Raw genomic sequence first — 55,777 nt, forward strand, 5'->3', positions numbered from 1 at the left:
ACTGGGCGTTCTTCGTGCGGTGCGCGGTGGACGCGACGGAGCTGCGGCCCACCGCCGGCCGCGAGCAGCTCTACGACGACGACCTGCTGGCCACCGTCCGGGTCCGGCTCGGCGAGCAGGTCCGGGGCTGGCTGGTGCGGACGGCGCTGACCGATCCGGAGCGGCTGCGCGCGTTCCTGGACGTCCACCACCGGGGCGTGCTGGCGCTGGCGGCGCACGACACCGAGATGCTGCGGATCGTGGACGAGTGGGTGCCGTTCACCACCTGCGACGGTGAGATGCCGCTCGCGCGGTTCCGGGAGCTGCACCGCGACATCCGGTACACGTCGAGCGTCGACGAGTTCCAGCAGTACGCGAGCATCGCGGCCGCGCAGGGCGTCGGCCTGGTGAACGGCGGCTACACCTACCACACGCAGGTGCTGCAGCGGCTGCGGCTGCTCGATCCGGGGCTGGTGGTGCGGCGGCTCGACCCGGCGGACCTGGCGACCCGGTTCGACCGGCCGGACCCGGCGGCGGAGTTCGCGGCGCGGGACTTCCTGGCCGTCGCGGAGCGGACGCTGGAGCCGCGGGAGTGCGCTCCGGCGCTGCGGTCGTTCGCTCCCGAGTCGCTGCCGGTGCTGTACCTGCCCGCCGGCGGCCCGGCGCTCGATCCGCCGCCCGCCGACAGCGTCTGGGCCGAGTTCGAGGAGGCCGAGGAGAAGGCCGCGGAGGAGGCGGGAGGAGAGGCCGGGCCGACGCTGGTGTTCAACCACCGCAACCCCCTGATCGCCCGGCTCACGGTGACGCCGAGCGAGTCCGTCGTGGCGCTGGCCGTCGAGGCGATGTACGGCTACGCGCTGCTGGCCGGGCGGCGGCCGGCGGGCCCGGCGGACGTGGCGGCGATGAACCGCGCGTTCCTCGGCCTCGTGGAGCACGCCGTCGAGGCGGAGCGCTGACCGCCGGAACGGGCCCGCCCGGCTAAAGCCGTCTTGAGGGATGGGTGAAGTGCTGCCGGTAGGTGGTGGCCGTCAGCCCGTAGTGGGCCTTGAAGCGGCGGGCGAAGTAGTTCTGGTCGGCCCATCCGACGGTCTGGGCGATCTGCGTGACGGGCTGGTCGGTGTGCAGGAGCAGGTAGGCGGCCTTCTCCACCCGGTGCTGCGCGAGGTACGTCATCGGCGGCAGGCCGGTGGCGGCCTTGAACAGGCGGATGAGGTAGCGGGGCGTGAGGTGGAGCTCCTCGGCGAGCTCGTCCAGCGTCCATCGGTGGTCGAGCCGCGACTCCAGCAGCCGCATGGCCTCCAGCACGGCCGGGTGGGCGGGCTCCTCCGCGCCGGGGACGTCCCCGCGGTCGGCGGCCGCGGCGCGGGCGACGTGGCTCAGGAACATGGTGAGCCGGCCGATGATGTCGCCGCGGTGCCGCCCGAGCGGCTCGTGCCGCAGCCGGGCCAGGCCGTCCAGGTGGACCACGCATTCGCCGAGCGTGCGCGGGTCGAGGTGCGTGGTGAGCATCCCGCGGCGCTGCATGGAGTTGGGGCCGTTCCACAGCAGGTAGCCGAGGAGGGGGTCCTCCCGCGTCCAGGCCAGCTCGCGCCGCAGCAGGCCGGTGTTGAGGCAGCAGTTGTAGAGGTCGAGGCCGCGGCACTCCTCGTAGCCGTGCCAGACGCCGGGGCGCAGCAGGATGACGTCGCCGACCTCCAGGTCGCGGCGGCCGGTGAGCGACCGGTGCACTCCCCGGCCGCCGGTCACGACGGCGAGCTCCAGGAAGCTGTGGGTGTGCACCGGGTGGCCGCCCTCGTGCAGGTGGTGCCCGGCGTAGGCCAGTGACCCGTCGGTGATGTACACCTGCCCCTTGAGCTCTTCGACCGGCGGCGCGTCCATGGCCGCACCCTAACGCCATGGGGCGAAGCGAACATCGTGCTAGTGCTGGTCTATTTCGGGCTATCCGGGCGGGTCACCGCGGGCGCATCATCCCTGCTTAGACCACTCGTGGTCGACCCGGCGGCGACCCGGCCGCCACGTGCGCGAGGAGGCCGCGGATGGCGCGGGGGCGGAGAGGTCGGCGGGCGCCCGCCTGGTTCCTGGTCCCGGCGCTGGCGCTGTACGGCTTCGTCGTGCTGCTCCCCAGCGCCCAGGGCGCGACGTTCGCGTTCACCGACTGGGACGGCCTCAGCCCCGCCAGGAGCTTCGCCGGCCTGGCGAACTTCCGGGAGATGCTGGAGGACCCCGCGGCCCGCGGCGCGCTCCGGCAGACGCTCATCGTCGCGGCCGCCGTCACCGTGATCCAGAACGCGATCGGGCTGGCGCTGGCGCTCGGCGTGCACAGCCGGATCAGGAGCCGGAACGTGCTCCGCGTCCTGCTGTTCGCCCCGGCCGTGATGACACCGGTGGTCACGGCGGCGCTGTGGAAGTACCTGCTGGCGCCCGAAGGCGCGCTGAACGGCCTGATCGCCGCGGTCGGCCCGGACTCCTGGCAGCGCAACTGGCTGGGCGATCCCGGGCTGGCGCTGTGCAGCGTGATCGGGGTGATCGTCTGGCAGTTCGCCGGCTACTCGATGGTGATCTTCCTGGCCGGCCTCCAGGGCATCCCGCGGGAGGTGTACGAGGCCGCCGCGGTGGACGGCGCCACCGGCTGGCGGCGGTTCCGGCACGTGGTGCTGCCGCTCCTGGCGCCCGCGACGACGATCAACCTGATGCTGTCGGTCATCGGCGGGCTGAAGCTGTTCGACCAGGTGTGGGTGCTGACGGGCGGCGGCCCCGGCACCTCCACCGACACGCTGTCGACGCTGATCTACAAGAACGCGTTCCAGTTCAACGAGTACGCCTACAGCGTGGCGCTGGCGATCGTGCTGACGGTCTTCGTCGCGGTCTTCTCCAGCGGCCAGTACGGGCTGCTCCGCCGCCAGGAGAGGGCGGTCCGGTGAACCGCTACGGCGCGCGCGCCCTGCTGCGCGAGACCATCATGATCGCGGTGACGGCGGTCGTCGCGTTCCCCCTGTACGTGCTGGTCAACCTGTCGCTGCGGGACCCGCGGGACGGCTCGTCCATCATCGTCCCCACCACGTCGCCGACGCTGCGCAACTACGCCGACGCCTGGCGCGAGGCGGGGCTGGCGGGCGCGATCGTCAACAGCGTCGTGGTCACGGTGGTCAGCGTGGCGATCATCGTGGTGGTCGCGGGCATGGCGGCCTACCCGCTGGCGCGGGTGACGGCGCGGTGGTCCCGCTGGGCGTTCGCGCTGGTGATGCTCGGGCTGCTGCTGCCGTTCCAGCTGGCGCTGCTGCCGCTCTACCAGACCATCCGGGACCTGGACCTGCTGGGCACGCTGTGGTCGCTGGTGCTGTTCTACAGCGGGCTCCAGGTGCCGTTCGCGACCTTCCTCTACACGGGCTTCCTCCGGGTCGTGCCGCGCGAGTACGAGGAGGCCGCGCTCATCGACGGCGCGAGCCCGTTCCAGGTGTTCTGGCGCGTGGTGTTCCCGCTGCTGCGCCCGGTCACCGGGACCGTCGTCATCCTGAACGCCATCTTCGTCTGGAACGACTTCCTGACGCCTTTCCTGTATCTGTCCGGCAGCGACCGGCAGACCATTCCGGTGGCCATCTTCGGCTTCATCGGCCAGTACGTCTCGCAATGGAACCTGGTGTTCGCCGGGCTGGTCATCGCGATGCTCCCGATCCTCGTCGTCTATTTCCTCATGCAGCGCCACATCATCAAGGGCTTCGCCGGCGGACTGAAAGGATGACCCTCCCCTTGCCGAACGCACAGCCGCTCCCCCGGGACGTTCTGACCCCCTACGGGCTCGCCTGCGAGATGCTGGAGACGCCGCTGGGCCTGGACGAGCCGCTCCCGCGCCTGTCGTGGAAGCTCCGCTCGTCCCGCCGGGGCGACGCCCAGACCGCGTACCGGCTCACCGCGGCGCTCGCCCGCCGGGACCTGGACGACCCGGAACGGCTCATCTGGGACACCGGCCGCCGCGAGGCGGGCGACGGCGTCCTGGTCCCCTACGACGGGCCGCCGCTCCAGTCCTGCACCCGCTACCACTGGCGGGTGCAGGTGTGGGACGCCGCGGGGTCGGCGGCCGGCCGCGCGGAGTCCTGGTTCGAGAGCGGCCTGCTGCACCCGGACGAGTGGCACGCCCGGTGGATCGGCCGCGACGAGGAGACCGGGGCCGTCATGGACCCGCCCCGCGACGGCGACCGCACCGACCGCACCCGCCACCTGGAGCCGTGCCCGCACCTGCGCCGCCCCTTCCGCCTCGACGGGCCGCGGCCGGTGCGGGCCCGCCTCTACGCCGCCGCCCGCGGCCTCTACGAGCTGCGCCTGAACGGCCGGAAGGTCGGGGACGCCGAGCTGGCCCCCGGCTGGACCGAGTACCGCCGGCGCGTGCCGTACCAGGCGTACGACGTGACCGGCCTGCTCCAGGACGGCGAGAACGTCCTGGGCGCCGTTCTCGCGGACGGCTGGTGGAGCGGGTTCGTCGGGTTCGACTCGCGCCACCAGGCCCGCCACTACGGCCGGGCGCCGCAACTGATCGCGCAGCTGCTGCTGGACCACGCCGACGGCTCCCGGCGGTGGATCGCCACGGGCGAGGGGTGGCGGGAGCGCGACGGCGCGATCAGGTACGCGGACCTGCTGATGGGCGAGTGCGTCGACGCCCGCGCCGGCCTGCCCGGCTGGGACCGCCCCGGGTACGACGACACCGGCTGGCACGCGGCCGCCGTGCTCGGCCGGGACACGGCCGTCCTGCGGGCGGCGTCCGACGCGCCGGTGCGGGTGACCGGGGAGCTGCCCGCCCTGACGGTCACCCGCCGCCCCGGCGGCCACCACATCGTCGACTTCGGGCAGAACATGGTCGGCCGGGTGCGGCTGACCGTCCGCGGCGCCGAACGCGGCCGGCGCGTCCGGCTGCGGCACGCCGAGATGCTCGCCGAGGGGGAGCTGTACACGGCCAACCTGCGCACCGCCGAGGCCACCGACGTCTTCGTCGCCGCCGGCGAGCCGGTCGAGGTGTTCGAGCCGCGGTTCACCTTCCACGGCTTCCGGTACCTGGAGGTGTCCGGCCACCCCGGCGACCTGCGGCCCGAGGACGTCGTGGGCCGGGTGCTGCACAGCGACACCCCGTTCACCGGGGAGTTCGCCTGCTCGGACGCGACCGTGAACCGGCTCCAGGCCAACATCGTGTGGGGGCAGCGCGGCAACTTCGTGTCCGTCCCCACCGACTGCCCGCAGCGCGACGAGCGGCTCGGCTGGCTCGCCGACGCGCAGGTGTTCCTGCCGACCGCCTGCCGCAACGCCGACGTCGCCGCGTTCTTCGCCCGCTGGATGCGCGACGTCGTCGACGGGCAGGACGCCGGCGGCGCGTTCCCCGACGTCGCGCCGAGGCTGTGCGTCGAGCGGGAGGGCGCGCCGGCGTGGGGCGACGGCGGCGTCATCATCCCCTGGCACCTGTACCGCACGTACGGCGACCGCCGCGTGCTGGAGCGCTCGTACGCCGCCATGACCGCCTGGGTCGACCACGTCCACCGGCACAACCCCGGCCTCGTGTGGCGGCACCGGACCGGCAACCACTACGGCGACTGGCTCCAGGTGAACGCCGAGACCCCGCGCGAGGTGCTGGCCACCGCGTACTTCGCGCGCAGCGCGCAGATCGTCGCGCTGGCCGCCCGGGTCCTCGGGGAGGACGCCGACGCCGAGCGCTACGGCGCCCTGCACGAGGCCGTGCGGGCCGCGTTCGTGGACGCCTTCGTCGACCAGACCGACGGCCTCGTGCGGGGCGGGACCCAGACCGGCCACCTGCTCGCGCTGGCGTTCGGCCTGCTGCCCGAACGGCTCGTCCCCGCCGCCGTGGACCATCTGGCTGCCGACATCGAGGCCCGCGGCCGGCACCTCACCACCGGGTTCGTCGGGGTCTCGCTGCTGTGCCCGGTGCTGGCGGCGCACGGCCGCGCCGACCTGGCGTACGCCCTGCTGCACCAGGACACCTATCCGTCCTGGGCCTACTCGATCCGGCACGGCGCCACCACGATCTGGGAGCGCTGGGACGGCTGGACCGAGGAGCACGGCTTCCAGTCCCCGGCGATGAACTCGTTCAACCACTACAGCCTCGGCTCGGTCGGCGACTGGCTGTACGGCGGCGTCGCCGGCATCGGCCAGGAGCCCGGCTCGGTCGCGTACCGGCGCCCGCTGCTGCGCCCGCACGTCGGCGGCGGCCTCACCTGGGCCCGCGCCCGGCAGGAGACCCCGCTGGGCACCCTCGCCTGCGGCTGGTCGCTCCGGCCCGGATCCGGAGGCGGGCCGCGGGAGCTGCGCCTGGACGTGACGGTGCCGCCCGGCGCCCGCGCGACCCTGCGCATCCCCACGGCCGAGCCGGACGGCGTCCTCGAAGGCGAGGCGGAGCCGCGCGGGCGCGCCGGCATCGAGATCGCCGGCGGCGGCCCCGGGGAGCTGGCCGTGCGGCTGGCCTCCGGGACCTACCGCTTCAGCGCCGCCGCCCCGCGCGAGCCGGGCGCTCCCGGCGCTGCGGAGGCTCTCACCGCACGTCCCGAACCGCGTCCCCCCACCACCCCGTAACCCCTCTCCTGAGGAGGACTCCAGATGAGTCCCGTTCACCGGCTCACGGCCACCCTCGCCGCGGGCGCTCTCGTCACCGGCGCGTGCAGCAGCGGCGTCGGCTCCGGCTCCTCCGGCGGCTCGGACACGCTCCGCGTCGCCGCCGTCGCCACCGACCGCGCCGGCACCGAGGCGGTGCTGAAGGCGTTCAAGGCGAAGAACCCCGGCGTGGAGTTCACCACCTCCTACTCCGACACCGACCAGTACCAGGGCACCCTGCGCACCCAGCTGTCCTCGGGCACCGCCCCCGACGTGTTCTTCGCCTGGCCCGGCAACGGCAACGCCGGCGCCATCGAGGTGCTCGCCCCGACCGGCTACCTCGCCGACCTGTCCGGACGCTCCTGGACGCCGAAGATCCCGCCCGGGATCAGGCCGGTGACGCAGGTCGGCGGCAAGACGTACGTCGTCCCGCTCACGTTCGTGGGCATCGGCGGCCTCTACAACAGGAAGGCCATGGACGAGGTCGGCGCCCGGCCCCCGGCGACCTGGCGCGAGCTGCTGGCGTTCTGCGACACCGCCAGGTCCAAGGGCAAGGTCGCGTTCGCGCTCGGCAACCAGACCGACTGGGTCACGCAGCTCGCCGACTACGCGCTGGTCCCCACCACCGTGTACGCCGCCGACCCCGCCTTCGACCAGAAGATGAAGGCCGGAACGGCCACCTTCGCCGGGTCCGGGTGGAAGACCGCCATGGACAAGTACCTGGAGATGAACGAGCGGGGCTGCTTCTCCAAGGACCCGCTCGGCACCTCGTTCGAGACCTCCGTGTCGCAGCTGGCCAAGGGCGACGCGGTCGCCGCGATCCAGGTCACCTCCACCCTCAACCAGGTCAAGTCCGAGGCCCCGCAGGGGACCGGGTTCGGGTTCTTCCCCGTCCCCGCCACCGACGACGCCGCCCAGACCCGCATGCCGGGCGCCGCCGGCGGGGCCTTCGCCATGAACGCCAAGGCGAGGAACGCCGGGCTGGCGGGCCGGTTCATCGACTTCCTCGCCACGCCCGAGGCCATGAACCTGTACGCGAACGCCACCGGCAACCTGCCGAGCATCCCCAACGACTCGTTCAAGCTCGACCCGACTCTGCAGCCGCTGGTCGACTTCCAGAAGGCCAACAGGACCGTCCCGTTCATGGACCAGCTCTGGCCCAACCCGAAGGTCCAGCAGGCGCACTTCACCGGCGTCCAGGACATGTTCGCCGGTAAGGCCCGCCCGGACGCCGTCCTGCGCCGGATGGACGCGGCCTACAAGGAGAAGTAGGAGCGGTCCCGCCGCTCCCCGGCGCTTCCCGGGACGGTCCCCCGGCCGTCCCGGCCCGGAGCGCGGCGGCCGCATGCCCGAACGCACCCGGAAGGAGACCCCATGTCATCCGGCAGACGCACCAGGCACGACAGACACGACGGACACGGCAGGTACGGCGGGCGCGCGCTGATCGCCGCCGGCACGGCCCTCGCCCTGGTCGTACCGCTCTGCGGCAGCGCCCACGCCGCTCCCGGCGACCGCGGCCGGTACGGCGGCGTGGCGGCCGTCCAGCTCCGCGTGGACGGCCGCCACGGCTCCCCGATGGGCCTGGACGATCCGCGCCCCACCCTGAGCTGGCAGATGGCCGAGACCCGGCTCGCCGCGTCGCATCCCTGCCGCCGTCCGGGCGCGCGGGCCGCGTGCCCGGGCGACCGGCAGACCGCCTACGAGGTCGAGGCCGCCGAGAGCGTGCGGAAGCTCAAGGCCGGTGAGCTGATCTGGCGGACCGGCCGGGTCGGCGGCTCCCGGCAGAGCGTCACGTTCGGCCGCGAGCTGCGCTCCCGCCAGACGGTCGCCTGGCGGGTGCGGGTCTGGGACGCCGACCGGCGCCCCTCCCCGTGGTCGGCGCCCGCCACCTGGTCGATGGGCCTCCTCCGGCCCGCCGACTGGGGCGCCGCCCGGTGGATCGACCATCCCGGCCGTACCGAGGACCGGCCCATGCCGATCTTCGCCCGCCGGTTCGACGTGCCGCGCGGCAAGAAGGTCGCGGACGCGCGCCTGTACCTGTCCGGCGTCGGCCTCCACCACGCCACGGTCAACGGCCGCGAGGTGACCGACGAGGTGCTGGCGCCCGGCAACTCCAACTACCAGCTCTCCAGCGAGTACCGGACGTACGACCTCACCCGGATCCTGCGGAGCGGCGCCAACAGCATCGGCGTGGAGCTGGGCAACGGCCCCGCCTACGTGCGGCGCAGCGTCACCAATCCGGCGGTGGGCCGCACCTCGCCGTACTCCTGGTGGCAGAGCCAGCTCAAGGGGAACGGGACGCTCGCCGCCGCGGCCGCCGCCGGGGCCACCACCGTCAGGCTCGACGACGTGGCCGGCTACCACGTCGGCGGCACGATCAACATCGACACCGGCGACGGCGGCGACCGCCTCGAATCCCGCCGGATCACCGCGATCGGCACGGCGGGCGCCGGCGGGACCGGCATCACGTTCACGCCCGCGCTGTCGGGCGCGCACGCGGCCGGGGCGCGGGTCACCGGCTCGGGCAACAACATCGCCGCGAGCGACCCGTCCGCCGGCGCCGCGGTGACACCGCGCTTCATCGGCCGCCTGGAGATCACCTACAGCGACGGCGGCACCGACGCCGTCGTCACCGACCGGGCCTGGCGCACCGCTCTGGGGCCCCTGGTCACCGACGCCTGGTACTCGGGCTCGGACCACGACGCCCGCCGCGAGCAGCCCGGCTGGAACCTGCCCGGCGCCGACCTGGGCCCGGCGGCCCGGCGCCGCGACGGCTCGGCCATGGGCTGGACCGCCGCGGGCATCGCCCCGCCGCCCAACCTCGCGACCCGGCTCGTCGCCCGCACCGCCGAGCCGATCAAGGTCCAGGAGGAGCTGGCACCGGTCGCGATGACCAGCCCGGCGCCCGGGACCTGGGTGTTCGACTTCGGGCAGAACATCGTCGGCGTGCCCCGGCTCGACCTGGACCGGCTCCCGGCCGGCACGACGGTCAAGGTGGCGCCCGCCGAGTCGCTCAAGGCCGACGGCACCGTCGACCAGGCGTCCCTCATGGGCGGCGGCGGATCCCGCGGCACCGACCTGTTCAACACCTACACGGCGTACGGCGACCGGCGCGGCGAGACCTGGCAGCCCCGCTTCAACTACTTCGGCATGCAGTGGGTGCAGGTCACCGGGCTGCCGGAGGGCTACAAGCCGTCCCGGGATCTCGTCACCGGCGTCCGGCTCCAGGCCGATACGCCCGACGCGGGGACGTTCAGCAGCTCCAACCCGCGCATCAACCGCATCCACAAGATGGCGCGCTACTCCATCGCCGGGAACATCATGTCGGTCTTCACCGACTGCCCCGGCCGGGAGAAGCTCTCGTACCCGGCCGACTACACCATGCCGATGGGCGCCATCCACCGGAACTTCGAGCTCGCCGCGTACATGCGCACCACCATGCGGCACCTCGTCGAGGGCCAGTCGATCGCCGACACCCCGATGGCCGGGAACGTGGCGCTGAAGACCCCCGTGTACGACTGGGGCTACTCCGGCCGCTTCGGCGACGAGATCAACTGGGGCAACGCGATCGTGCTGGTGCCGTCCTTCCTGTACGAGCTGTACGGCGACACGCAGACGATGACCACCTACTACGACCGGATGGTGAAGTACGTCGACTACATCCGGCGCGAGAAGGCCGGCACCGGCGCGAACGAGCACATCGTGGACGCCGCGCTCGCCGACTGGGTCGCCGCCGACCAGACCTCGGGCCGCATCACCGGCACCTGGGGCTACTACGTGATGATCAGCAAGATGGCGCGCATGGCCGAGCTGACCGGCCACGCCGCCGACGCCCGCGCGTACTGGCAGCTCGCCGCCGACATCAAGCAGGCGTTCAACAAGGCGTTCTTCAACGAGACGCTCGGCCGCTACACCGCCACCGGGAACGGCGGCACCGCGGGAGCCACCCAGACCGCCCAGGCCCTGGCGCTGGACGCGGGGCTGGTGCCCGACGGCAGGCGCGCCGGCGTCCTGGACGCCCTCGTCGAACTCGTGTACGCGTTCCACCCCAACGGCGATGGCCCGCACTTCAGCGGCGGCACCATCGGCATGGCGCCCACCATCCGGGCCCTGGCCGAGGGCGGCCGCGACGACGTCCTGTGGGACCTGCTCCAGGAGGACGATCAGCCGAGCTACGGGTACTTCATGGCGTCCACCCCCGCCAACCCCGGCGGCATGACCACCATCGGGGAGCGCTGGAACCGCGGCGACTCCAAGAACCACATGATCCTCGCCCAGATCGAGGAGTGGTTCCACGCGCACCTGGCCGGGATCCGGCCGGCGCCCGGCTCCACCGCCTACGGCCGGCTGATCGTCCAGCCGAAGCCGGTGGGGGACCTGCGCCACGTCCAGGGCGGCTACTCCACCCCGCAGGGCCCCGCCCGCAGCTCGTGGAGCAGGACCGGAGACCGCTTCGAGCTCCGGGTCACCATCCCCGCGAACACCACCGCCGAGGTGCGGCTGCCCACCGGCGGGTACGAGCACGTCCGGGCCCCGGCCAGGGCGACGTTCCTGCGCGACGAGGGCGGGTACGCGGTGTACTCGGTGCCCTCGGGCGCGTTCACGTTCACCGCGGCCAAGGGACGCTGAGGAAACGCTGGGCGGCGGCCGTCAGCCCTTGTGGGGGATCTGGTTGACGGTCCCGCCGTCCATGACGAACTCGGAGCCGGTGGCGAAGGACGACTCGTCACTGGCGAGGAACACCACGAAGGAGGCGACGTCCCCGGGCTGCCCCGGGCGGCCGAGCGGGATCGGGACCATGTCGTCGGGGATGCCCTCGGTGATCGGGGTCCGGATCAGGCCCGGGTGCAGCGAGTTGACCCGGACGCCGTGCGGGGCCAGCTCCATGGCGACCGACTTGGTCAGGCCGCGCAGGCCCCACTTGGAGGCCACGTAGCCGTGCGCCCAGGGGGTGCCGCGGAGCCCCTCGATGGAGGAGTTGTTGATGATCGAGCCGCCGCCGGCCGCGATCAGCGCGTCGGTGGCGGCCCGGATCCCGAGGAACGGGCCGGTGAGGTTGACGTCGATGATCTGCTGCCACTTCTCCAGCTTGAACCGGTTGATGGCGGCGCCGTTGGCGATGCCCGCGTTGTTGAACAGCACGTTCAGCCTGCCGAACTCGGCGACGGTCGTCTCGACGGCGGCCGTCCAGTCCTCGGGGCTCGTCACGTCGAGGTGGACGTAGCGGGCGGCGCCGCCCAGCTCGTCCGCGACGGCCTTGCCCTCCTCGTCGAGGATGTCGCCGATCACGACCTCGGCGCCCTCGGCGGCGAGCGCCCGGGCACTGGCCGCGCCGATGCCGCGCGCGCCGCCGCTGATGAGGGCGACCTTTCCGTCCACACGTCCCATCGTTCGCGTCCTCTCGCTGGTGAGCGGGTCCTAGCCGGCCAGCGCCGCGGCGAAGACGCCGCGGGCGGTGTTGAAGGGCAGGTCGAGCGGCGTCCGGAGGCCCGGCGGCGCCGCGACGACGTCGGGGATCGCGTTCACGATGCGGCCGGCGCCCGCGGCGATCGCGGCGTGGTTGTGGTCGCCCTTGGCGCTGGACGGGCAGACGTCCACGCGGTAGGACGGCTCGCCGACGATCTCGACGCGGTAGGAGCCGCCGTCCTGCGCCGGCCGCGGCCAGTCGGGGCGCAGGTCGTCGCGGAGCCGGGTGGTGTGGTCGACGACCAGCACCTCCTTGCCGCCGGCGATGCCGCTGATCGTGAAGCGCACGGCCGCCACCCCGCCCGCGGGGATGTGCCCGGCGGCCACGTCGAACGCCTCCGGCGCCGGCTCCTGCTCGAACCACTCGGTGATCTCGTCGAGCTCGAAGCCGAAGCCGCGCGCCAGCATCCGGAGGCTGACGCCCCAGGCCGCCGCCAGGATCCCCGGCTGGAACAGCATCGGGAGGTCCTCCCCCACGGGCCGGCCGAAGCCCATGACGTCGAACATCACCGGGGCGCCGTCGTAGGTCGCGTAGTCGGCGATCTCCGAGCAGCGGACCTGCTCCACCCGCTGGCAGGTGCTGGCGATGGCGAACGGCAGCAGGTCGTTGGCCCACCCTGGGTCGATCCCGGTGGTGAAGACGCTCACCCCGGCCGCCCGGCACGCGTCCTCGATGGGCTCGATCATGCGGTCCGGCAGCAGGCCCCAGGGGTAGACGAGCGGGACCGGCGATGAGGCGACGACGTTGCTGCCCGCCGCGAGGATCTTCCGCACGTCGTCGAGCGCCTCGAACAGCCGGGTCTCGGCGAGCGCGCAGTAGACCGTGCAGTCGGGCCGTACGGCGAGGGCCGCGTCCAGGTCGCCGGTGGCCGCCACGCCGGTGACAACGTCGAGGCCGGCGAGCTCGCCGGCGTCCTTCCCGACCTTCTCGGGGCTCGACACGACCAGCCCGGCCAGCTCGAAGCGGGGGTCCTCGATCAGCTGCGACAGGGCGATCCGGCCGACGTTGCCGGTCGCCACGTGCAGGACGCGGATGGCCATGGTCCTCCTCGACGGGTGGAACGGTGCCGGTGGCCCAGCGGCGACCGAAACACTGGTCACCTGACTGGACAGCTGTCCACCTTAGAGGCGGCCGCGCATCGCCGCAATAGTCCCGGTGCCGCCCCGCACGCGGGGGCGGCGCGGCCCTATCCGGGCTCGCCGCTCCGCGGCCGGATCCGCGCCGACAGCCGCTTCGGGGCGATCAGCCGGTAGCTGTCCTCGACGAGCTCGGCGATCTCGTCCCAGTCCTGCTCGACGTCCAGCCGCGCGCCGACCCACCCCTTGGACCCGACGTACGCCGGGACGAAGAATCGCTCGGGAGCCTCGGCCACCAGCGCCTCCTGCACGCCCGGCCCGGCCTTGAGCATCATCGTCGTCCCGTCCTCGCTGGTCATCGTGAACAGCTTGTCCCGGATCCGGAACGAGGGCGCGGTATGCCCGCCGAACGGCTTCTCCACCGCCTCCGGAAGCGCCAGGCAGATGTCCCGCAACCGCGACAGCGCGTCCCCAGACCCCATCGCACTACCTCCCTAATAGCCGCCCGCACACACGCTACGACCCACCCCTGACACTCCGGCCGCTCGCAGAGCGCTGTCACACCTGGGACAGTCGTTTCGTCAACAGGGCATGGGGACGACCGAGCTGGACACGCGGGACGCACGGGACGCCGAGGAGCGGCTGGCACGGGGCTTCGAGGCCCACCGGCCGCGGCTGCTGCGCGTCGCGTACACGATGACGGGCTCGCTGGCCGAGGCCGAGGACTGCGTGCAGGAGGCGTGGCTGCGGCTGCGCGGGCTCGACGACCCGGCGGCCGTGCGCGACCTCGGCGCCTGGCTGACGACCGCCGTCAGCAGGCTGGCGCTCGACACCCTGGGCAGCGCGCGGGCGCGCCGGGAGCGGTACGTGGGCACATGGCTGCCGGAACCGCTGGTCGAGACCCGCTCCGGCGGCCCGGCCGACCCGGCCGACCGCGTCACGCTCGACGAGTCGGTGAGCATGGCGCTGCTGGTCGTCCTGGAGCGGCTCACCCCGGCCGAGCGGACCGCGTTCGTGCTGCACGACGTCTTCGGCGTGCCGTTCCCCGAGATCGCCGAGGTCGTCGGCCGCACGCCGGCGGCGGTGCGCCGGCTGGCCTCGCGGGCGCGCCGGCAGGTCGGCGAGGGGCGGCCGCGGACCCCCGCGACGCGTGCCGAGCAGCGGGAGCTGGTCGAGGCGTTCACCGCCGCCTGCGAGACCGGCGACCTGCCCGGCCTCATCGCGCTGCTCGACCCGGACGTCGTGCTGCGCGGCGACGGCGGCGGCAAGGTCTCCACGATCCGGCACGTCGAGCGGGAGGCCGCGCGGGTGGCGCCGATGATGCTCGCGCAGGCCCGCGCCGCCGGCTCGCTGACCATCCTGGCCGCCGACGTCAACGGCGCCCCGGGGCTGGTGATCGTCGACGGCGGCGGCGGGGTGTCGGTCATGGCGTTCACCGTGGACGACGGGCTGATCACCGCGATCGATCTCGTGCGCAACCCGGACAAGCTCGTTAGGGTGCCGGACCTGGGGATCTCCTGAAATCAGGAGAAAACCTCGGAGACGTGTCGATCCGCGGCGGCGCCGTTCGACCTGTGATCGACGGTAGCCGTCCGCGGCGGGCGCCCGGACGCGATCAAAGGAGCTTGCGATGGGTTTCATCAAGTCCAGCCTCTTCATCTCCCTCGACGGCGTCATCGAGGCGCCGGAGACCTGGCACTTCCCGTACTTCGACGACCAGATGGGCGCCGTCGTCGGGGAGCTGATGGGCGAGGCCGAGGCGACCCTCCTCGGCCGGACCACCTACGAGGGGTTCGCCTCCTACTGGCCGAACGCCGACCCGGCGGACCCGATGACCAAGACGATGAACAGCGCCCGCAAGTACGTGGTGTCGACCACGCTGACCGAGGCCACCTGGGAGAACTCCACGCTGATCAACGGGGACGTCGCGGCGGAGCTGACCCGGCTGAAGGCGGGCACGCGGCTGGGCACGACCGGCAGCGCCGCGCTGGTGCGCTGGATGCTGGGGCAGGGCCTGATCGACGAGCTGCACCTGCTCGTGCACCCGATCGTCGTCGGGCACGGCGCGAAGCTCTTCACCGACGGCGAGACCGTGCCGCTGAAGCTGCTGTCCTCGACGACCTTCGAGGCCACCGGCGTGGTGCACCTCGTCTACACCAACGCCGACGCCGCCGAGAGCGCCACCGAGGACTGAGCCCCAGGGCGCCGCTCAACCCGGCCGTTACCAACCGGTGCGCACAATGCGAGCGGGAGGTGCCCCGGTGCGGACGGTGGATCGCGAGCACCACGCCGGCCTGCTGCGGCTCGCGTACCTGGTGCTGGACGACGGCGACGCCCCGCTCATGCGCGCCCGCCGCGCCGCCGCCGGCGCGGCGCGGGCGCGGCGCGGCGGGTACCCGGCCATGCGGGCGCGGCTCGTCGCGATCCTGCTCACCGACCCGCCCGCCGGGCGGCACCGGCTGCACCGCCTCCTCTTCGAGCCCGGGCCCGTACCGGCGGGTCCGGTACGGGCGGCGCTGCGGGAGCTGCCGCCGCACGAGCGGCTCGCCTACCTGCTGCGCCGCGGCGGCCTCACCGCGCCGGAGGTCGCCGCCGAGCTGCGCCCCCACATCGACACCGGCTTCGGGGACGTGGACCGGATCACCGCCGCCGTGGACCGCCGGACGGGGCTGGACGGGGCCGCGCAGCGCGCCGAGATCGAGGCGTTCGAGCCCGATCTCGTCCGGCTGCGCCCGCCGCCCGCCGTCCCGGCCGCCTGGCGCGCCGCCGTCGCGGCCGTGCTCGCGGCGGCGCTGCTCGGGGCCGCCGCGCTCGTGCTCGCCCGGGCGGACGGGCGGCCCGGCGGGCCCGCCGCGATCGACCCGCGCGCGTGGCGGGCGACGGCCGCGCCGACCATCGACCAGTGGCCCGCGCAGGGCGGGCTGCGGCACGACACCGGGCTGCTGCGGCGGGCCGCCGGGGCCTGGCGGGCCGACCCGCGCGAACCGCCGCTCGGCCGCGTCGTCGTCCTGTACGCCGGGACGGTGGACGGCGCGTCCCTCGTCGTCCTGCGCGACTCCCCCGGCGACCGGGACGCGACCAGCGTGGCGCAGTACTTCGAGCGGCGCCTGTCGCGCGGCGTCGAGTCGGTCCGCCGGCTCGGAACGGGCAGCGGCCAGCTCATCATGGTCGGGATGACGTGGCGCTACCTCGTCCCGCCGTGGCTGCGGGACGTGCGGGCCGCGGTGCCGTCCGAAGACGCGCCCGACTGGCGGCCCCTGGCGGTCCGGGACGGGCTGAGCGATCCGCTGCCGTGGCACTGGTTCACGCCGGACTGCCAGAACTACGTGGCGTTCCAGATGACGTTCCGGCCGGCCGGCGGGCCGCCGCGGACGGTCACGCAGCTCGCCTCGCACAGCGCGCGGTCGGCGGCGCCGCGTGTGCTGTTCCGCGACCCGCCGGGTCGGGCGGCGGAGGGCGCGGCGGAGGCGGACGGGTTCCGGTGGGCGGCGCTGCGCGCCGTCGCCTGCGAGGGGGCGGCGACGCTGAACGAGGCGGGCGACCTGCTGCTGGGCCGGCTGTGGACCGGCGGGCTGCCCGACGGCGGCGGCGGGGCGACGCTGCTGACGGTGGACGTTTCCACGCCGTGGCGCGCCGCGGGCACCGCGGTCCTGATCTCCGGCACCGGGCGGGTGCTGTCGGAGCGCGGCGGGACGAACAGCGCCACCGCCTCGTCCGACGCGGCGCTGGCCGCGGCCCTGTGGTGGCGGTCGCCCCGGCGCTGGCACCTGGTGGCGGCGGCGGGCCCCGGGGTCGTACGGCTGAAGGCGGCCGGCGAGCTCGGCACCCGCGAGCGGGACGGGCGGGACGGGCCGCGCCCGCTGGTGGTGCCGGGCCCGCGCGCCGGCGGCAGGCCCCCGGAGACGGCCCGGCTCCCGGTCGTCCAGGTGGTCGCCTACGAGCGGGACGGGGACCGCACGGTCATCGACCCGGCATGACACGCCCTGGGAGAGAACGCGACATGGCCGAGGTCGGCCGGGGCCGGACGGCACGGAATCCTTACGATGATCGTATGACGCAACCGCAACCCGGTCCCGAAGAGCAGCCGCCGCCCTTCGGCGGGACCTATGGGCAGCAGCAGCCGTACGGGCAGGTGCCGCAGGGGCCGTCCCCGTACGCGCAGGGCGGGCAGGGGCAGCCCTACGGCGGTGTCCCGGGCTACGGGGCCGGGTCGTACGGCGGGCTGGCGAGCCGCTGGGCGCGGCTCGGCGCGGTGGTCCTCGACAATCTCCTGATCGGCGTCGTCAGCACGGTGCTGTCGCTGCCGTTCATCGACTGGGACGCCCTGACGGACCCGAACGCCGCCGCCTCCGGCGGCTACATCGCCGGCAACCTCGTGAGCAGCGGCATCTCCACCGTGCTCGGCTTCCTGTACTTCTGGCTGATGCACGCCCGCTCGGGGCAGACGCTCGGCAAGATGGCCCTCGGCATCCGGGTCGTCCGGGAGCAGGACGGCGGCGCGATCGGCTCGGGGACCGCCGCGTGGCGGTACGGGGTGCAGATCCTGCTGGCCATCCCGTGCGGGCTGGGCAGCCTGCTGGACGCGCTGTGGATCCTGTGGGACCCGCGCAAGCAGACGCTGCACGACAAGGCCGCCCACACCCTCGTCGTCAAGGTCGAGCCGGGCATGCCGGACCCGTACGCCAAGCACTGAAAAATCGTCTCCCGGGACTCCTTGAACGGCCCTCGGCGGCGACCTAACGTCGATCTTGACTGGGACGACGAAGGGCGCTGTCGATGGCCGACCCTGCCGACGACACCCTGACCACCGGGAACCCGGGCCGCCGCGATCCGGACGGCGTGGAGTTCCTCATCCTCGGGGAGCTGGCCGTGCGCTCCGGCGGGCGGCTCTTACCGCTGCCGGGGCCGAGCGTGCGGGCGCTGCTGAGCGCGCTGCTGCTCACCCCGGGCGGCATCGTGGGCGAGGACCGGCTGCTCACCCTCGCCTGGGGCGCGGACAAGGGCAGCCGCCGCGCGCTCCAGTGCGCCGCGACCCGGCTGCGGACGTGGCTGCGCACGGCCGTGGGGCCGGGCGTACGGCTGGAGCACGCGGGGTCGGGGTACCGGCTCGCGGTGCCGGACGGCGCGGTCGACATCGGCCGGTTCCGGGAACGGGTCGCCGCGTACGCCCGTACCGGCGATCCCGAGCGCGGGCTCGCCCTGCTCGCGGACGCGCTGCGGGAGTGGCGCGGGCCGCTGCTGGGCGGGCGGCCCGAGCCGGCCGCCGACGACCCCGCCGTCCGCGAGGTGGAGCAGGCCCGCATCGACTGCGCGGGCGCGCTGGCCGACCTGGCGCTCCGGCTGGACCGGCCGGACGCCGCGATCGCGCTGGTGGAGGACGTCGCGGCCACGGCCCCCTACGACGAGCCCCTCCAGGCGCGGCTCATCCGGCTGATGGCCGCCTGCGGGCGGAACGCGGCGGCGCTGCGCCAGGTGGAGCGGGTCCGGCGGCGGCTGGCCGACGAGCTGGGCGTCGCCCCGTCCCGCGAGGTGCTGGACGCGCACACGTTCGCGCTGAACGGCGACGGCGACGGCGGCCGCGCGCTCGTACCGCGCCAGCTGCCGGCGGCGATCTGCGACTTCACCGGCCGCCGGGACGAGGTCGCGGCGCTCAGCGGCCCGCTGCTGGCCGGAAGCGGCCGCGGCGGGCCGGTGCTGCTCGTGGTGAACGGGACGGCCGGTGTCGGCAAGACCGCCCTGGCCGTCCACGTGGCCCACCGCGCGGCGGCGCTGTTCGCCCACGGGCAGCTGTACGCGGTGCTGCGCGGGCCGGGCTCGCGGCCGGTGGACCCGGCGGAGGTGCTGGCGGGGTTCCTGCGGATCCTCGGGGTGGCCGACGAGCACGTCCCGCCGTCGCTGGACGAGCGGTCGTCGCTGTTCCGCTCGCGTATCGCGGGGCGCCGCGTCCTGCTGCTCCTGGACGACACCATGGACGACGCGCAGCTGCGCCCGCTGATCCCGGGCACGCCCGGCTGCGCCGTGCTGGTCACGGGGCGCGTCCCGCTGGCCGGGCTGACCGGCGCGCGGACGCTCCGGCTGGACGTGCCGCCCCTCGCCGACGCCGTCGCGCTGCTCGGCCGCGCCGCGGGCCGCGACGGGGTGAGCGCCGACCCGGCCGCGGCGGACATCGTCCGGATGTGCGGGCGGCTGCCGCTGGCGGTGCGCGTCGCCGGGGTGCGGCTCGCCCACCGGCCCGGGTCGAGCCCGGGCCGGCTCGCCGAGCATCTGCGCCCCGAGCACCGCAGGCTGGACGAGCTGGCCGTCCGCGGCATGGCGGTACGGGCCCGGCTGCGGGAGAACTACGAGGACCTCGACCCGGCGCACGGGCACGCGTTCCGGCTGCTCGGGCTGCTGCGCACGGCGACGTTCCCGGAGTGGGCGGCCACCGCCGTCCTCGGCACCTCCCCGGAGGCGGCCCGCGCGCACCTGGAGGCGCTGGCGGACGCCGCGCTGCTGGACCCGCTGGGCGAGGACGCCGCGGGCCAGGTCCGGTACGGCATGCCGGTCCTCCTCCGGCTCTACGCGCGGGAGCTGGCGCTGGCCGCGGACCGGCCGCGGACGCGGGAGGCGGCGCTGCGCCGCGCGTTCGGCGGGTGGCTGCGCCGCGCGGAGCGGGCCGCGCACGAGCTCGCGGCCGCCGCCGGGCCGCCGACCTGGTTCGAGGCCGAGGACGAGGCGCTGGCGGCGGCCATCGAGCAGACCGCGGCGCACGGGTTCCACGATCTCGGCGCGCGGCTGCTGCGGGCGACGCTCGGCTACCGCGCCCTGCGCCGTGAGAGCGAGCTGAGAGCGAACTGAGAGCGGCCATCGGCGACGATGCGTCCGTGATCGAGGAACCCCGCCCCGGCGACTCCCCCGGGACCGCCCAGGACGAGCATCCGCTGCCGGGAGGCCCGGCGTTCCTCCGCTTCGACCGTCCCGAGCTCCACGAGGGTTCGATGGTGGTGCGGGCGGTCCCGGCGGACGTCCGCGCGCACCGCAGGCACGCCGCCGGCACGCCGCTCGCCTACCTGTACGAGGTGGTCTCCGAGTGGGAGCCGGAGCACGACCTCGCCTTCACGGCCGGGCACTTCGACGAGACCGGCCTGGTGTGGCGGTTCTCGGGCGAGGTGACCGGGATCGCCGGCATCACCGAGCCGTCCGGCTCGCCCCCGCCCTGAGCGTCCGATCCGTCCAGTCCTGCCCTTGAGCTCCGTCATGGCAGCCGCGCCACGACGGCAGGTCCGAGGTCGCCGCGCCCGCGGTGACGAAGGAGGTCGCCCCATGTCCGACACCCTGACCCGAGAGCCGCTGCACACCGCGCTCTCCTTCCTCGAAGGCGTCCACGTCGAGCCGCAGCAGCCGGCCGACCCGCGCCTGCAGCCCCTCGCCTACCTCTACTCCGCGGACTGGGAGGGCCAGGTCGCCGACCGGATGCCCGGCCACTACGACGAGAGCACCCAGACGTGGGTCGCCCCGCCCGGGCTGCCCACGGCCGGTATCGCCACCTACACCAACACCAGCTGCTATCAGGGCTCGGACCGCTGCCGGGACGACACCTGCGCCTGACGCGATGACCGCATCCGATCCCCGGGTCCTCATCCTGACCCAGGAGTTCGACCCGACGGTCGACCCGGTCATCACGGCCCTGTCCGAGCAGGGGACCGAGGTCGTGCGCGTGGACCTGAGCTACTTCCCGCGCCGGCTGACGTTCACCACCTCGGACTTCGGGGACGGCGGCCGGCGGGTACTGCGCCACAAGGACCGGGAGCTGGATCTCGACCGGCTCTCGGCGGTGTGGTACCGCCGGCCCACCGCCTTCGACTTCGGGCCGGACATGCCGGAACCGGAGAAGCTGTTCGCGCGCAAGGAGGCCATGCAGGCCGTCGGCGGCATCCTGCGCGCGACCGACTGCCTCTGGGTCAACCGTCCGGACATCGACGCGATCGGGGAGCTCAAGCCGTACCAGCTGGAGCTGGCCAAGCGGCTCGGGTTCCGCGTACCGCGGACGCTGCTCACCAACGATCCCGCGGAGGTGGCCGCCCTGCTGGACCGGGGCGGACCGAAGATCGTCTACAAGTCGCAGATCGGCGGGGTGATCCACTACCCGGGCGCGTTCCCGGGCGGGCTGCTCACCGCGGTCGTCGGCGACGAGATCAGGGAGAACCTGGACCGGGTCGGCCACACGATGTGCATGTTCCAGGAGTACGTCGAGAAGGCCTACGAGGTCCGGCTCACCGTGATCGGGAACACCTACTTCCCGGTGACGATCAATTCGCAGGAGATGGATTCCACCAGGGTGGACTGGCGCGGGGAGGCCGGCGAGGTCGCCGTGCTGCCCTACGGCGAGTACCACCCGCTGCCGGAGGAGGTCGTCAAGCGGACCCAGGCGCTGCTGGCGGAGCTGAACGCGGTGTACGCCGCGGTCGACTTCATCGTCACGCCGGAGGGCGAGCACGTGTTCCTGGAGGTGAACCCGGCCGGCCAGTTCATGTGGATGCAGCATGACCTGGACCTGCCGCTCGGCGCGCACATGGCGGACCTGCTCCAGCGGGGCGGTCCGTTCCGGCGCGGCGACGCGGTGCAGATCGGGTACTAGGGCCCGGGTACGGAGAGAGGGGAGCGGGCGGCGTGGCCGACGCGATGGCCTACCTGACGATCGGCTGCCAGGCGGCCGTCGCGGTCACGTTCGCCCGCTCCTCCGCCGCGAAGGTCGCCGGCCGGGAGGCGTTCGCGGACTTCCGGCGCTGGCTGGCGGGCGCCGTGCGGGTCCCGGCGGCGCTCGCGGCACCGGCCGCCGCCGGAGCGGTCGCCGCCGAGGCGGCCGCGGCGGCGGCGCTGCTCGTGCCGCCGCTCGTCCCGTTCGGCTTCGCGGCCGCGGCCGTGCTGCTGGCCGTCTTCACCGCGGCGGTGCTGTCGATGATGCGGCGCCGGGTGCGGGTGCCGTGCCGGTGCTTCGGCGCGGGCACGCGGCCGCCGGGCGTCCCGCACGTCGCGCGGAACCTGGTGCTGCTGCTGGCCGCCGGCGGCGGCGCGGCGGCGGCACTGGCCGGGGACGGCCCGCCGCCGGCGGGCGCGGCGGCGGTGCTCGCCGCGGTCGCGGGCGCGGCGGCCGCCCTGCTGCTGATCGATCTGGAGGAGATCGTCGATCTCGTCCGCCCCCTGGCCGCTACCAGCGAGGAGACCCCATGACGGTGTCCACGGCCGCGGTCGCGGTCGTCGGCGTGCTGTGCCTGGCCAACATCGCGCTCACGCTCGCGGTGATCCGGCGGCTCAACGAGCAGGCCCGGCTGCTCTCGGAGCGGGGCCGCGCCCCCGCCGCCGGCTATCCCCCGCCGCTGGAGGTGGAGCCCGGCGAACGGGTCGGGGACTTCACCGTCACCACCATGGACGGGACGCCGGTGTCCCGCGCCGATCTGCGCGGGTCCACGCTGATGGCGTTCATGGCGCCGGGCTGCCAGTCGTGCGAGCACAGCGTGCCGGAGTTCCTCGCCCGCGCCGGGGCGGCGCCCGGCGGCCGGGACCGCGTCCTGGCCGTGGTGCTGGGCAAGGGCCCGGGACGCGACGAGCTGTGCGCGGAGCTGGCGCCCGTGGCGCGGGTGCTGACCGAGGAGGAGGAGAACGGGCCGCTCGTCCAGGCGTTCGGCGTCGGCGCGCTGCCCGCGTTCGCCGTCCTCGCGGAGGACGTGATGGTGGCCAGCTACGCGCTGCCCGAACGCATCCCCGTCCCCGACGACACCGCGGCGTGAACGGGCCGGCGTGACCGTGGACGACGAGGAGCCGCGCTACACGGCGGGCTCGCTGCGGGCGGTGGCGGAGCTGGCCTGGTCGTCCGGGCGCGGGCGGCTGGTGCTGCGCGCCGTCCTGGCCGTCGTGGCGAGCGCCGTCCCGGTGGCGCTGGCCTGGCTGACCAAGACCGTCCTGGACGGGCTGGCCGATCCGGGCCGCCCGCTGCTGGTGCCCGTCCTGCTGCTGGCGCTGGCCGGGGTGGCGGCGGCCGTCCTGCCGCACGCCGTCCCGTACGTGGAGGCGGAGCTGGGGCGGGCGATCGACCTGGTGTGCCGGCGGCGGCTGTACGCGGCGGTGGCGCGGCTGCCCGGGCTGCGGCACCTGGAGGACCCGCGGTTCCAGGACCGGCTCGCGCTCGCCGGCGAGACCGGGTCGTCCGGGCCGGCGGAGGTGGTCGGCGGCACGCTCGCGGGCGTGCAGGGGACGCTCATGCTCGGCGGGTTCCTCGGCACCCTCGCCGTCCTGAACCCGTGGATGCTGCTGCCCGTCGGGCTCGCGGGGCTGGTCGCGCTGAACGGGCAGTTCCGGCTGAGCCGCTACCGGGCGCGCGTCCACGGCCGGCTGGGGCACGCCACCCGCCGCGAGTTCTTCTACGCGCAGCTGCTGAACAGCACCAGCGCCGCCAAGGAGGTCCGCCTGTACGGGCTGGGCGGCCTGTTCGGCGCGCGGATGCTGACCGAGCTGCGCTGGATCAACGGCCAGCGGCGCCGGATGGACCGCCGGGAACTGCTCGTCCAGGGCGTGCACGGCGCGCTGGGCGCCGTGGTCGCGGGGGCGGGCCTGGTGTGGGCGGTGAACGCGGCGCGGCAGGGCCGGCTGACCGTGGGCGACGTGGCGATGTTCGTCGCGGCCGTCGCCGGCGTCCAGGACGGCCTGGCCATCATGATCAGCAGCGCGGGGCGCACGCACGAGGCGATGCTGCTGTTCGGCCACTACCGCTTCGTGGTCGAGACGGAGCCCGACCTGCCGGAGCCGCCGGAGCCGCGCGCCGCCGCCGTCCGCCCGCTCCGGCGCGGGGTCGAGCTGCGGGACGTCTGGTTCCGCTACGGCGACGACCTGCCGTGGGTGCTGCGCGGCGTCTCGCTGACGATCCCGGCGGACGGCGCGACCGCGCTGGTCGGGCCGAACGGCGCCGGGAAGAGCACCCTGGTCAAGCTGCTGTGCCGGTTCTACGACCCGACCCGCGGCGCGGTGCTGTGGGACGGCGTGGACCTGCGGGACCTGCCGGTCGGGGAGCTGCGCCGCCGCATCGGCGGGGTGTTCCAGGACTACGTCTGCTACGACCTCACCGCCGCCGACAACATCGGCCTCGGCGACACCGGCGCGCTCGGCGACCGGGACCGCATCGCGGCCGCCGCGCGCCGGGCCGGGATCCACGAGGCCCTGGAGGCGCTGCCGCGCGGCTACGACACGATGCTGTCGCGCGCGTTCGACACGCCCTCGTACGACGACCCCGGCACCGGGGTGATGCTGTCCGGCGGGCAGTGGCAGCGGGTCGCGCTCGCCCGCGCCCTGCTCCGCGACCGGACCGACCTGCTGATCCTGGACGAGCCGAGCGCGGGCCTGGACGCCGAGGCCGAGCACGAGACGCACCGGACGCTGCGCGAGCACCGCGCCGGGCGGGCGGGGCTGCTGATCTCGCACCGCCTCAACACCGTGCGGGACGCCGACACGATCGTGGTGCTGGCCGGCGGCGAGGTGGCCGAGCGCGGCGCGCACGACGCCCTGATGGAGGCGGGCGGCCTGTACGCGCGCATGTTCCGCCTCCAGGCGTCCGGCTACGAGCGGGAGCAGGAGCAGGACCGCGCCTGGTCGTGACGCCGCCCCCGCCGGCGGGCCTCTGCCGGAGGCCGTCAGGTGTCGTCGTGGCGGCGCAGGTGCTCCTCGAAGGTCGGGCGGCGGGACCGGTGCCGCTCGTCCGACCGCAGGGCCAGGAGGCGGAACGGCAGGCTCGCCAGCCGGAGTGCCTTGCGGGACGCCCGGCCGAGTCCCTCGGCCAGGGCCTTGAGGGCCGCCAGGGGGTTCGTCAGGGCCAGTATCGCGATGTAGAAGGCCGCGCGGCGCGAGGAGATCCCGCCGAAGTCGTCGCCCTCGCTCTTCCGCCCGGATCCGCCGCGACGAGCCATGAGGTCCTCCCCGAGCGCGGGAACGCGGTGCGTGCCGTGGTCGTGAGCGTACCCGGGGCTCCGGATGGGAGGATGCGAAGCGGCGCCCACCGCACCCCGAGGGACCGTGTTCTGAGCATGATCCGGGTCCGGTGGGCGCCGCGGCCGGCGGGCCCGGCCGCCGTCAGCCGTTCCGGGCGGCGGCGAAGCGGGCGGCGACGTCGTTCCAGTTGACGAGGTCCCAGAGCTTCTGGACGTAGTCGGGGCGGACGTTGCGGTACTGCAGGTAGTAGGCGTGCTCCCAGGCGTCGAACACCAGCAGCGGCACCGCGCCGACGCCGACGTTGCCGTGGTGGTCGTACACCTGCTGGACGATCAGCCGCTCGCCCTGCGGCTCCCAGCCCAGCACGCCCCAGCCGGAGCCCTGGACGGTGGCGGTCGCCGCGGTGAGCTGCTTCCTGAACGCGTCGAACGAGCCGAAGTGCTCGTCGATGGCCGAGCCGAGCGCGCCGTCGGGGCGGTCGCCGCCGTCCGGGGACAGGTTGTCCCAGAAGATCGTGTGCAGGACGTGCCCGGACAGGTTGAACGCCAGGGTCTTCTCCAGCCCGACCAGCCCGCCGAACTCCTCCTTCTCGCGGGCTTCCGCCAGCTTCTCCACCGTGTCGTTGGCGCCCTTGACGTAGGCGGCGTGGTGCTTGGAGTGGTGCAGCTCCAGGATCTCGCCGGTGATGGCGGGTTCGAGGGCGGCGTAGTCGTAGGGAAGGTCGGGAAGCGTGTAGGTCATGCGGTCCACTATTGCAAATAGTTCGCAGTTGCATCAAGCATGCAATACCTGGAGGTCGCGCCACTGGAGGGTCTCGTCGCAGACGGCGTCCAGGAGCGCGGGGTCGTGGCTGACCAGGAGCGCCGCCCGGCCGCCCGCCCGTACCTGGTCGCGGAGCAGGTGGAGGAGCGTGGCGGCGCTGGACGCGTCGAGCATGGCGGTCATCTCGTCGCAGAGCAGGTAGCGCGGGTCGGCGCCGAGGGTGCGGGCCAGGCAGGCGCGCTGGAGCTGGCCGTCGGAGACCTCGTGCGGCCGGCGGTGGAGCAGGTCGGGGGTGAGCCCGACGAGTCCGGCCAGGCGGTCGGCCTCCCCGGGCGGCGCGCCCGGCGGGAGGTGGGCCGAGACGATGCGCCGCAGGGTGTGGCGGGGGTCGGCGGCGGCCCGCGGATGCTGGAACACCACGCCGACGCGGCGGCGCTGCGCGGCGGGCGCCGCGTAGCGGTGGCGGCGGACGGCCTCCCCGTCCAGGCTGAGGCTCCCGGCGCGGGGCGGGTGCAGCAGGGCGAGCACGCGGATGAGCGTGGACTTGCCGCAGCCGCTCGGCCCCTGGACGCCGACGACGCGGCCCGGTTCGAGGGTGACCGACACCCCGGTGAGGACGTCGGGGCCGCGGCGGTAGCCGGCGACGAGGCCGGTCGCGCTGAGCATCAGCGTTCTCCCGTGGGTTCTGGAGCGGCCTCCCGGCCGGCCCGGCCTTCCAGGGCGGCCGCGGCGCCGTCCGGCGGGAGCGCGCACGCGAGCGCCCGGCCGCCCGGCAGGTCCCCCAGGGACGGGTCGCCCGTGCAGGCGTCGCGCTGGGGGCAGCGGGCGCGGAACGCGCAGCCGGCGGGCAGGTCCGAGAGGTTCGGCGGATGGCCGGGCAGGGGCGTCAGGCCGCGGGCGGGGGTGGCGGCGAGGAGCCCGCGGGTGTACGGATGCCAGGGGTCGCCGAACACCTCCGCGGCCGGGCCGCGCTCGACGATCCTGGACGCGTACATCACCGCCACGTCGGTCGCGGCGCGCTCGGCGGCGGCGATGTCGTGGGTGATGAGCAGGACCGCGCGGCCGTCGTCGGCGAGCCCGCGCAGGGCGTCCACGGCCGTGTCGACCAGCGGCCGGTCCAGCCCGGAGGTCGGCTCGTCGGCGAGGACGACGTCGGGGTCGGCGGCCAGGGCGAACGCGAGCACGGCGCGCTGGACCATCCCGCCGGACAGCTCGTGCGGGTGGCGGTCCAGGGCGGCCGGGTCCAGGCCGGCGCGCTCGGCGAGCGCGTCCGCCTCGCGGTTCCGGTCGCCGCCGCCGGGACGGAGCTCGCGCAGCGTCTCGGTGAGCTGGGCGCGGACCGTCCGCACGGGGGTCAGCGCGGTGGCGGCCGACTGCGGCACCAGGGCGATCCGGCGGCCGCGCACCCGGCGGGCGAGGACGCGTTCGGGCGCGGTGGTGAGTTCGAGCGGGGGGCCGGTCCCGGAGTGCAGCAGGACCTCGCCGCGGATCTCCGCGTTGCCCGGCAGGAGCCCGAGCAGGGCGGACGCGAGGACGCTCTTGCCGCAGCCGCTCTCCCCGACGAGCGCCAGCAGCCGGCCGGGGCGCAGCTCGAACGACGCGTCCGTGACGGCCTGGACGATCGAGTCGCGCAGCTGGAACCGTACCGACAGCTCCCGCGCGGTGAGCAGCGCGCCGTTCGCTTCGCCGGTCACGGCGCCGTTCGCTTCGCCGGTCACAGGGCCAGCTCCGAGCGGCGCCGCGGGACGAGCCGGTCCCGCCACCGGCCGGCCAGGCCCGCCACCGCGAGCGTGACCGCGATGAGGATCCCGGCGGGCGCGGCGATCGTCCACCAGGCGCCGATCAGGACGTCGTCGCGGCTGTCGGCGACCATCGTCCCCAGGCTGGCCAGGTGCGGGGGCAGGCCGAGGCCCAGGAAGCTGAGCGCGGTCTCGTGCCAGACCGCGTGCGGCAGGAGCAGCACGGCCGCGAGGGCCGACTGCGGCGCCACGGCGGGCAGCAGGTGCCGGAAGAGGACCGCGCGCCGGGACGCGCCCCCGGAGATCGCCGCGTCGATGTACGGGCGCGACCGCAGCGACAGCACCTCGGCGCGGACGATGCGGGCCACGGTCGTCCAGTGCGTCAGCGCGATGGACGCGATCACCGCCCAGAGGGAGCCGCGGTAGAGGGCCACGATGAGGATGCCCAGCAGGAGGTGGGGAACGGCGTTGACGCCGTCCACCAGCCGCATCACGGCCGCGTCGACGAGACCGCCCGCCGCGCCCGACGCGGCCCCGACCAGGGTGCCGAGCACCGTCGCGACCAGGGCGCAGGTGACGGCGACGATCAGCGAGACGCGGGCGCCGGCGGCGGCGCGCGCGAGGACGTCCCGGCCGGCGTCGTCCGTGCCGAACGGATGGCCCGGGCTCGGCGCCTCCCGGACCGCGTCGTAGTCGACCGTCCCGGTCGCCGCGTCCCCGGCGAACCAGGGCAGCACCACGATGACGGCGATCAGCGGGACCAGCACCGCGACGGCGGCGATCACGCGTATCCGGGCGGAGGCGGCGGCGCCCGGCCGCGCCGTCCCGCCCGGCCGGCGGCGGCCCGCGGGGCGCCACTCCTCCCGCGGCCGGATCCCGGCGGTCTGCTCGTTCACGGCCTCACCCATCGGCGGTCGCTCTCGGATCGATCATCAGTACGGCGACGTCGGCGCACAGGTTCCCGGCCAGGACCGCGGCGGTCGCCAGCAGGGTGAGCGCCACCAGCAGCGGGAAGTCGACGTTCAGCCCGGCCTTCACCATCGCGCCCGCGACGCCCGGCCAGGAGAACACCTCCTCGACCAGCACCACGCCCGTCACCAGCTCGGGGAGCCGCGTGCCGACCGTGGTGACGAACGGCAGCAGCGCCACCGGCAGCCCGTGCCGGAGCACGACGGTGCGTTCCGGCAGGCCGCGCGAGCGCGCCGCGGTGACATGGTCGTCGGCGAGCCCGACGAGCAGCTGCTGCCGGACGGTCAGGATCAGCCAGGGCAGCTGCGCGACCGCCAGGACCAGGGCGGGCAGGGCCAGGTGGCGGAGCGTGGACGCCGCGCCGCCGCCCCCGGCGGCCTCGCTGATGCCGCCGGCGGGCAGCAGCGGCAGCGCGACCGCGAACACGGCGATCGCGCCCAGGCCGAGCAGGAACGTCGGCAGCCCCTCCAGCGAGTGCGCCACGGTCACGGTGAGGCGGTCGACCCAGCCGCCCTGGCGCCAGGCGGAGACGACGCCGAGGGTGAGGGCGACCAGCACGGCCAGGGTGAGGCCGGTGCCCGCCAGCAGCAGCGTCCACGGCAGCCGCTCCGCCACCACCCGCGTCACCGGCTGGCCGAAGCTGCGGCTCGTCCCCCAGTCGGCGCCGAGCACGCCGCCCAGCCAGTCGGCGTACTGCCGCCAGACCGGATCGTCCAGGCCCAGCTCGGCGCGGGTGCGGGCGAGGTCCGCCTCGGCCGCGGTGAAGATCCGCGTCCCGTAGTACTGGTAGAGCGGATCGAACGGCGACGCCGCGCCAAGGAGGAACACCACCCCCGACACCGCCAGCAGCAGCGGGACCGCGACCAGCGCGCGCCGCAGCACCATCCGGCCGGCCGCGCGCAGCCGCCCGTCCCGCGGCCCGCTCATGACGGCGCTCACCCGCGGGGGGCCCACTTCTCGAGGTTCCACCACGGCCCCCACGCGAGCACGCCGTGCACGTGCGGATCGACGACCGGCCGGTAGCCCGTCCACCGGCCGCGGACCACGTAGGTGTGCTCCAGGAAGACCAGGAACACCCACGGCGGGTTCTCCACCAGCCGCCGCTGCATCGCCCGGTACGCCCCGGCCCGGTCGGCCTGCCCGGTGGCGCGGCGGGCCCTGTCCAGCGCGCCGTCCACGACGGCGTCCCGGAACGAGCCGGGGTTGTTGAACCCGTCCTCGGCCTGCGACGAGTGCAGCAGCCCGTACGCCACCAGGTCCGGGTCGAGCGGGGTGCCGCCGCCCATCAGCAGCGCGTCCCGCTTCATCCGCGGCTCGATCGCGTCCCAGCCCAGCCCCGCCAGGTCCACCCTGATGCCTACCTTGCCCGCGTCGGACGCGAACCCGCCGGCCAGCGCCTTGCGGACCGAGTCGTCCGCCGGGTACATGAGGGTGAACCGCGCGGGCCTGCCGTCACGCACCCGCACGCCGTCGCTCCCGCGCTTCCAGCCCGCCGCGTCCAGGATCCGGCCCGCCTCCGCCGGGTCGTGCCGGAAGGCCGCGCCCGGGTCGGCGTACTCGCGCAGCACCTGCGGCACCGGCCCGAACGCCGGGCTGCCCCGCCCGGCCAGCAGCGCCCGGATCATGCCGTCCCGGTCGACCGCCAGGTTCAGCGCCCGCCGGATCGCCAGGTCGGCGGTGACGGGGTTCTTCTGCGGCAGCATCACGCCGCGGTAGTCCGCGCTGTCGTGCCCGTACACGGTCGTCCCGTCCGTGCGGGCGAACGTCCCGGCCAGCGCGGGCGGCAGCACCGTGCCGTCGAAGTCGCCGCGCCGCATCCGCTGGGCGCGGGTGTTGTCGTCCGGGACGAACGCCACCGTCAGCCGCTTGATCCGGGGCGCCCCGCCCCAGTAGCGCTCGTTCGCGGTGAGGACCAGCCGCTCGCCGCGCCGCCACTCGGCGAACCGGTACGGCCCGGTCCCGACCGGGCGGCCGTTGAACGGCGACGACTGGAGCGTCCCGCCGCCCTCCAGCGCCTCCGACGGGACGATGCCGAGCGTCAGCCTGTGGACGAACGGCGCGTACGGGTGCTTCAGCCGGAACTGCACCGAGTCCGCCCCGGCCTGGCGCACGCCGTCCAGCATCCGGTACGACGAGGCGACCGGCGAGGCCGCCTTCGGGTCGAGCAGGGTCCGGTAGGTGGCGACCACGTCCTCCGGGCCGAACGACGACCCGTCGTGGAACGTCACCCCGCCGCGCAGCCGTACCGTCCAGGTCCTCCCGTCCGCCGACGGCGCGGGCACCGCCGCGGCCAGCGCGGGCAGCGGGCGGCGCTGCGCGTCGTGCGTCACGAGCCCGTCGAAGAGCTTGCTCATGCCGTCCTCGCCGTACCCCATCAGGGGGTGCAGCGACTCGTCCTCGTACGGGTCGGCCAGCACCAGCCCGTCGCCGGCCGCCGGGCTCGGGCTCCCGGGCGCGGCGCACGCCGCCGCTCCAAGAACCGCGACAGATACGACAGACCCCAACACACCACGCAAAGTGCCGCTCACGAGCAGCGACGCTAACCCGGCGTCGCGCCTTACTGCAACATTCTCGCAACTACAAAAATGTGGCAACAATGACCATGGCCAGCCGGCGAGCAGGGTGGCAGACTCGCCCGCGCGAAGAGCCGCGGCCGTTCTGGCATCGTGATCCGTGGCCGGACCCGCCGGCCGGGACCGCGGAGGAAGCATGAGCACGTACGTCGTCGTCGGGGCCGGGCTCACCGGTGCCGCGGCAGCCTGGCAGCTGGCCCGGCGCGGCCACGAGGTGACCGTTCTGGAACGCTCCACACCGGCCAACGCCAGAGGCAGCTCGCACGGCTCCGCGCGGATCCTCCGGTACGGCTACGCCGACCCCTTCTACGCCCGGCTGGTCGCCGAGGCCCGTACCGAATGGGATGAGCTGGAGTCCCTGGCCGGCGAGCGGCTCGTCACCCGTACCGGCTCCCTCGACTTCGGCCCCGCCCGCGACCCCGCGGCGCTGGCCTCCGTGTTCACCGAGGTCGGCGTCGACCACGAGCTGCTGACCGCCGCCGCCGCGGCCGCGCGCTGGCCGCAGTTCGACTTCGGCACCGGCGACGTCCTCTGGCATCCCGCCGCCGGCGTGGTCGACGCGGCGGCCGCGGTGTCGGCCATGCTCCGGCTCGCGCGCACCTGCGGCGCCCGCGTCGAGTCCGGCCGTCCGGTGACCTCGATCGAACGTGCGGGCGCCGGCCACCGCGCCGTATGCGCCGGCGGCCGTACCGAGGAGGCCGAGCGGGTCATCGTCACCGCCGGCGGCTGGCTCCCTGGCCTGCTCCCCGGCCTCCCCCTCCCGGCCACGTTCCTGGCGGCGTTCCCGCCACTCCAGGTCATGCAGGAGAACGCCTACCACTTCCCCTACCGCGACGCCCCGCCGGAACCGTGGCCGACGTTCATCCACGACACCCCGGAGATCCTCGTCTACGGCCTCCCCGGCGGCCGCGACGCCGCCCTCCCGGACGGCCGGAGCGGCCAGAAGATCGCCGAGTTCAACGGCGGCCGCCCGCTCCCCGACGCCACCGCGCAGACCGGCGAGATCGACCCGGCCAACCGCGACCGGATCACCGCCTACGTCCGGCGCACCCTGCCCGGCCTCGTCCCCGAGCCGTACGCCGAGACGACCTGCCTCTTCACCAACACCCCCACCGAGGACTTCGTCATCGACGGCACGGACGGCATCACCATCGCCTCCCCCTGCTCAGGCCACGGCGCCAAGTTCGCCCCCCTTCTGGGCCGAATGATCGCCGACACCTCCACAGGCGAACACCCACCCCCACCCCGCTTCCGCGTAACGGCCTGACCGGCGCGCATCAACCCCCTGGAGCCCCTGGCACACTTCCGGGCGGCGCGGGCCAGGTGGCCGGGAACGCCTGCCGGAGGCGGTCCTTGACCTGCTCCCGCACCTGCGCCGAGCCTTCCCGCGTGATCGGCTTGACGCAGTACTCCAGGACGGCCGGGTGGCGGCGCGGTTCCCGGCACATCAGCACGGCCAGGACGCGGGCCGGCCAGACCAGGCGGAAGGCGTCCTCCACGGCGACGCCGCCGGTGGCGGCCCGCGGCAGCTGCTCGAAGACCAGCTCCACCGCCCGGCGGATGACCACCCGTTCTGGCAGGAGGGCGGCCCAGCCGTCCGGACGCTGCTCGCCGATGGAGGTCAGGGCCGTGACGACCGCCTGCTTCGCCTGGTCGTACCGAGTCCGGAACTCGTCCAAGGCTCGGGCCGTTTGGGCCAGCAGTTCGCACCAGAAGTGCGCGTTGCGGGCGTGCTGCTGGAATGCGTCGATGCGCTGGTCGCCGAACTCCCGGCGCAGCCGCGGGATCACATGGGACTCGACGAACCGTTCGTCTTCCTCGGGCGTGAAACGGCGGCGCGGGTCCTCCGGGTCCTTGTCGCGGGAGATGCGGAACGGTTCGCCGAGCCGCTCGGCGGCCCCGTACAGGTCCTGGTCACGTCGCAGCCACCGCACGACATCGGCCACGAACGCTCTGACCGCCGCCTGCTGCCCTTTCTCTTTCTGCTGCCATGGTTTCCTGCGGCGGGCGGTGGAATCCGCGGCCTCCTTGGCGGCCTGGTCCCACGCTTGGTCGGCCGCCTGCGCGAACTCTCGCAAGGGGGCGTCGGAGGGGGCGGCCGCGATGGCGAGGCCCTCTTGCCAGCCGTGCTCGGCGCCACCGCACGCGCAGGCGCAGGGCGGCTTCTCGGCTTTCTCGCAGCCTTTACTGTGGCCGGTACGTCCGATCGTCATCGTGATGCGACCTCCCCGAAACGGGCGGCAGAGGACGCATCGTCCGTCGGCGGCGACAAGCAGTAAAGATGTCCATCGGGCATCTCTGGGTCACCGATCCGCTGGCGAAGACTCATGACAGAACGTCTTGACTCGCGCAGGGTGGGGCGCGTGTTTATCCGACGGTCAATGCGGTGGCGAGTTCGTCGAGTCCGTTGAAGTGGCCGTCGAAGGTGTCGGTGGTCGTGGGCGGGTCTCCGACCGGGCGGTGGACGTAGGCGGTTCGCATGCCGGTCGCGCGGGCCGCGCGGAGGTCCCAGGCGTGGGCGGCCACCATGAGGACGCGTTCCGGCGGGCATCCGGCGGTGGCGATGGCGAGCCGGTAGACCTCCGGCGCGGGCTTGTACGCCTGGACGGTCTCGCTGGACAGGGCCTGGTGGAAGAGCAGCCCGGCATGCGCGTTGAGGCGGAGGAGGGCGGACCGGCTCGCGTTGGAGAGGCCGATCACGGGGAACCGCCGCGCGAGGCGTGCGAGGCCGGCGGCGGAGTCGTCCCAGGGAGGCAGGCGGTGGGCGGCCGTGGCCAGGCGGGCGATGGCCGCCGGGTCGGTCAGCCCGGCGCCGTCGGCCACCGCCCGCGCGGCCTCCGCGTCGATGACGTCGGTCGCGGCGTACGGGCGGTCGCCCTGGGCGATGCGGTGCTGCTCGCGTCCGACGTGCCGCTGCCACACGGCGAGCAGTTCTTCCACGGAGCCTGAGGGCAGTGCCTCGCGGAGTGCGGTGCGGAGACCGCCGGGTTCGTCGACGAGGGTTCCGAGGACGTCGAAGACGACGGCCTCGATGTCGTGGAGATCGGGCATGCATGCTCCCTTGCGTCACCGGTCTGACTGGTGACGATCTTGCCTCCATGGCCGTCACCGGTCAAGATGGTGACGTGACTTTCGCCTTCGTGAGCGGCGACCCCGCCCTCGATCTGGCCGCCACCGTCGGATCCCGCCGGGACGAGCCCGCCGACGCGCTGGCCACGCCCGCGGACCTCGAACGGTGGGTGGCCGAGTGCGCGGGGCTGCCCGAGCGGGTCAGCGCCGATGCCGCGACCTTCGCGGCGGCGCTGGAACTGCGCGAGGCGATCTACCGGCTCGCGCTCGACCGGGTACTCGGCCGGCCCTTCGACCCGGCCGCACTGGAGATCGTGAACGGCGCCGCCGCCGGGCCGGTGCCGGTCATCGCGCTCGATGACGCGGGAGTGCGCGTGGCGGGCGACCTCCGCGCGGCGCTCACCCAGATCGCCCGGGGCGCGATCGCCCTGCTCGCCGACCGCGGCGCCTGTCTCAAGGAGTGCGGGCGTACGGGCTGCACGCGCATCTACGTCGACCGTTCGCGCGGTGCGAGGCGCACCTGGTGCGGGATGGAGGCGTGCGGCAACCGCGTGAAGGCCGCGGCCTACCGCGCCCGCAAGCGGGCCAAGGCCGCCCCTTGAGTTGACTCGTGGCGTGTCTCTCCCTCAGCGCGCCCGCCGAGGGCCGACACGCCACGAGTCGACGCGGCGAGGGCGGGGCGGTGGTGGCCGGGGTCTCGGGAATCTACGATTGGGCGGCCATGCGTGTCCTCCTGGTGGAAGACGATGACCGGTTCGCCGACGCGCTCATGGTGGCGCTGCGCCGGCAGGGGTTCGACGTGCGCCGGGTCGCGACGGCCGCGGCGGCGCTGGCCGCGCCGGTGACCGATCTCGTGCTGCTCGACCTGGGGCTGCCCGACATGGACGGCGTCGAGGTGTGCCGGCGGCTGCGCGGCGAGGGAGAGACGGCGATCATCGCGGTCACCGCGCGGGGGGACGAGCGGGACCGCGTGATCGGGTTGCGTTCGGGCGCCGACGACTACCTGGTCAAGCCGTTCGGGATCGCGGAGCTGATGGCGCGGATCGACGCCGTCATGCGGCGGGTGCGGCCGCCGGCGCGGCCCGTGGTGGTCGCGCGGGGGCTGCGGATCGATCTGGGGCGGCACGAGGTCACCGGCGCGGACGGCGCGCTCGTGGCGCTGACGCGGAAGGAGTTCGAGCTGCTCACGGCGCTGGCCCGGCGGCCGGGGGACGTGGTGGCGCGCGAGCGGCTGCTGCTGGAGGTGTGGCAGAGCACATGGCCCGGCGCGCAGCGCACCCTGGACGTCCACGTGGCGAACCTGCGCGCCAAGCTCGGCGATCCCCGGGTGATCGCCACGGTGCGCGGTGTCGGGTACCGGCTCGCCGCCGACGCGCCCGAGGGCGGGGCGTGAGCGGGCGATGCTGCGGCGGCTGCTGGCGGTGTACGTCTCGCTGCTGGTGCTGGTGCTGGCGGCCCTGGAGATCCCGCTCGCGGTCACGTTCGCCGGGCACGCGACGCAGGCGATGTTCATCGACCGGCTGAACGACACGTCCCGGTTCGCCTCGCTGGCCGAGCCGGCGCTGTGCAGCGGGCGCACCGACGGCCTGCGGGCCGAGCTGGCCCGGTACGACGAGCTGTACGGGATCCGGGCCGCGGTCGCCGACCGGAACGGCGGCATCGTGGTGGCGTCCCGGCCCGGGATGGTGCGGGAGGTGAGCCGGGCGCGGCTGCGCGCGGTGCTGTCGGGCGAGCGTTCGGCGGTGCAGGACGTGGTGTGGCCCTGGACGGGCGAGCCGATGATCGTGGTGGAGCCGGTCGGGTGCGGCGGCGAGGTCATCGGCGCGGCGGTCACGGTGTCCCCGACGGGTGCCGTGCGGGCGAGCGTCGCCCGGCGGTGGGGGCAGCTCGCCGGGGCGGGGCTGGCGGCGCTGCTGGTGTTCGGGCTGGCCGCCGTCCCGGTGAGCCGGTGGGTGCTGCGCGTGGTGCGCAACCTGGACCGGGTCACCGGCGAGCTGTCGGCCGGGCAGCTGCAGGCGCGCGCCGCGGTCGCGACCGGCCCGGCGGAGCTGCGGCGGCTGGCCGAGCACTTCAACGCCATGGCCGAGGCGATGAGCCGCAACCTGGAGCTCCAGCGGTCGTTCGTGTCGTACGCGGGCCACCAGCTCCGCAACCCGCTGGCGGCGCTGCGGCTGCGGGTGGAGAACCTGGCCCCGCACATGTCGCCGGACGGCGCGGGCGATCTGGAGTCGGCGATCGAGGAGACGGTACGGCTCGCCCGCATCCTGGACGGGCTGCTGGCGCTGGTCCGCGCGGAGGGCGGCGACTGCCGGGTCGCGGTCGTGGACTGCGGCCGGGTCGCCACCGAACGGGTCGCCGCGTGGCGGGAGGCGGCGGCGGGCGTGCGGGTGCGGCGGCGGGGCGCGGCGCACGCGGGAGCGCTGGCCGTCGCGGGCGGGACCGGCCAGATCCTGGACGCGCTGATCGACAACGCCGCGAAGTTCGCCGGGCCGGGCGCGACCGTCACCGTGACCGTGTCGCGGCCGCGCCGTACCGGGGAGTCCGGCGGGGAGGGGCGCGTGGTCTGCGTGGACGTGGCGGACGACGGGCCGGGCCTGTCGGCGGCGGAGCGCGCCCGCGCGGCGCAGCGGTTCTGGCGCGCCCCCGCGCACCAGAACGTCGACGGGACCGGGCTCGGGCTGGCCATCGCGGACGCCCTGGCGGAGGCGTCGGGCGGCCGGCTGGAGCTGCTGCCGGCCGAGCCGCGCGGGCTGTGCGTCCGGCTCGTGCTGCCGGCGGCGCCCGCGGGCGTGCCGCGGGCGCGGGAGGGCGAGCGGGACGGTCAGCCGGCGACCTTGGAGTCGCGGTAGTAGCGTGCCGCGCCGGGGTGCAGCGGCAGCGGGCCGGTGGAGATCGCGCCGCGCCGGTTCAGGTACAGGGCCTCCGGGCGGGCCGCGACCAGGACGTCCTTGCGCTCGAACAGCAGCCGGGTCAGCGCCCGGGCGCGCCCGGGCGGCATCGCGGACCCGGCGACGAGGTGGCTCGGGACGCCGACCGTCCGGGGCGCCGCGAACAGCCGGTACGCCGCCGCCGGGATGGACCGCTCCTGGTAGAAGTCCCCGTGGAAGCGGCGCAGCGGCCCCACGTACGCGCCCAGGTCCACCAGCCGTACGCCCATCGCGTGGGTGAGCTGGGTGATCGCCTCGTTCGGCACGCCGCCGGAGAAGAACAGCGCGTCCACCCGCCGCTCGCGGAGCGCCGCCGCCGCGTCCCGTACGGCGAGGGGCCGGGTGCGGACGCCGCCGCCGATCCCGGCCGCGGCGAGCAGCCGGGTGGCGACCGTCTCGGTGTCGGTGCCGGGGGCGCCGGTCGCCACCGTCCGCCCCTTGAGGTGCGGCAGGGCGTGGACGCCGCTGTCGGCGGGCACGACCAGGTGGGTGTACTCGTCGTACAGCCGGGCCAGCGCCGACACGCGCAGCCGCCCCTGGAACGGCGGCCGTCCCTCCAGCGCGAGCGCCGCGACGTCGGCCGGGGCGAACGCGACGTCCGCCCGGCCCCGCGCGACCTCGCGGAGGTTGTCGGCCGCGGACGCCGTCGCGAGCACGCGCGCTTCCATGCCGTCCGCCCGCGCGGCCCGCGCGATGCCCTCGGCGTACGCGCGGTAGACGCCGCTGCCGCCGCCCGCCGCGATCACCAGCCGCCCCTCGTGCGGCGCCGGCTCCCCGCACGCGGCCGCGGCCGCGCACGGGACCAGCACCGCGAGGACGAGCGCGAGAACGGGCCGCACGCCAGCACGGTACGCGCCGCGCGGCCGCCCCGGGGAGCCCCGGGCGGCGGAACCCTAAGAGTTCCTCAAATCGGAGGGCCCGCCCCTGGCGTGTGCGCTGCGTCACATCTACGTTCCGGGCAAGCGAACGGAGACCGGCGTGTCGATATCACCACCCGAACCCCCGCGCCCGGCGGCCGCGCCCACCGGCGACGGCGACCGCGGCGGCGGCACCCGCACCGACGACCTCATCGCCGAGTACGACGCGGAACGCCCCGCGCGGCGCCTCACCGGCCCGGTGGCGTACGCGGCCGGCGCGGTCGCGTTCGGCGTCTCGCTGTACGCCCTGTACGCCGTCTTCCGGCCCCAGCCGGCACTCCAGTACCGGATGGCCTTCCTCGCGGCGGTGCTGCCGCTGACGTTCCTCGTCTACCGGCCCGGCCTGAACCTGCGCGCCCGGCTCCGCGCCCGGCGCCATACGGGCGAGGGCGAGGGCAAGGCCGAGCCGAGGCCCGGCCGCGAGCGCGACCTCCCCGGCGTCACCGACTGGATCCTGGCGGCCGTGTCCGCGGTGGTGTGCGCGTACCCGCTGTTCGGGTTCGACGAGTTCATCCGGCGGACGGTCACGCCCTCCGCGCTCGACCTCGCGATGGCCGCCGGGTGCGTGCTGCTGGTGCTGGAGGCGACGCGCCGCACCGTGGGGCCGATCCTGCCGGGCATCTGCCTCGCGTTCGTCGCGTACGCCTACTACGGCGGCTACCTGCCGGTGGACTGGACGCTCGGGCACGGCGGCTTCGGCTTCGAGCGCATCCTCATCCAGCTCTACATGGGCACCGAGGGGCTGTTCGGGGTGCCGCTGGACGTGGCCGCGACCTACATCGTGCTGTTCACGATCTACGGCGCGGTGCTCGACCGGTCGGGGGCGGGCCGGTTCTTCGTCGAGCTCTCGTTCGCCGCGTTCCGCCGGTCCGCCGCCGCGCCCGGCCGCACCGTGACGCTGGCCGGGTTCCTGCTCGGCACGGTGTCCGGGTCGGGGACGGCCACGACCGTCTCGCTGGGCAGCGTCTCGTGGCCGGTCCTCAAGCGCGCCGGGTACCCGCCGGCCGCAGGCGGCGGCGTGCTCGCGGCGGCCGGGATCGGCGCGATCCTCTCCCCGCCGACGCTCGGCGCGGCCGCCTTCATCATCGCCGAGTACCTGCGCGTCCCGTACCTGACCGTGCTGCTGTACGCGACCGTCCCGACGCTCCTCTACTACCTGGGGATCATCCTGGCGATCGAGATCGACGCCCGGCGGTTCGGGGCGCGGACGGTCGACCTGGACGCGCCCTCGTTCTGGCGGCTGCTCGGCCGCTTCGGGTACCACTTCTCCTCGCTGGTCGCGATCGTCGTGCTGATGGCGCTCGGGACGTCGCCGTTCCGCGCCGTCGTGTACGCCACCGTGCTCGCCTTCGCGCTGTCGTTCCTGGACCGCCGCAACCGGCTCGGCCCGCGCCGTACCGCCGGGGCCCTCGCCGCCGGGACGCTCGGCGTGCTGCCCGTGGCCGCGACGACCGCCGCGGCCGGGATCATCGTGGCGGTCGTGACGCTCACCGGGCTCGGGCTGAAGTCCTCCCGGCTGATCGTGGACGTCGCCGGCGGGCACCTGCTGCCGACCGTCGTCCTGGCCGCCGTCGCCGTGCTGCTGCTCGGCCTGGCGGTGCCGGTGACCGCGTCGTTCATCATCGCGGCCGTCATCATCGGGCCGGTGCTCCAGACGCAGGGCGTCGCGCCGGACGCCGCGTACATGTTCATCTTCTACTACGCGGTGCTGTCGGAGGTGACGCCGCCCACCGCGCTCGCGGCCGTGGCGGCGTCGGCGATCACGGGCGCGAACGCGTTCCGGACGATGATGCTGACCTGGAAGTACACGCTGCCCGCCTTCCTCGTCCCGGTCGCGTTCGTGCTGGCGCCGTCGGGCCGCGCGCTGCTGTGGCAGGCGCCGTGGCCGCAGGTGCTGGCCGCGCTGGCGGTGTCGGCCGTCGCCGTGGCGGCGCTCGCGGCGGCCGCCGGCGGCTGGATCCTGGGCCCCGCCGGAGCCGCCGAGCGGCTGCTCGCCGCCGGTGCCGCCGCCGCGCTCCTCTACCTGCGCCCCGGGAGCGTCGCGGCCGGCCTCGGGCTGCTGGCGGCCGCCGTACTGCTCCACCTGGCCCGGCGGCGCCGTACCGGCCCGCCCTCCCCCACCGCCCCATCCCCGAGAGGACCATGATGCGCTCCTTCACCCGGCCCCTCGCCGCCCTCGCGGCCCTGGCCACGGCCACCGCGCTCGCCGCGTGCGGCGGCGAACGCGAGACCGGCGGCGACGGCCTCTACAACCGGGGCCGCCTGGCCATCGCCACCGGCAACACCACCGGCGTCTACTACCAGCTCGGCGGCGGCTATGCGGACCTGATCAGCAAGCACGTCCGCGGCTACCAGGCCACCGCCGAGGCCACCGGCGCCTCCGTCGAGAACATCCGGCGGGTCGTGCGCGGCGACTCCGACATCGCGTTCAGCCTCGCCGACGTGGCCGGGGACGCCGCCACCGGCGAGCACGGCTTCGCCGGCCCCCAGCCCATCCGCGCGCTCGCCCGCATCTACGACAACTACGTGCACGTGATCGCGCGGGCCGACGCGGGCATCCGCTCGGTGGCCGACATGAAGGGCAAGCGGGTCTCCACCGGCTCCCCGAACTCCGGCACCGAGACCATGGCGCTGCGCCTGCTGGAGACCGCCGGCATCGACCCGCGGAACGGCATCAAGAAGCAGGCGCTGTCGCTGCCGGAGACCGTCCAGGGCATGAAGGACGGCACCCTGGACGCCATGGTCTGGTCGGGCGGCCTCCCCACCAGCGGCATCACCGACCTGATGACCACCATGAAGTCCCGCGCGGTGTTCGTCCCCCTCGACCGCGAGCTGCCCGGCCTCCGGTCCCGGTTCGGGACGATCTACCAGGCCACCACCATCGGGAAGGACGTGTACGGCACGCCGGGCGAGGTGCGGACGGTCGCCGTCCCCAACGTGCTGATCGTCCCGGCGAAGATGCCCGACACCCTGGCCCGCGACCTCGCCAGGGTGCTCTTCGACCGCCGGCAGGAGCTGGTCAAGGTGCATCCGGAGGCGAAGAACATCGACCGCGCCCGCGCCCCGAAGACCGAACCGGTCGTCCTGCACCCGGGCGCCAGGAAGTACTACGACGGCGCCTGACCGGCCCCCGCGGCCTCAGCCCCGGACGGGGAAGTTGCTGCGGATGATGTCGCCGGGGTCGCGGCGGTGCTTGATCTCGCGCAGGCGGCCGAGCGCGGCGGGCGTGAAGGCGTCCGCCGCGGACTCGGTGAGGTTGAGGTAGGTGAACGGCTTGCGGCCGCTGACCGGGAGGGCCTCGACGAGGGCGCGCTGCTTGGCGGCGACGGCCCGGGCGGTGGCCGGGTCGGTGGGGACGCCGAGCGTGTAGAGCGAGTACGGCTCGGTCAGCGGGCCGTGCGGGCTGTCGGACGGCCGGGCGAACGCGCCGCCCAGGTGCCGTACCTGGAGGCTGAGCAGCGGCGCGATGGGTTCGGCCAGCAGGGCCTTGGCGGCGGTGTCGTCCAGGGCGGTGAGGAGTTCGCCGCGGGTGAGGCCGGGGCTGGGGTCGGTGGGCTCGGCGGTGATGGAGCCGATCTCCGAGACCGGCATCGTCCGGCGGGAGTCGGCGGCCGGCCGCGGCAGGGCGTCCAGCGGGGCGAGCAGGGCGCGGGCCTCGTCCTCGGGGCCGAGGTGGGTGGCGTCCACGGCGACCATCGGGTCGGCGCCGGGGAAGTGCAGCAGGTCCAGCCAGACGGTGAGCCGGTCGGGCGCGGTGGCGGTGATCCGCCGGTACGCGTCCAGGACGGCCGGGGCGTGCTCGGCCGGCCACAGGACGCGGCCGCCGTACAGGGACGGCGCGGGGTGCAGGGCCAGGTGCAGCGCGGTCACGATGGCGTAGTCGCCGCCCCCGCCGCGCAGCGCCCAGAACAGGTCGGGGTCGGAGTCCGCGGTGACGTGCCGCCGCTCCCCGTCCGCGTCGACGACGTCGAGCGCGACGACGCCGTCGGCGATCCAGCCGTGCGCGCGGCCGAACCAGCTCAGCCCGCCGCCGAGCGCGACACCGGTGACGGTGACGACCGGCGAGCTGCCGGGCAGGCCGGTCAGGCCGTGCTCGGCGGCGGCGGCCTGGAGGCGGCCGGAGCGCACGCCGGCGCCGACGCGGGCACGGCGCGCGGCCGGGTCGATCTCCAGGGTGTCCAGCCGCCGGGTGCGCAGCAGGACGGTGCCGTCGGTACGGCCGGTGGCGCCGTGCCCGCCGGGCTGGGTCGCGATGCACAGCCCGGCGGTGCGCGCGTGGCGGACCAGCGCGGCGATGTCGTCGGCGTCGGCGGCCTCGACCACGGCCGCCGCCGGCTGCTCGACGGCCAGGTTCCACGGGCGGCGGGCGGTGTCGAAACCGGCGTCGCCGGGGAGCAGGACCTCGCCGCGGACCACCGAGCGCAGTTCGTTGAGGGAGTTCGTCATGTCCACCACGCTATGGGGCGGAACGACCGTGGACAGGGTGCATTCCGGGATAGGGATCGTGGGTCAATTCGGCCGGCGGCGGCGCAGCGCCGGGTCGAGCAGGGCGGGCGGGGTGTCGAACTTCTCGTGGGCGGCGAGGTCGGTGCCCGGCGGGACGATCGCGTCGATGGCGTCGAGCACGTCGGCGGAGAGGACGGTGTCCGCGGCGGCCAGCTGGGAGTGGAGGTGGTCGAGCGTGCGGGGGCCGATGAGCGCGCCGGTCACGCCGGGGTGCGCGGTCACGAAGCCGAGCGCGAGCTGGATCATCGTGAGGCCGGCCTCGTCGGCGACCCCGGCCAGCCGCTCCACCGCGTCCAGCCTGGCCTGGTTGGACGGGACGGAGAGGTCGAAGCGCTCCGGCAGGGCCGCCGCGCGGCTGGTGGTGATCTCCCGGCCCCTGCGGACGGCGCCCGTCAGCCAGCCGGAGGCCAGCGGGCTCCAGGCCAGCACGCCGAGCCCGTACTCCTGGGTCACGGGCAGCACGTGGGCCTCGATGCCGCGCTGCAGGATCGAGTAGCTGGGCTGCTCGGTGACGTACCGGCTCAGGCGGTGCTCGCGGGCGGCCCACTGGGCCTGCACGATCCGGTACGCGGGGAACGTCGAGGAGCCGAAGTAGCGGATCTTCCCGGCGCGCTGCAGGTCGGTCAGCGCCGACAGCGTCTCCTCGTCGCCGGTGTCCGGGTCCCAGCGGTGGATCTGGTAGAGGTCGACGTGGTCGACGCCCAGGCGGCGCAGGCTGTCGTCCAGGGCGGTGACCAGCCAGCGGCGCGAGCTGCCCCGGCGGTTGGGCCCGTCGCCCATCGGCATGTTCGCCTTCGTGGCCAGGACGATGTCGTCGCGGCGGCCGGCGATGGCCTTGCCGACCATCTCCTCGGACTCGCCGGCGCCGTACCAGTCGGCGGTGTCGATCAGGTTGACCCCGGCTTCGAGGGCGGTGTCGACGATGGCGGTGGCCTCGTCCTGGGTGGTGCGCCCGATCGCGCCGAAGTTCATCGCGCCGAGCGCGAGCGAGCCGACCTGCACGCCGGTGCGTCCCAGGGTGCGGTACTGCATGATCGTGTCCCTTCGAGGCGGGTGAGGTGGGGTTGACCGGCGCGCGGAATGGCCGCGGGCCGGCCGCTCTGCCATCATGGGCGAAGCGGAACCTTGTCCCGTTTCGAATATACGGAACACTGTCCCGTTTAGCAACGGGGCACGGAGGGAGCGGCTCGATGAACGACGGCGGCGACGGCGCGCGGCGCGCGGCCCGGCCCAAGCGGGCGGACGCCCGGCGCAACGAGAAGACCCTGCTCGACGCGGCCGCCGCGGTCTTCGTGGCCGCGGGCGTGGAGGCGCCGGTACGCGACATCGCGGCGAAGGCCGGCGTCGGGACGGCGACGATCTACCGCCACTTCCCGACCCGGGCCGACCTCATCATCGCCGTCTACCGGCACCAGATCGAGGCGTGCGCCGAGGCCGGCCCGGCCCTGCTGGAGAGCGCCGCGTCCCCGCACGCGGCGCTGCGGCGGTGGATGGACCGGTTCGTCGACTTCCTGGTCACCAAGCACGGGCTCGCCACCGTGCTGCGGTCCGACGACGCCGGCTTCGAGGCGCTGCACGCGTACTTCCTCGACCGGCTCGTCCCCGTGTGCGCCCGGCTGCTCGACGCCGCGGCCGCGGCCGGCGAGATCCGCCCCGGCATCGAGGCGTACGAGCTCATGCGCGGCGCCGGCAACCTCTGCATCGGCGCGGAGGACGATCCCCGCTACGACGCGCGCCGGCTCGTCGGACTCCTCATCGAGGGCCTGCGCGCGCCGGAGCCGGCGGCCTAGTCCCGCGACACGTCCCTGACGAACACGATCCCGTCCTTCGCGCGCAGGCCGGCCGGGTCCAGCGGGGCGTACCCGAAGTACGGGGACTCGCGCCGGGCGGGGAGCGCGTCCCCGAAGGCATCGGCCAGCAGGCGGGCGTCGAACGCGCAGGCGTCCTCCGGGAGCGCGTACAGGATCCCTTCGAGGGTGTCCGGGGGCGGGGCGTCCACGCCCTGGTGCCGCATCGTGCCGATGGCCATGGCCAGGAGGCCGTACTCCGCGCCGAGGCGGGCGCTCACGTGCGCGCCGGCGCTCCACCACTCCACCCGGCGGCCGGCCATCCGCATCGAGCTCCTCTCCCGCTGGAGGTGGCCGTTGTGGGCGAACACCAGGACCGGGCCCCGCTCGGCGAGGGCGAGCAGGTTCCCGGCCATCATCAGGTCCCGCAGGCCGGTCAGCCGCGCGAAGCGGGCCGGGGACGCGGCCGCCATCCAGTGGTGGTAGCGCAGCAGGCCGACGGCGGTGCGCCCGTACAGGCGCGCCCGGTCCGACTCGTCCCGCGCGGCCGCCGCGCGCGGGTCCGGTGCCTGCTCGTCCAGCAGCGCCACCAGTTCGTCGGCGAGCAGCCGCAGCTCCGCGGCCTCGGCCGACCGCCCGAAGGAGCGGGCCGGGTCCATCATCGCGGCGGGCTCGGTCCACCGCTCGTCGGGGCCGAGCAGGCGGTCGAGCGTCTCCGCCGTGCAGGGCAGCAGGTCCGCGTCCAGGCGGGCCGCGAGGTGGGCGTGCAGCGCGATGAGGGCCTGCCGGGGACTCGCCGCCGCGGCCATCTCCAGGGGACCGTCGAAGCCGGCGAAGCGGACCTGCTCGGACGCGGGCCGGCCGGCGTTGTGCTCGCGCATCCAGCGCACCAGCTCCCGGTTGCCCGCGTACTCGCCCCACCCGTGGCTGAACCCGCGTTCCATGGCTTCGTCGAGCGTGCCCGCGCCCGTGGTGACGTGGTCGTCCACGGCCAGGCCCATCAGGCAGTCGCTCTCGAGCGCGATCGTGCGGTAGCCCTCCCGCTCGACGAGCTGCCGGAAGAGCGCGTTGCGGAGGACGAGCGGGGCGTCCACGCCGTGGGTGGGCTCGCCCAGCGCGAGCACCCGCGGCCGGGCCCGGAAGAAGCCCATGACGGCGGTCGAATCGGGGGAACGGGCGATGTCCTTGATGCCGGAAACCATGCCTTCAACAGTATCGTTGAAGTTTTTCATGGAAGGTTTACGGCCATTTCCGCAGGACGCCCTTTCAAAACCCTCAACCGTCGAGGTGAGGCGCCCATTCGTCCAAGACGCCCTCCGGAACGGATGGGACGATCGGCGGCGAGGAGGGATGCCGATGCCCCCGAACGACCCGGACGGCCCCGACGACCCGGCACCGCCGGCCGACGAGGCGATGATGGCGGCGTGGGACGCGCTGGGCCCGCTGATGGACCTGGTGACCCCGATGGCGCTCCGCGTCGCCGCGACGCTCCGGCTCGCCGACCACCTGCCGCCGGCCGGCTCCGGCCGCGGGACCGCCGTCGAGGAGCTGGCCGAACGCGCCGGCGCCGACCCGGACGCGCTCGGCCGGCTGCTGCGCCACCTGGTGCACCACGGCGTGTTCACCGAGCCGCGGCCGGGCGAGTTCGCGCTCGACCGGACCGCCGCGCTGCTGCGCTCCGACCACCCCGCCGGGATGCGGGCCTGGCTGGACCTGGACGGCTTCGGCGGCCGGATGGACCTGGCGTTCACCGAACTCGCCCACACCGTCCGCACCGGGGAGCCGGCCTGGGAGCGGGTCTTCGGCCTGCCGTTCTGGCGCTACCTCGACGCGAACCCCGCGATCGGCGCCTCGTTCGACGCGGCCATGGCGGCGAATCCCGGGCATCACGCCGCGGTGGCCGACGGCTACGACTGGACGGCGGTACGGCACGTGGCCGACATCGGCGGCGGCACTGGATCGCTGATCGCCGGGCTGCTCCGCCGGAACCCGCGGCTGCGCGGCACGCTGACCGACCTGCCGGAGACCGCGGACCGCGCCCGGAGGCACCTGGCCGGGCTGGGCCTGGCCGGCCGGTGCGAGGTCGTCGGCGGGAGCTTCTTCGACCCGCTGCCCGCCGGCGCGGACGTCTACCTGCTCTGCCGCGTCGTCCACGACTGGGACGACGCCGCCGCGACCGCGATCCTGCGCCGCTGCGCCGACGCCGCCGGCGGGACCGGCCGGGTCCTGGTGGTCGAGGAGCACGGCTCCCCGGCCGGCGCGGACGCCGCGTTCGCGGAGATGGACCTGCGCATGCTCGTCCTGGCCGGCGGCCGCGAGCGCACCATCGGGGACTACGCGGCGCTCGCCGGCGCCGCCGGACTCCGGATCGCCGGGGTGCGCCGCCCCACCGGCCGCCATGTGATCATCGAATGCCGGCCGGCGTGACGCGCGCCGCCCGGCCGCTCGCTACGCCGGCTTGCGGGCCACCGCGCAGGCGCCCAGGTTCTCGATCTCGTCGCCGGGCCCCTCCTCGGCCGGTTCCAGGGCGGGCCGCCAGCGGAACGGGTCGACCAGCCCCGGCTCGATGAACTCGAAGTCGCCGAACAGCGCGGTGATCTCGTCCCGGCCGCGCAGCGTGCCCATGCCCATCGACCCCTGGTACGCGTCGGCGACCTCCTGGAGGGCCGGCAGCACATGGCTGATCGTCAGGAAGCTGCCGGGGGCGAGCCGGCCGCGCAGCCCGGCCAGCAGCTCGGCAGGCTGCGGGTCGGGCAGGAAGTGGAACAGGGCCAGCGCGCTGACCGCCACCGGCCGGTCGAAGTCGAGCGTCCGCGCCGCCTCCCGCATGATGCGGTCGATGTCGGCGACGTCCGAGTCGATGTAGGCCGTGGCGCCCTCGGGCGAGCTGGTCAGCAGCGCGCGGGCGTGGTTGAGGACGATCGGGTCGTTGTCGACGTACACCACGCGCGACTCGGGGGCGGCGGCCTGGGCGACCTCGTGCAGGTTGGGCGAGGTCGGCAGGCCCGTACCGAGGTCCAGGAACTGCCGGACGCCGTGGTCGCGCGCGAGCACGCCGACGGAACGGGCGAGGAACCTGCGGTTGGCGCGCGCCAGCGGCCGCAGCTGCGGGCAGATGCTCAGCACCTTCTGGCCGAACTCGCGGTCGGCGCCGAAATGGTCCTTGCCGCCGAGGTAGAAGTCGTAGACCCGAGCGGGGTGCGGCTGGTCGGTACGCAGATCCGCGGAGGGCGGGTTCTCGGTCATGAAGGCGTTTCCTCGGGGAGGGCGGGATCCGGTCGCGTCATCAAGATCGTAGCGCCGGAGGCCCCCTCTCTCCCGCCCGACACCATCAATTTTCGGGTCCAATCGCATCGGCCCGCGGTTTTCTTCGATGTTCTCCGACTTCCCGCACATGGACCCGGAAGTTCCGGGTACGGGTCACACCTCCTTAATTCACAGAGAGGTGAAGAAGATGAGGTTCCTGAGCGGGCTGCTCAACGGGGTGCTGTCCCCCGTCGTGGGCCTGCTTACCGTGGTGGTGCGCGGCCTGCTGGCCCTCGTGGTGTGGCTCCTGGCCACGGTTCTCACGGTGGTGTCGATCGTCCTCTGCGCCACGATCCTGCTGCTGCCCCTCGGCATCCCCCTGCTGCTCTTCTCGCTGCGCCTGTACGGCCGCGGCGTCCGCCTCGCCCTCGGCGGCTGACCGGACGTGACCGGCGGATGAAAAGGGCGTGAACAACGAGCGCGCCCATCGGAACGTTGCCTGTGGGGCCCGAGCGTGAACGTGTACGTTCGAGGCGGTGCGGCCCCGCGCCCCCGCCCCGGACACCGGCGCGCCGATCGCCGAACGCGTACGCCCGGCCCGGTTCGACCAGTACTGTTCCTGCTGCCGCTGATGGAGTTCCCGCGGACCCCGCGGACCTGACCTCCTGGCGTGCGGCGTGCACCCCCTGAGCAGTGGGACGCGGCCGGTCGCGGCGGACCGCCCGGGACGCGTCGACGAACGAACATGAGGGCAACGTTGAACATTCTGGAAGCGGTCTTCCTCGGGGCCGTGGAGGGGTTGACCGAGTTCCTGCCGGTCTCCAGCACCGGGCACCTGACGATCCTGGAGAGCCTGCTCGGGCACTCCCCCGACGACCCCGACATCACGGCGTTCACCGCGATCATCCAGGTCGGCGCCGTGCTGGCCACCCTGATCTACTTCCGGGCCGACTTCCAGCGGCTCATCGCGGCGTGGGCGCGCGGGCTGGCCAGCCGGGAGCACCGGGCCGACCTCAACTACCGGCAGGCGTGGGCCGTGCTCCTGGGCGCGATCCCGATCGGCATCGTCGGGCTGCTGTTCAAGGACCAGATCGAGACGACGCTCCGCAGCCTCTGGTTCGTCGGCTCGGCGCTGATCCTGTGGAGCGGGGTGATGTACTTCGCCGACAAGACCGCCACCCAGGACCGCGACGAGAAGGACGTGACCTGGAAGGACACGCTCATCATCGGGATCGTCCAGTGCCTGGCGCTGATTCCGGGGGTGTCCCGTTCCGGGGCGACGATGTCGGCCGGCCTGCTGCGCGGGCTGGACCGGGTGACGGTCACCAAGCTGTCGTTCTTCCTGTCGGTGCCCGCGCTGACCGCGGCCGGCGCGCTCCAGATCGTGGACGAGTACGACGCCATCTCCAAGGGCGTCGGCTGGCCGGCGACGATCACCGCGACGGTGGTCAGCTTCCTCGTCGCGTACGTGGCCGTGGCCTGGCTGCTCAAGTTCATCGCCAAGCACACCTACACGATCTTCATCGTGTACCGGGTGATCCTCGGCGCGATCGTCCTCACGCTGGTCGCGACCGGCGTCGTCCAGGCCAGCTGAGCGCCGGCGGCCGGACGGCCGTACCGGTCCGCCGGACCGGTACGGCCGGGTTCGCGGGTCAGTTCAGGCCGAAGAAGCGGGCGGCGTAGTACGGGCCGCAGAGGGCGTCATACCCCTGGCCGAGCCCCGACGTTCTCCTGCTTCTGCTCGGGGAGCGCGATGGCGAAGCCGTGGGCGTCGGCGAACTTGCGCCACCGCTTTCAATTACCCGATTCCCATGTTAGGGAAGGGCGGGGAGCGCGCGCTTTCCGTATGGTCGGCGGCCGTCCTCCCCGCGGTGTACGGACATCGACACCGCTCGGCGGACGCGCCTTCTGACCAGCCCTTCTAGCGTCTTTCGCAATACAGGAAGGCGAGGACGCGATGGGCGCGAGGACAGGCGGGCGGCGGCTCAGGGCGTGCCGCCGATGGGGAGCCGCCTCCAGTACGTGACGCAGCGCCAGGCCCATTCCAGGGGGCCGTACCGGAATCTCCGGAGCCACAGGCCGCTGAACACCGCCTGGGCGGCCAGGATGCCGATGCCGAGCAGGGCCGCCGCGCCCCACTCGGCGGAGCCGTGCAGCCCCATGGCCCGGCCGATCGGGACGAACAGCAGCGCGGCGGTGACGTAGTTGGTCAGCGCCAGGCGCCCCATCGGGGCCAGCGCCCGCGACAGCGCGGGCCCGGCGGGCGTGCGGAGCGCCAGCAGGAACAGCACCGTGTAGCAGGCGGCCATGGCGAGCGAGAGCAGCAGCTCGAGCCGGGTGCGCGCGACGGCGGGCGGGCCGAGGGCGACCAGCCACCAGGACAGGCCGCAGACCGCGGCGGCCCCGGCGCCGAACGCGAGGAGCCGCCCCGTCCGCCGTTCCAGGGCGGCGGGCACGTCCATCTCCGCGAGCGCGTATCCCAGCGCGAACAGGCCCGGCAGCAGCCCGAACCCGCCGGTGCCCGCCACCAGGCCGACGGCCGTCAGGCCGATGCCGTTGACCGGCAGCGCCCGGCCGTCCAGGAAGCTGAGCGGCAGCAGGACCAGCACGCCGGTGACGGCGAACGGCAGCAGCACCTCCCCCGGTTGCAGCAGGTGCAGCAGCGCGCCCACGACCGCCAGCGCCGCGAACCGGCGCAGGAGCAGCACGCGGGGACGCGCCGCGTGCCGCCGCGCCGACCGGAGGAAGAGCCCGAACCCGACGCCGAACAGCAGGAAGAAGATCGGGTAGAAGCGCCCGAGGAAGAACCACCTGAGCACGCCGGGCAGCCGCTCCTCGCCGGCGTACATCTCCAGGGTCTGCGGGATGTTGATGAAGACGATCCCGCAGAGCGCGAAGCCCCGCAGGGCGTCCAGCGCGGCGATCCGCCGCTCCGCCCGCACCGGGCCCCGCCCGGCGCCGTCCCCGGCTCCCTCGCTGACCGGCATGCCGCCATGGTCACACCGCCGGCCGCGCTACGGCGCGCCGACACGATGGCGGCCCGCGCTTCCAGGGAACGCCGATCGCCACGAATCCCGACAGGTCACCATGATCATGGTTCCCGGCGCCGCCGGACGAGGCGGGCCGCGTACCAGCCGCCCGCGCTCAGGACCACCAGGCCCACCGGCGCGATCCACACCGCCGGGGAGCCGGGCTCGCGGAGCGCCTCGCCGAGGCCGGTGTAGACGAGCGTGCCCGGCACGATCCCGAGCACGGTGCCCGCCATGTACGGGACGAACCCGACGCCGGCCACCCCCGCCCCGTAGTTGACCGCCCCGAACGGGAACATCGACACCATCCGCAGCACCAGGATGGACTCGAAGGCGCGGCGCGACAGGTACGACTCCAGCCGCGCGAGCCGTCCCGAGCCGGTGAACCGGGCCACCGCCGGGCGGCCCAGCAGCCGGGCCAGGCCGAACGAGAGCGCCGCCCCGGCGGAGGCGCCGACGATCACCGCCGTCGAGCCCAGGGCGACGCCGAAGAGCGCCCCGGCGGACGCGTTCAGCACCGAGCCCGGGACCAGGGCGGCCACCGCGAGCGCGTAGCAGGCCGCGAAGACGAGCGGTCCCCAGAAGCCGAGGGAGTCGACCCACGCGCTGAGGTCCGCCCAGAGCGCGCCGCCGCCCAGGGCCACCAGCACGCCGAGCCCGAGCAGCAGGGCCGCGAAGACCGCCAGCTTCACGAGGGCGGCCCGGGAGGGCGCCCGGCCGCCGGACGGCTCCCGTTCCGTGTCCTCCTCCCGCTCACCGGCCGCGGACGGTTCGGGGGCGCCGGAACGGCGGCTCATGCGTGCTCCTGCCTGGGGTTCGGTCAAGCGATCAATGCCCATGATGTCGGGTTTCCGAAGTTCTCGGAAAAAGTTCGGCGGCCGTGTCGATCCGGGCGGCGCACCGTTCGACCTTGGGGTGAGAGGGTTCGCAAGGGGCCCGACCGACCCAGGGAGACGGACATGAAGTACATGCTGATCATGCGCGCGACCGACGAGGCGTTCAAGACGATGGCGGACGTCGACTTCACCGAGATGCTGGAGACCGTCGGGCGGTTCAACGACGAGATGATCCGGGCCGGCGTGCTGGTCGCGGCCGAGGGCCTGGACGACGCCGCCGAGGGCGTGGTCGTCGACCACGGCTCCGAGGTGCCGGTCGTCACCGACGGGCCGTACGGGGAGACCAAGGAGCTGTTCGGCGGCTTCTACATCCTCAACGTCGCCTCGAAGGAGGAGGCGATCGAGTGGGCCAAGCGGTCGCCGATCACCGGCCCCGGCTTCAAGACCGAGATCCGCCGCGTCACCACGATCGACGAGTTCCCGCAGGACAACGAGTGGGTCAAGAAGGAGCGGGCGTGGCGCGAGTCCACGGGCCAGCTCTGAGCGGAACGGCGGGAGATGACGGATCACACCGGTCGTGAGGCGGTGGCCGCCGTGTGGCGGATCGAGTCGGCGCGGATCGTCGGCGCGCTCGCGCGCTACACCGGCGACTTCGCGCTGGCCGAGGACCTCGCCCAGGAGGCGCTGGCCGAGGCGCTCGTGAACTGGCCGCGCGAAGGCGTGCCCCGCAACCCCGCGGGGTGGCTGCTGACCGTCGGCCGGCGCCGCGCGATCGACGCGTTCCGGCGGCGCTCCGCCCGCGACGAGAGGTACGCCGCCCTGGCCCACGGCCTGGGCGAGGGCGGCGCCCTCTCGGGGGCCGAGCCCGCGGCGCCGGACCCGGACGCCGAGGTGCTCTGGGACCCGGACCAGATCGACGACGACGTGCTCGCGCTGATGTTCACCGCCTGCCACCCGGTGCTGTCACCGGAGGCGCGGGTGGCGCTCACGCTGCGCGTGGTCGGCGGGCTGACCAGCGACGAGATCGCGCGGGCGTTCCTCGTCCCGACCGCGACCGTGCAGGCCCGCATCACGCGGGCGAAGAAGACCCTCGGCGCGGCGCGGGTGCCGTTCGAGGTGCCGCCCGCGCGGGATCGCCGCAAGCGGCTCGTGTCGGTGCTCAGCGTGATCTACGTGATCTTCACGGAGGGGTCCTCGGCCAGCTCCGGCGACGACCTCCTCCGGCTCGACCTGGCCGGGGAGGCGCAGCGCCTCGCGCGGGTGCTGGCCCGGCTGGTGCCGGACGAGCCGGAGGTCTTCGGCCTGCTGGCGCTGCTCGAACTGACGGCGGCGCGCTTCCCCGCCCGTACCGGGCCGGACGGCGAGCCGGTGCTGCTGGAGCACCAGGACCGCCGCCGCTGGGACCGCGCCGCGATCCGCCGGGGTCGGGCCGCGCTGGCCCGCGCCGAGCGGACCGGCCGCGGCCTGGGCGCCTACGGCCTCCAGGCGGCGATCGCCGAGTGCCACGCCGTCGCGCCGTCGGTGGACGAGACGGACTGGGAGCGCGTCGTGCTCATCTACGAGGCGCTCGGCCGGCTGGCGCCGAACCCGGTGGTGGACCTCAACCGGGCGGTGGCGGTCTCCATGGCGCACGGGCCGGCCGCGGCCCTGCCGATCGTGGACGGGCTCGCCGCCGCCGGGACGCTGGCGAACTCGCACCTGCTGCCGAGCGTCCGCGGCGAGCTGCTCGCCCGACTCGGCCGCGCCGGCGAGGCCCGTGCCGAGTTCGGGGAGGCCGTCCGGCTGTGCGGGAACGAGCGCGAGCGGAAGGTGCTGGAAGGCAAGCTCGCCGCCCTCGGCTGATCGGGCCGGGCCATGGCGCCGGGCGGGGCCGGCGGCCATACTCGGATCTCGTGCAGAGCGATCCCCCGCCCTACGGGGCCCAGCCGCCGCCTCCGCCCTTCTCCCCGCCGCCTTCGCTGCCGCCGCGCCGGACGTGGCTGATCCCCGTGCTCATCCTGGGGACGGTCGCCGTCCTCGGCGCGGCCCTGCTGGGGGCGTACGCGCTGCTGCGCGAGAAGGACCCCGCGGACGGCGGGCCCGCCCGGCTGAAGCAGCCGGTGAGCTTCGTCCCGGTGCGGGCGACGGCGGCCGCCCCGTGCGAGCGGGGCTGGCTGGCGGAGCCCGGCAGCGGCCAGTGCCTCCAGGTCGGCTCCGGCATGACGATCCGCGAGGTCGAGGACATCCGCGTCCGGCCGCCCGGCTCCGAGGGGCGGACGACCCACGCGGTGACGATGTCGTTCACCCCGGCGGACGCCCGGACGTTCGCCGCCCTGACGGCGGCCGCGGCCAGGCAGCCCGAGCCGGCCAACAGGATCGCCGTCCTCGCCCAGGGCGAGGTGCTGGCCGCGCCGACGGTCACCGCGCCCATCACCGGCGGGAAGGTCGAGATCACCGGTTCCGCCGACCGGTTCACCAGGGCCTACACCGAGGACCTGGTCCGCCGCATCACCGGCGGCTGACCGCCCCGCTGCTGAAGCGCCCCTGGTCAGGGGCCGGAGACCTCCTCCTTGGACTCCTACGCCTTCGCGTCACTCCCCATCACTCCCTAAATTACCTTAAACAGGTGCAAGTAGAGGAAGATAAGGTAGTCTCGTGACAGAGCGCTTCTACTCCGTGGAACAGGTCGCCGAGCGTCTCGGGCTGCATGTGCGGACGGTCCGCAACTACGTCCGGGACGGGCGGCTCAAGGCGGTCCGGATCGGCAAGCAGTACCGGATCGCGCCCGAGGACCTGGAGGCGTTCACCGGGCGCCCGGTGCCCGCCGCCGCGGCGGGGACGGCCGGGCGCCGGCACAGCGAGGTGTCGAGCATCGTCGAGCTCGACGGGGTCGACACCGCGACGGCCGACCGCATCGCCACGCTGCTGACCAGCGTGGGCTCCGGCCGCGGGGCGGGCGACGCGCCGCTGCGGATCGAGACGGTGCACGACCGGGAGCGGGCCCGGATGAAGATCGTCGTGCTGGGCGGGCTGGGCGACACCGCCCGGCTGCTCGACTACATCGAGGGGGTAATGGAGGCGTGACCACGATCTACAAGTCCGCGGCCGGGGAGGGCGAGATCCGGCGGCGGTACGAGGACGCGCTGCACACCTGGCCGGTCCCCGCCGAGCACGTGCGGGTGCCGACCCGCGAGGGCGAGACGTTCGTCCTCGTCTCCGGCCCCGAGGACGCGCCGCCCCTGGTGCTCCTGCACGGCTCGGGGGCGAACGCCGTCACCTGGCAGGGCGACATCGCGTCCTGGTCGCGGTACTTCCGCACCTACGCCGTCGACCTCGTCGGCGAGCCGGGGCTGAGCGCGCAGTCCCGGCCGGCACTGGAGACCGGGGCGGTCGCGCAGTGGCTGGACGACGTGCTCGACGGGCTCGGGCTCACCGCCGCGTCGTTCGCGGGCACCTCGCTCGGCGGCTGGGCGGCGCTGGACTACGCCGTCCGCCGGCCGGACCGGGTGGCCCGGCTCGCGCTGCTGTGCCCCGGCGGGATCGGGCGGCAGACGATGGGCTGGCTGTTCAAGGTGCTGGTGCTGCGGCTGTTCGGCCGCCGGGGCAGGCGCCGGTCGGTGGCGGTCGTCGCGGGCCTGGAGGCGCCCGAGCACGGCCCCGCCCTCGACTTCCTGGAGCTGACGTTCTCGCACTTCAAGCCGCGGACGGAGCGGCTGCCGGTGTTCTCCGACGAGCAGCTCGGCGGGCTGGCCATGCCGCTGCTGGTGATCGTCGGGGCGCGCGACGCGATGTTCGACTCCGCGGAGACCGCGCGCCGCGTGCGGCGGAACGTTCCAAAGGCGACCGTCGAGGTCCTGCCCGACACGGGGCACGCGATCCTCGGCCAGACCGGCACCGTGCTCGCGTTCCTGCGCGGCTGACCGGAAGGAGGACGATGTCCGACGAGATCCAGGAGCGGGCCGGGGTGCCGGTGCTGGTGTGCGACCCGGCCGGCCCGCCGGTGGCCACCGCGCAGGACGCGCTCGACCTGATCGGCGCGGCGTTCCTCGGCGCCGAGGTGGTGGCCGTGCCGGTGGAACGACTGGACGCGCGGTTCTTCACCCTCGGCACCCGCCTCGCGGGCGAGATCATGCAGAAGTTCGTCAACTACCGGCTGCGGCTGGCCGTCGTCGGCGACATCTCCGGGCACCTGGCGGAGAGCTCCGCGCTGCGGGCGCTGGTCCGCGAGTCGGGCCGGACGTCCCCCGCCGGGCACGTGTGGTTCGTGCCCGACCTCGACGGGCTGGACGCCCGGCTGCGCGCGCTCGCCACCAAGTAACCTAGCGCTTGCTAGGTACAGTGGCCCTCCCGGCCGCACAGCGAGGAGCCCGCATGCC

54 protein-coding genes (2 of these 54 cut by a window edge) are annotated in these 55,777 nt (G+C 74.6%); 34 read left to right on the forward strand and 20 right to left on the reverse strand.

Annotation, left to right across the window (positions count from 1 at the left end):
- A protein-coding gene (locus ACA361_RS14145; protein ID WP_375012382.1) for an HSP90 family protein crosses the window boundary here: on the forward strand, positions 1–935 show its 3' portion. Its footprint begins 856 nt before the window's first position; only the last 935 of its 1,791 coding nucleotides appear in the window; its start codon lies beyond the left edge, outside the window; the stop codon is at positions 933–935.
- 22 nt (positions 936–957) lie between these two features.
- Here ACA361_RS14145 and ACA361_RS14150 read toward each other — a convergent pair whose 3' ends face one another.
- Positions 958–1,857 carry a helix-turn-helix domain-containing protein gene (locus tag ACA361_RS14150; RefSeq protein WP_375012383.1) on the reverse strand — a complete coding sequence of 300 codons (900 nt, stop codon included), beginning with the start codon at positions 1,855–1,857 and terminating at the stop codon, positions 958–960.
- 158 nt (positions 1,858–2,015) lie between these two features.
- Between ACA361_RS14150 and ACA361_RS14155 the strand changes: the two genes are divergently transcribed.
- From ACA361_RS14155 to ACA361_RS14175, 5 genes are all read left to right on the forward strand, one after another.
- Entirely contained in the window at positions 2,016–2,900 is an 885-nt protein-coding gene (locus tag ACA361_RS14155; protein WP_375012384.1) for a carbohydrate ABC transporter permease, read from the forward strand.
- Positions 2,897–3,718: a carbohydrate ABC transporter permease gene (locus tag ACA361_RS14160; protein ID WP_375012385.1), complete on the forward strand. Its 822-nt coding sequence runs from the start codon at positions 2,897–2,899 to the stop codon at positions 3,716–3,718. Before ACA361_RS14155 ends, ACA361_RS14160 begins: the two co-directional genes overlap by 4 nt.
- Positions 3,719–3,726: 8 nt before the next feature.
- Positions 3,727–6,546 carry a family 78 glycoside hydrolase catalytic domain gene (locus ACA361_RS14165; protein ID WP_375012386.1) on the forward strand — a complete coding sequence of 940 codons (2,820 nt, stop codon included), beginning with the start codon at positions 3,727–3,729 and terminating at the stop codon, positions 6,544–6,546.
- Between the two features lie 24 nt (positions 6,547–6,570).
- Positions 6,571–7,836, forward strand: coding sequence for an ABC transporter substrate-binding protein (locus ACA361_RS14170; RefSeq protein WP_375012387.1), 1,266 nt, complete (start codon positions 6,571–6,573; stop codon positions 7,834–7,836).
- A 102-nt stretch (positions 7,837–7,938) separates the two neighbouring features.
- Positions 7,939–11,193, forward strand: a complete 3,255-nt coding sequence (locus tag ACA361_RS14175; RefSeq protein ID WP_375012388.1) for a family 78 glycoside hydrolase catalytic domain — start codon at positions 7,939–7,941, stop codon at positions 11,191–11,193.
- 21 nt (positions 11,194–11,214) lie between these two features.
- On the opposite strand, the gene ACA361_RS14180 is transcribed toward ACA361_RS14175, so the two are convergent.
- The 3 genes from ACA361_RS14180 to ACA361_RS14190 all read right to left on the reverse strand — a co-directional run bounded on the left by ACA361_RS14180 (position 11,215) and on the right by ACA361_RS14190 (position 13,589).
- Positions 11,215–11,952, reverse strand: coding sequence for a glucose 1-dehydrogenase (locus ACA361_RS14180; RefSeq protein WP_375012389.1), 738 nt, complete (start codon positions 11,950–11,952; stop codon positions 11,215–11,217).
- 30 nt (positions 11,953–11,982) lie between these two features.
- Positions 11,983–13,071, reverse strand: coding sequence for a hypothetical protein (locus ACA361_RS14185; RefSeq protein WP_375012390.1), 1,089 nt, complete (start codon positions 13,069–13,071; stop codon positions 11,983–11,985).
- Positions 13,072–13,217: 146 nt separating this feature from the next.
- Entirely contained in the window at positions 13,218–13,589 is a 372-nt protein-coding gene (locus tag ACA361_RS14190; RefSeq protein WP_375012391.1) for an MmcQ/YjbR family DNA-binding protein, read from the reverse strand.
- A 109-nt stretch (positions 13,590–13,698) separates the two neighbouring features.
- On the opposite strand from ACA361_RS14190, the gene sigJ reads away from it, so the two are divergent.
- From sigJ to ACA361_RS14245, 11 genes are all read left to right on the forward strand, one after another.
- The gene (sigJ, locus tag ACA361_RS14195; RefSeq protein WP_375012392.1) at positions 13,699–14,628 is read left to right on the forward strand and encodes an RNA polymerase sigma factor SigJ; all 930 of its coding nucleotides are present in this window, start codon (positions 13,699–13,701) and stop codon (positions 14,626–14,628) included.
- Between the two features lie 109 nt (positions 14,629–14,737).
- Positions 14,738–15,301: a dihydrofolate reductase family protein gene (locus tag ACA361_RS14200; RefSeq protein ID WP_375012393.1), complete on the forward strand. Its 564-nt coding sequence runs from the start codon at positions 14,738–14,740 to the stop codon at positions 15,299–15,301.
- A 67-nt stretch (positions 15,302–15,368) separates the two neighbouring features.
- Positions 15,369–17,084: a hypothetical protein gene (locus ACA361_RS14205; RefSeq protein WP_375012394.1), complete on the forward strand. Its 1,716-nt coding sequence runs from the start codon at positions 15,369–15,371 to the stop codon at positions 17,082–17,084.
- A gap of 74 nt (positions 17,085–17,158) precedes the next feature.
- On the forward strand, positions 17,159–17,800 hold the full coding sequence (locus tag ACA361_RS14210) for an RDD family protein (RefSeq protein WP_375012395.1): 642 nt from the start codon (positions 17,159–17,161) through the stop codon (positions 17,798–17,800).
- An 83-nt stretch (positions 17,801–17,883) separates the two neighbouring features.
- Positions 17,884–19,944, forward strand: a complete 2,061-nt coding sequence (locus ACA361_RS14215) for a BTAD domain-containing putative transcriptional regulator (RefSeq protein ID WP_375012396.1) — start codon at positions 17,884–17,886, stop codon at positions 19,942–19,944.
- 26 nt (positions 19,945–19,970) lie between these two features.
- The gene (locus ACA361_RS14220) at positions 19,971–20,306 is read left to right on the forward strand and encodes a hypothetical protein (protein WP_375012397.1); all 336 of its coding nucleotides are present in this window, start codon (positions 19,971–19,973) and stop codon (positions 20,304–20,306) included.
- Between the two features lie 103 nt (positions 20,307–20,409).
- Entirely contained in the window at positions 20,410–20,694 is a 285-nt protein-coding gene (locus ACA361_RS14225) for a hypothetical protein (RefSeq protein WP_375012398.1), read from the forward strand.
- A gap of 4 nt (positions 20,695–20,698) precedes the next feature.
- Entirely contained in the window at positions 20,699–21,724 is a 1,026-nt protein-coding gene (locus tag ACA361_RS14230; RefSeq protein ID WP_375012399.1) for an MvdC/MvdD family ATP grasp protein, read from the forward strand.
- 32 nt (positions 21,725–21,756) lie between these two features.
- The gene (locus ACA361_RS14235) at positions 21,757–22,317 is read left to right on the forward strand and encodes a MauE/DoxX family redox-associated membrane protein (protein ID WP_375012400.1); all 561 of its coding nucleotides are present in this window, start codon (positions 21,757–21,759) and stop codon (positions 22,315–22,317) included.
- On the forward strand, positions 22,314–22,874 hold the full coding sequence (locus tag ACA361_RS14240) for a TlpA family protein disulfide reductase (protein WP_375012401.1): 561 nt from the start codon (positions 22,314–22,316) through the stop codon (positions 22,872–22,874). Before ACA361_RS14235 ends, ACA361_RS14240 begins: the two co-directional genes overlap by 4 nt.
- Positions 22,875–22,884: 10 nt before the next feature.
- Positions 22,885–24,732: an ABC transporter ATP-binding protein gene (locus tag ACA361_RS14245; protein ID WP_375012402.1), complete on the forward strand. Its 1,848-nt coding sequence runs from the start codon at positions 22,885–22,887 to the stop codon at positions 24,730–24,732.
- Between the two features lie 35 nt (positions 24,733–24,767).
- Here ACA361_RS14245 and ACA361_RS14250 read toward each other — a convergent pair whose 3' ends face one another.
- The 7 genes from ACA361_RS14250 to ACA361_RS14280 all read right to left on the reverse strand — a co-directional run bounded on the left by ACA361_RS14250 (position 24,768) and on the right by ACA361_RS14280 (position 31,039).
- Positions 24,768–25,040 (reverse strand): hypothetical protein, encoded by a 273-nt coding sequence (locus ACA361_RS14250; RefSeq protein ID WP_375012403.1) that lies wholly within the window; start codon positions 25,038–25,040, stop codon positions 24,768–24,770.
- Between the two features lie 163 nt (positions 25,041–25,203).
- Positions 25,204–25,803, reverse strand: coding sequence for a superoxide dismutase (locus ACA361_RS14255; protein WP_375012404.1), 600 nt, complete (start codon positions 25,801–25,803; stop codon positions 25,204–25,206).
- Positions 25,804–25,836: 33 nt separating this feature from the next.
- Positions 25,837–26,490 (reverse strand): ABC transporter ATP-binding protein, encoded by a 654-nt coding sequence (locus tag ACA361_RS14260; RefSeq protein WP_375012405.1) that lies wholly within the window; start codon positions 26,488–26,490, stop codon positions 25,837–25,839.
- Complete coding sequence (locus ACA361_RS14265) at positions 26,490–27,542, reverse strand: ABC transporter ATP-binding protein (RefSeq protein ID WP_375012406.1); 1,053 nt, start codon at positions 27,540–27,542, stop codon at positions 26,490–26,492. The genes ACA361_RS14260 and ACA361_RS14265 overlap by 1 nt, the downstream gene beginning before the upstream one ends.
- Positions 27,539–28,459 (reverse strand): ABC transporter permease, encoded by a 921-nt coding sequence (locus ACA361_RS14270; RefSeq protein WP_375012407.1) that lies wholly within the window; start codon positions 28,457–28,459, stop codon positions 27,539–27,541. The genes ACA361_RS14265 and ACA361_RS14270 overlap by 4 nt, the downstream gene beginning before the upstream one ends.
- 4 nt (positions 28,460–28,463) lie before the next feature.
- Entirely contained in the window at positions 28,464–29,459 is a 996-nt protein-coding gene (locus tag ACA361_RS14275; RefSeq protein WP_375012408.1) for an ABC transporter permease, read from the reverse strand.
- Positions 29,460–29,467: 8 nt separating this feature from the next.
- Complete coding sequence (locus tag ACA361_RS14280; protein WP_375012409.1) at positions 29,468–31,039, reverse strand: ABC transporter substrate-binding protein; 1,572 nt, start codon at positions 31,037–31,039, stop codon at positions 29,468–29,470.
- A 202-nt stretch (positions 31,040–31,241) separates the two neighbouring features.
- Here ACA361_RS14280 and ACA361_RS14285 point away from each other — a divergent pair, with 202 nt between their 5' ends.
- Complete coding sequence (locus ACA361_RS14285; protein WP_375012410.1) at positions 31,242–32,372, forward strand: FAD-dependent oxidoreductase; 1,131 nt, start codon at positions 31,242–31,244, stop codon at positions 32,370–32,372.
- A 10-nt stretch (positions 32,373–32,382) separates the two neighbouring features.
- Here the strand turns inward: ACA361_RS14285 and ACA361_RS14290 are convergent, their stop codons facing one another.
- A complete protein-coding gene (locus ACA361_RS14290) occupies positions 32,383–33,318 on the reverse strand; it encodes a hypothetical protein (protein WP_375012411.1) in 936 nt (311 codons plus the stop codon).
- A gap of 154 nt (positions 33,319–33,472) precedes the next feature.
- Positions 33,473–34,156 carry a haloacid dehalogenase type II gene (locus ACA361_RS14295; RefSeq protein ID WP_375012412.1) on the reverse strand — a complete coding sequence of 228 codons (684 nt, stop codon included), beginning with the start codon at positions 34,154–34,156 and terminating at the stop codon, positions 33,473–33,475.
- A 74-nt stretch (positions 34,157–34,230) separates the two neighbouring features.
- Between ACA361_RS14295 and ACA361_RS14300 the strand changes: the two genes are divergently transcribed.
- From ACA361_RS14300 to ACA361_RS14310, 3 genes are all read left to right on the forward strand, one after another.
- A complete protein-coding gene (locus tag ACA361_RS14300; RefSeq protein WP_375012413.1) occupies positions 34,231–34,776 on the forward strand; it encodes a CGNR zinc finger domain-containing protein in 546 nt (181 codons plus the stop codon).
- A gap of 119 nt (positions 34,777–34,895) precedes the next feature.
- Positions 34,896–35,567: a winged helix-turn-helix domain-containing protein gene (locus ACA361_RS14305; RefSeq protein ID WP_375012414.1), complete on the forward strand. Its 672-nt coding sequence runs from the start codon at positions 34,896–34,898 to the stop codon at positions 35,565–35,567.
- A 7-nt stretch (positions 35,568–35,574) separates the two neighbouring features.
- Complete coding sequence (locus ACA361_RS14310; protein WP_375012415.1) at positions 35,575–37,023, forward strand: sensor histidine kinase; 1,449 nt, start codon at positions 35,575–35,577, stop codon at positions 37,021–37,023.
- Here the strand turns inward: ACA361_RS14310 and ACA361_RS14315 are convergent.
- Entirely contained in the window at positions 36,996–37,940 is a 945-nt protein-coding gene (locus ACA361_RS14315) for a TAXI family TRAP transporter solute-binding subunit (RefSeq protein ID WP_375012416.1), read from the reverse strand. The genes ACA361_RS14310 and ACA361_RS14315 overlap by 28 nt on opposite strands.
- Positions 37,941–38,079: 139 nt before the next feature.
- On the opposite strand from ACA361_RS14315, the gene ACA361_RS14320 reads away from it, so the two are divergent.
- Together ACA361_RS14320 and ACA361_RS14325 are read left to right on the forward strand one after the other, a co-directional pair.
- Positions 38,080–40,164 (forward strand): TRAP transporter permease, encoded by a 2,085-nt coding sequence (locus ACA361_RS14320; protein ID WP_375012417.1) that lies wholly within the window; start codon positions 38,080–38,082, stop codon positions 40,162–40,164.
- The gene (locus ACA361_RS14325; RefSeq protein WP_375012418.1) at positions 40,161–41,141 is read left to right on the forward strand and encodes a TAXI family TRAP transporter solute-binding subunit; all 981 of its coding nucleotides are present in this window, start codon (positions 40,161–40,163) and stop codon (positions 41,139–41,141) included. The genes ACA361_RS14320 and ACA361_RS14325 overlap by 4 nt, the downstream gene beginning before the upstream one ends.
- A 15-nt stretch (positions 41,142–41,156) precedes the next feature.
- On the opposite strand, the gene ACA361_RS14330 is transcribed toward ACA361_RS14325, so the two are convergent.
- Together ACA361_RS14330 and ACA361_RS14335 are read right to left on the reverse strand one after the other, a co-directional pair.
- Entirely contained in the window at positions 41,157–42,464 is a 1,308-nt protein-coding gene (locus ACA361_RS14330; RefSeq protein ID WP_375012419.1) for an FAD-binding oxidoreductase, read from the reverse strand.
- Between the two features lie 63 nt (positions 42,465–42,527).
- Complete coding sequence (locus ACA361_RS14335; protein WP_375012420.1) at positions 42,528–43,556, reverse strand: aldo/keto reductase; 1,029 nt, start codon at positions 43,554–43,556, stop codon at positions 42,528–42,530.
- A gap of 158 nt (positions 43,557–43,714) precedes the next feature.
- On the opposite strand from ACA361_RS14335, the gene ACA361_RS14340 reads away from it, so the two are divergent.
- Positions 43,715–44,314, forward strand: coding sequence for a TetR/AcrR family transcriptional regulator (locus ACA361_RS14340; RefSeq protein WP_375012421.1), 600 nt, complete (start codon positions 43,715–43,717; stop codon positions 44,312–44,314).
- Here the strand turns inward: ACA361_RS14340 and ACA361_RS14345 are convergent.
- Positions 44,311–45,513, reverse strand: coding sequence for an erythromycin esterase family protein (locus ACA361_RS14345; RefSeq protein WP_375012422.1), 1,203 nt, complete (start codon positions 45,511–45,513; stop codon positions 44,311–44,313). The genes ACA361_RS14340 and ACA361_RS14345 overlap by 4 nt on opposite strands.
- Before the next feature lie 154 nt (positions 45,514–45,667).
- Here ACA361_RS14345 and ACA361_RS14350 point away from each other — a divergent pair, with 154 nt between their 5' ends.
- A complete protein-coding gene (locus ACA361_RS14350) occupies positions 45,668–46,738 on the forward strand; it encodes a methyltransferase (RefSeq protein ID WP_375012423.1) in 1,071 nt (356 codons plus the stop codon).
- Between the two features lie 21 nt (positions 46,739–46,759).
- Here the strand turns inward: ACA361_RS14350 and ACA361_RS14355 are convergent, their stop codons facing one another.
- A complete protein-coding gene (locus ACA361_RS14355; protein ID WP_375012424.1) occupies positions 46,760–47,557 on the reverse strand; it encodes an SAM-dependent methyltransferase in 798 nt (265 codons plus the stop codon).
- Positions 47,558–47,765: 208 nt separating this feature from the next.
- Here ACA361_RS14355 and ACA361_RS14360 point away from each other — a divergent pair, with 208 nt between their 5' ends.
- Both ACA361_RS14360 and ACA361_RS14365 read left to right on the forward strand, forming a co-directional pair.
- The gene (locus tag ACA361_RS14360; protein WP_375012425.1) at positions 47,766–47,996 is read left to right on the forward strand and encodes a hypothetical protein; all 231 of its coding nucleotides are present in this window, start codon (positions 47,766–47,768) and stop codon (positions 47,994–47,996) included.
- A gap of 318 nt (positions 47,997–48,314) precedes the next feature.
- The gene (locus ACA361_RS14365; RefSeq protein ID WP_375012426.1) at positions 48,315–49,151 is read left to right on the forward strand and encodes an undecaprenyl-diphosphate phosphatase; all 837 of its coding nucleotides are present in this window, start codon (positions 48,315–48,317) and stop codon (positions 49,149–49,151) included.
- A 391-nt stretch (positions 49,152–49,542) separates the two neighbouring features.
- Here the strand turns inward: ACA361_RS14365 and ACA361_RS14370 are convergent, their stop codons facing one another.
- Positions 49,543–50,544, reverse strand: coding sequence for a DUF418 domain-containing protein (locus ACA361_RS14370; protein WP_375012427.1), 1,002 nt, complete (start codon positions 50,542–50,544; stop codon positions 49,543–49,545).
- Between the two features lie 104 nt (positions 50,545–50,648).
- On the reverse strand, positions 50,649–51,383 hold the full coding sequence (locus tag ACA361_RS14375; RefSeq protein WP_375012428.1) for a TVP38/TMEM64 family protein: 735 nt from the start codon (positions 51,381–51,383) through the stop codon (positions 50,649–50,651).
- A 162-nt stretch (positions 51,384–51,545) separates the two neighbouring features.
- On the opposite strand from ACA361_RS14375, the gene ACA361_RS14380 reads away from it, so the two are divergent.
- The 7 genes from ACA361_RS14380 to ACA361_RS14410 form a co-directional block, all read left to right on the forward strand.
- Positions 51,546–51,965: a YciI family protein gene (locus ACA361_RS14380; RefSeq protein ID WP_375012429.1), complete on the forward strand. Its 420-nt coding sequence runs from the start codon at positions 51,546–51,548 to the stop codon at positions 51,963–51,965.
- 15 nt (positions 51,966–51,980) lie between these two features.
- A complete protein-coding gene (locus tag ACA361_RS14385) occupies positions 51,981–53,264 on the forward strand; it encodes an RNA polymerase sigma factor (RefSeq protein ID WP_375012430.1) in 1,284 nt (427 codons plus the stop codon).
- Between the two features lie 50 nt (positions 53,265–53,314).
- Entirely contained in the window at positions 53,315–53,923 is a 609-nt protein-coding gene (locus ACA361_RS14390) for a hypothetical protein (protein WP_375012431.1), read from the forward strand.
- 133 nt (positions 53,924–54,056) lie between these two features.
- Positions 54,057–54,485, forward strand: a complete 429-nt coding sequence (locus tag ACA361_RS14395; RefSeq protein ID WP_375012432.1) for a helix-turn-helix domain-containing protein — start codon at positions 54,057–54,059, stop codon at positions 54,483–54,485.
- Positions 54,482–55,321 carry an alpha/beta fold hydrolase gene (locus tag ACA361_RS14400; RefSeq protein ID WP_375012433.1) on the forward strand — a complete coding sequence of 280 codons (840 nt, stop codon included), beginning with the start codon at positions 54,482–54,484 and terminating at the stop codon, positions 55,319–55,321. The genes ACA361_RS14395 and ACA361_RS14400 overlap by 4 nt, the downstream gene beginning before the upstream one ends.
- A 14-nt stretch (positions 55,322–55,335) precedes the next feature.
- Positions 55,336–55,719, forward strand: coding sequence for a DUF4180 domain-containing protein (locus tag ACA361_RS14405; RefSeq protein WP_375012434.1), 384 nt, complete (start codon positions 55,336–55,338; stop codon positions 55,717–55,719).
- 53 nt (positions 55,720–55,772) lie between these two features.
- Positions 55,773–55,777, forward strand: the beginning of a protein-coding gene (locus ACA361_RS14410; protein ID WP_375012435.1) for an enoyl-CoA hydratase. It continues 799 nt past the right edge of the window; 5 of the gene's 804 nt are visible here — the first part of the coding sequence; the start codon lies at positions 55,773–55,775; the stop codon falls past the right edge of the window.

It is taken from the genome of Actinomadura sp. 21ATH, from assembly GCF_041951345.1.
Taxonomy (GTDB): domain Bacteria; phylum Actinomycetota; class Actinomycetes; order Streptosporangiales; family Streptosporangiaceae; genus Spirillospora.

Excerpts from the sequence above, each read along its gene's own strand:
- ACA361_RS14150 (WP_375012383.1), bottom strand. The coding sequence starts at position 1,857 with ATGGACGCGCCGCCGGTCGAAGAGCTCAAGGGGCAGGTGTACATCACC.
- ACA361_RS14155 (WP_375012384.1), top strand. The coding sequence starts at position 2,016 with ATGGCGCGGGGGCGGAGAGGTCGGCGGGCGCCCGCCTGGTTCCTGGTC.
- ACA361_RS14170 (WP_375012387.1), top strand. The coding sequence starts at position 6,571 with ATGAGTCCCGTTCACCGGCTCACGGCCACCCTCGCCGCGGGCGCTCTC.
- ACA361_RS14175 (WP_375012388.1), top strand. The coding sequence starts at position 7,939 with ATGTCATCCGGCAGACGCACCAGGCACGACAGACACGACGGACACGGC.
- ACA361_RS14180 (WP_375012389.1), bottom strand. The coding sequence starts at position 11,952 with ATGGGACGTGTGGACGGAAAGGTCGCCCTCATCAGCGGCGGCGCGCGC.
- ACA361_RS14185 (WP_375012390.1), bottom strand. The coding sequence starts at position 13,071 with ATGGCCATCCGCGTCCTGCACGTGGCGACCGGCAACGTCGGCCGGATC.
- ACA361_RS14190 (WP_375012391.1), bottom strand. The coding sequence starts at position 13,589 with ATGGGGTCTGGGGACGCGCTGTCGCGGTTGCGGGACATCTGCCTGGCG.
- sigJ (WP_375012392.1), top strand. The coding sequence starts at position 13,699 with ATGGGGACGACCGAGCTGGACACGCGGGACGCACGGGACGCCGAGGAG.
- ACA361_RS14200 (WP_375012393.1), top strand. The coding sequence starts at position 14,738 with ATGGGTTTCATCAAGTCCAGCCTCTTCATCTCCCTCGACGGCGTCATC.
- ACA361_RS14210 (WP_375012395.1), top strand. The coding sequence starts at position 17,159 with ATGACGCAACCGCAACCCGGTCCCGAAGAGCAGCCGCCGCCCTTCGGC.
- ACA361_RS14215 (WP_375012396.1), top strand. The coding sequence starts at position 17,884 with ATGGCCGACCCTGCCGACGACACCCTGACCACCGGGAACCCGGGCCGC.
- ACA361_RS14225 (WP_375012398.1), top strand. The coding sequence starts at position 20,410 with ATGTCCGACACCCTGACCCGAGAGCCGCTGCACACCGCGCTCTCCTTC.
- ACA361_RS14230 (WP_375012399.1), top strand. The coding sequence starts at position 20,699 with ATGACCGCATCCGATCCCCGGGTCCTCATCCTGACCCAGGAGTTCGAC.
- ACA361_RS14240 (WP_375012401.1), top strand. The coding sequence starts at position 22,314 with ATGACGGTGTCCACGGCCGCGGTCGCGGTCGTCGGCGTGCTGTGCCTG.
- ACA361_RS14250 (WP_375012403.1), bottom strand. The coding sequence starts at position 25,040 with ATGGCTCGTCGCGGCGGATCCGGGCGGAAGAGCGAGGGCGACGACTTC.
- ACA361_RS14255 (WP_375012404.1), bottom strand. The coding sequence starts at position 25,803 with ATGACCTACACGCTTCCCGACCTTCCCTACGACTACGCCGCCCTCGAA.
- ACA361_RS14260 (WP_375012405.1), bottom strand. The coding sequence starts at position 26,490 with ATGCTCAGCGCGACCGGCCTCGTCGCCGGCTACCGCCGCGGCCCCGAC.
- ACA361_RS14275 (WP_375012408.1), bottom strand. The coding sequence starts at position 29,459 with ATGAGCGGGCCGCGGGACGGGCGGCTGCGCGCGGCCGGCCGGATGGTG.
- ACA361_RS14285 (WP_375012410.1), top strand. The coding sequence starts at position 31,242 with ATGAGCACGTACGTCGTCGTCGGGGCCGGGCTCACCGGTGCCGCGGCA.
- ACA361_RS14290 (WP_375012411.1), bottom strand. The coding sequence starts at position 33,318 with ATGACGATCGGACGTACCGGCCACAGTAAAGGCTGCGAGAAAGCCGAG.
- ACA361_RS14295 (WP_375012412.1), bottom strand. The coding sequence starts at position 34,156 with ATGCCCGATCTCCACGACATCGAGGCCGTCGTCTTCGACGTCCTCGGA.
- ACA361_RS14305 (WP_375012414.1), top strand. The coding sequence starts at position 34,896 with ATGCGTGTCCTCCTGGTGGAAGACGATGACCGGTTCGCCGACGCGCTC.
- ACA361_RS14310 (WP_375012415.1), top strand. The coding sequence starts at position 35,575 with ATGCTGCGGCGGCTGCTGGCGGTGTACGTCTCGCTGCTGGTGCTGGTG.
- ACA361_RS14325 (WP_375012418.1), top strand. The coding sequence starts at position 40,161 with ATGATGCGCTCCTTCACCCGGCCCCTCGCCGCCCTCGCGGCCCTGGCC.
- ACA361_RS14330 (WP_375012419.1), bottom strand. The coding sequence starts at position 42,464 with ATGACGAACTCCCTCAACGAACTGCGCTCGGTGGTCCGCGGCGAGGTC.
- ACA361_RS14335 (WP_375012420.1), bottom strand. The coding sequence starts at position 43,556 with ATGCAGTACCGCACCCTGGGACGCACCGGCGTGCAGGTCGGCTCGCTC.
- ACA361_RS14340 (WP_375012421.1), top strand. The coding sequence starts at position 43,715 with ATGAACGACGGCGGCGACGGCGCGCGGCGCGCGGCCCGGCCCAAGCGG.
- ACA361_RS14345 (WP_375012422.1), bottom strand. The coding sequence starts at position 45,513 with ATGGTTTCCGGCATCAAGGACATCGCCCGTTCCCCCGATTCGACCGCC.
- ACA361_RS14350 (WP_375012423.1), top strand. The coding sequence starts at position 45,668 with ATGCCCCCGAACGACCCGGACGGCCCCGACGACCCGGCACCGCCGGCC.
- ACA361_RS14355 (WP_375012424.1), bottom strand. The coding sequence starts at position 47,557 with ATGACCGAGAACCCGCCCTCCGCGGATCTGCGTACCGACCAGCCGCAC.
- ACA361_RS14360 (WP_375012425.1), top strand. The coding sequence starts at position 47,766 with ATGAGGTTCCTGAGCGGGCTGCTCAACGGGGTGCTGTCCCCCGTCGTG.
- ACA361_RS14370 (WP_375012427.1), bottom strand. The coding sequence starts at position 50,544 with ATGCCGGTCAGCGAGGGAGCCGGGGACGGCGCCGGGCGGGGCCCGGTG.
- ACA361_RS14375 (WP_375012428.1), bottom strand. The coding sequence starts at position 51,383 with ATGAGCCGCCGTTCCGGCGCCCCCGAACCGTCCGCGGCCGGTGAGCGG.
- ACA361_RS14380 (WP_375012429.1), top strand. The coding sequence starts at position 51,546 with ATGAAGTACATGCTGATCATGCGCGCGACCGACGAGGCGTTCAAGACG.
- ACA361_RS14385 (WP_375012430.1), top strand. The coding sequence starts at position 51,981 with ATGACGGATCACACCGGTCGTGAGGCGGTGGCCGCCGTGTGGCGGATC.
- ACA361_RS14405 (WP_375012434.1), top strand. The coding sequence starts at position 55,336 with ATGTCCGACGAGATCCAGGAGCGGGCCGGGGTGCCGGTGCTGGTGTGC.